The organism is Vibrio sp. 10N.286.48.B8 (genome assembly GCF_003050085.1).
In the GTDB taxonomy this organism is placed as follows: Bacteria; Pseudomonadota; Gammaproteobacteria; order Enterobacterales; family Vibrionaceae; genus Vibrio; species Vibrio crassostreae.
Genome location: NZ_PIGD01000003.1, coordinates 288,358 through 346,028, shown reverse-complemented (window position 1 = coordinate 346,028; position 57,671 = coordinate 288,358). Strand labels below are relative to the sequence as shown.

Here is a 57,671-nt window from a genome sequence, read left to right as displayed (position 1 = left end):
GTTCACTTGCATTTCGAAGAAAAACTCATGCTGCGCAGCGCCATTAAAAAACAGACTAACGAACAGCAAGAAACCACATAACGCGACAAATAGAGGTAATCGAGTATTAATTTTGTGCTCGATGAGTTCTTTTTCTAGCATATAAAAACTTGGATGCATTATGCCTTCTCCGTTTGTGTTGCAAGGAATAGATCTGCGAGGCCAACATTGTAGATAGTGCCCATCGGCTCAACCTGCGCTTTGTATTGACCTTCCAATAACCACTTAGTAGTTCCTAGCCCTGGCTGTGAGGTTAGCGGATTGAGCTTCTGGATCTCGCTTGAATGGTTGTTTGCAAGTTCGATAATGAAATAGTCGTTCTCGATGTCTTCCATGCTCTTTTGCAGCACACAATGGCCTTGCTTTAAAATCAGCACATCCGTTAATAAGTGTTCAATCTCTGAAACCTCATGGCTTGCAATGATCATGGCGCGTTCGCCGTCGTGGAACCACTCTAGTAGGTGGCGATAAAAAGTATCGCGGTACAGCAAATCGAGACCCAACGTTGGCTCATCTAAGATCAATACTTGAGTATCGGTTGCGATGATGATCGCAAGGTGAAGTTGTACCTTCATTCCTTTAGAAAGCTGTTTGATAGTGGAAGATAGCTTGATGTTGGTGCTGCTTAATGTCTGTTCTGCTTTTTGCTTGTTGAAGCTTGGGTGGACACCTTGGGTGTAACGAAGCAGTTGTTTAACGGTCATCCACTCGGGTAATACGTTAACGTCTGAGATGTACGACAAGTGCAGCATGAGTTCTGCATGCTGGTGGATAGGGTGGTAACCGTTAACCTCAATCTCACCTTGATAGCTGTGTCCGCCAAGCAGAGACTTGATGAGAGTTGATTTACCCGCGCCATTGTGGCCTAGAAGGCCAAGCACTTGCCCCGGCTTTAACTCAAAGCTGATGTTCTCGACACCCACTTGATTTGAATAGGTTTTGGTTACGTTTTTCACGGAAAGTAAAGTACTCATGACTTGTCCTTTATATGTTGTGCTAGCTGTTTCACAAGTTCTTCGACACTCATATCAATGATGCTTAGCGTCTCAGCGATGGCTGGGATCTGTGTATTGATGAATGATTGGTGTGCAGACTCTTTCAATTTTTGAAGTGCCCCTTCGGCCACATACATGCCTTGGCCGCGTTTTTTCTCTACCAAGCCTTCATCCACCAGTAACTGGTAGCTTTTCATGACAGTAAGGTGGTTGATCTTGAGATCAGCAGCAACGGCACGCACCGAAGGCAATGCTTGTTGCTCTAACCAAACACCTTGAAGAATTTGGTCACTGATCTTCGTAGCAAGCTGCCTAAAGATCGGTTGGTCGTCTTTCCATTCGGTCATAATTAAAACTGCATGGTGATATACATGTGTATAACACTAACCTAATTCCCAAGATAGACAAGCTTTTTCTATAAATTAGCTGAATGTTAACTTTTATGGTTGGATAAAGCATGTTTGGCGGAGAGGGTACTTGAAGCCTACATCCTTGTGGGCTCTCAAGCAGCTGTATGAGCGATTATTATTTGAATAGGGAATAGTTGCTCATCAAGATTCTTATTAGGGTGGGGCTATTGTTCCTTTGACTCATTAGGCCGGCTATATAGGTAACCTTGATGCAGGTTGTAGCCCAACTGACACAGGATATATTGCTGCCTGCGCGTCTCGACACCTTCATAAATCATTGTGATATTTGATAGGCGTCCAATCTCCGATATATTAAGCAACACGCCTTGATGGTGCTCTCCTGACTCGATATCCTTAACAAAACAGCGATCCAGTTTTAGATAGGTAGGAGAGATGACATTGATGATTTCGATGTTGTTATTGCCCGTACCAAAGTCATCCAATGCGATGGTGATCCCTAGCTTTTTGATCGCCTTGATGTTGTCTATCACTTCACATCCATATCCAATGTTTGAGTATTCAGTTATCTCAACCACAAATTCATTCGCTTCCATCGCATCCAAATGCACTTTGAGCTTTGAAAAGTTATTCCCGACTAAAGCACTTGGGCAGACGTTGACACCGTAAACCTCATGGCTGTTGTTCAACTTGGCGTTTCTGACCGTTTCGATAAGTAAAATCGTATGAAATGTCAGTAGGTTGGTGCGTCTCATCGTGTTGATGAAGCTTAAAACGCCGACGTTACGTACACGAGATAGCAATTCGTAATATAAAACGCTGTTGTCTTCAGTGTTGATGATGGGCTCTTCTTCAAAGGAGATGTGTTGCCAACGACACAGATAGATCACAAAGCCCAGAATATAAGAGCGATAAAGCAGCGTGGCGGTTATCAGAGAAAGCGCAATCCACAACGCAACAATATCGTCACTGAAGAAGGTGATGGTTGCGCCAGTTGGCAGGGATGTTTGATAAATAACTTTACTCTCTTCGCCAAGATTTAAGATGTAGTAACCATTCTTCTGGATGGAGATAGAATCGACTAATAGAGGCAATAGTGAGTTCTTGTATCGAGCTTCGATAGAGCGTTTAGATATTCGAGCAACCATCTCTATGTCGTGTTCGGTATCTATGAAGCGTGAATAGGCAAAGTCAGCACTATCGTAGAAGTCGTCTGCTTGATCGAGCTCTATCATTTTTGAACGTGTTTTAGAGATATAGCATGAGCCATGAGGTGTTGCCATGACGACAGAATCAAGGTTGAGCGAGTGCCTTAGCGAGTGCACTGCACCTTGGCTATCACAACCGTAGTCCATGACCTCTGCTGCAATATGTTTGGTGTTTTCACTGTATTCATTCGCAATCTTCGTTGTATAAAGGATTTGGAAAAAGTAGACAACGAACAGGAAAAAAGAAGAGATGGTGAACACGGTTATCAGAGCCTTGATCAGCTCTCGATGATAGGTGTTGAACATCAGTTTCAACATCTCGACCTGGCTGGGCTTGAATTGGTTGATGTCGTACTTTGGTGCGATACGGTTGGTTGAGCTTTTATCGAGGTCGATAAAGTAACCTACCTTATAAAGGTTAGAGATAAGTTCACTATTATTATCAACCTTCGCTTTTTTGCATAAGCTTCGATATTTCTTTCTTATAGAAGCAATAATGTTTTTTAACGCGTATAAGCTAAACTCTTCGTCAAAGTGTAATTTAAAAGATTCTTCAACATCTCGTGCAGATTGAGGGTTTGATATTGATGAGTGTTCAATAAGATATTTGAAAACAAAACTCTCTTTACTATTAAGAGTTTCCTCTGATATCTTATTACTGTCTCTTTTTATATATATTTTTTCTTTATTATATATCAGTTGCAAGCTCTCATTATTGTTATTTATATTGAAAGAACAGTGCATAGCTCAACTCCTAAGCGATAGTTATTATATTGGCGTGATGGATATGTGATGGTGGGATTGTCATTCAACACAAGAGTTCGATCTAAATAATATAACCAAAATGTCACCATTTTCTCTTAAGATGTTGATACTAATCGCAGAATTTGGGCTTGAATGAAAGGTTATGGAGATGTTCACCCAAAAGTTGAATTTATAAATGAAAGCCAATGATTTACAAGGGGTAAAGGGGATTTATCCATTTGTTTTGGTATTTATCCATTTCACAGCTTCTATGCGGCAGGTTTAGCGACTGGATTTAGAGGTTTCCAATGTAGCTTCTGGTGGTATTCATTCAGCTTATCGATGTGTCAGATTTATCAGAATTTTTCAGGATAAAATTAAATTATGTCAGTTTATGTGATATTAATATAATTTAAACGGCTTATTGTTTTGGTGATTTAATTAAAGTATTCAATGATAGAATTAATTATATTTGTTTAATAATTGATTTTAATTTATTCTATTACGAATTTTAAATAGTGAAAATTTAAGATGGGATATTTAAAATAGGGAAAGGGTGACGTTTATCATAAGGTGTTGATTAAAGGATTTTAATGGGATTATTATTGACATATGTATCAAATGTGTGTGCATGTAAATATTCATCGGCTAGTGATGAAAATAAGATATGAATGAGGTTGGTGTTATAACATGAGCACTGCCTAAAAGTGTAAGCAGCAACAAGTTAGATCAATTAGTATTATTTTTGAGCAAATGTTAGCGTAACCACATGATATTCAAAGATCTGCTGTGGTGGATTTGTGTTAACTATAGAAAGCGTGCAATCGTTGAGTATTTAACATGCACCGTCAAGAACGACGATTTGCGGTTCTTTTTCCGGTTGATAGAGTACCTGGCAAAAATCGCCGACAGGTGAATAGGTGTAACTCTCCGTATCAAAAGAGATAGCGGCAACTCTTTCTGCATTGCTGCCAGAGTCTACTTCTTTGTTGATTACATGAAGCTCTGTTGCGTCGATATTGAGCAGTCTTCTTAGTGAGTCAACATAGGCGATTGGATAGCCGTGGCAGACGTAGTAGGTCTCAATCTCGGTTTTTTCAATGTAGTCACATTCTCCCTCCACACCAGCAATCGCAGACTTCGCATAAATCATGTCGATACCCGTGCGAAGGTTGCCAGCCACATCGTGTATTTTGCTCGCGCGAGCATTACCTTGAACGTCTAAGAACTTGACCATAGCTGTAGCCGAAACGATCGCTAAGATTAATACAGAGATGATCAGTTCTAAGAGAGTGAAGCCGTTTTGTCTGTTCATGTTTACCGATGATTTGCTCTGCTAAAGGGACGGAATGAGAGTAATCTAAATACCAAAGTCATTACAGTTAGTAGGTATAATGGTTTGGTGTTTTATTGGGTTGATTTATAAGGAATTCTCTATATAAACAACAGTTTAATCTTCATTCCTTACTGTTGAGCGCTATGTAAGCATACGTAAGCGTTCACATTGGTGCTGTTACCTTGTTTATTAATCATTCAAAGTTCTAACTTGTTGATAAAGGTAACTTTATTAACCGACTTATCGAACGAATAAAAATTGGCTTTCGACTTCGTTTGACGGGATTGGTTTGCTAAACAAATACCCTTGAAGGTATTGGTATCCACAGTCGATTAAAAAGTCTTTTTGTGTTTCGGTCTCGACGCCTTCAGCCACCACTTTGAGCCCCAACTTGTCGCAAATTGCGTGGGTCGCTTGGACAATCGCTTTGCTTCCTTTGTGTGAGCCGTGAACAAAGCTTTTATCAAGCTTTACGGTGCTAATCGGTAAGTCGTGCAGCATAGAGAGGGAAGAGTAGCCAGTGCCAAAATCATCAAGGTGGAGTTCAACGCCTAATTTGGAGATGTCGCTTAATGCTTGTCTTACTTCACCGTGTTTGAAAATCATCGAAGACTCAGTGATCTCAAGTGCGATGTTTTGAGGTTGGATATTGTAGAAGTTCAGCATTGCTAATAGCTGCTCGGCAAAGGTTGCGTGCATCTGAATACTCGAGATGTTGATGCTCATCATTAGCTCGCCATCAAACTCCCGATGCCATATTGATAGCTGTTTAAGTGCTGAATTGAGAACCCACTTTCCGAGTGGCACTATCTGCCCAGTATCTTCCGCCAAGGTGATGAATTCATCAGGGCCAATGTTACCTAGCTCTTTGTCTGACCATCGAAGTAGCGCTTCAAAGCCCTTAACCTTGTTACTGTTGGTATTCATGATCGGTTGATAATGCAGATTGAGGTCTTCGTTTTCTAGGGCTTGAGTCAATCGATGGCGAATTTCTACTTTTCGGTGAAGCGTTTGTGCCAAGTCTGGAGTGAAGGTTTGGAATCGGTTTCGACCATTGGCTTTAGCAATGTGCATCGCCATCCCCGCTTGTTTAAGCAATGACTCCTGATCCATGGCGTTATCAGGGAAATGTGCAGTACCAATGCTACAACCGATAGAGAGAGTGCCAATGCCGGTTATGTGGAAGCTTCGGTTCAAGGCATCAATAATTCGGGTGCAAAGCAGCGGGATGTTTTGATTTCGGCAGGTGTGGGCGATCACTATGAATTCGTCACCACCGAATCGACCAATCATGCAGGTTTCGTCAACGAGCTGCTTGAGACGTTCACCTACTTGTTTGAGTAGTTGGTCACCCACACTGTGTCCGTAGGTGTCATTGACCAGTTTGAAGCCATCAAGATCAACGAAGATTAGCTCAAAGGGAGAGCGATAGGCAATACTGGTTTCTAAGAGGTTAGTGATTCCACGGCGATTGTATAGTTCGGTTAAACAGTCGTGCTCTGCATTGTATCTGGCCTTGATCAGCTTCTCTTTCTGTTTGGTGGTACAAGTCAGATTTAACAGCAGTTCACTCTTATCAAATAGCCATTTTCCTTGCACATCAAAGTGGTGGGCCTTATCACCAATATGGCAGCTGACTTCTTCTAAAATTTCTCGCCCTTTACGTGCCGAGAACAACCAGTGGGCTGCAATTTCTTCACTTGAAACAAAGTCGGAGAGGATGGAAAACGGCATGCCATAGTTCTGGGAAAATGCAGAGTTAGCACTCACTACCGCTCCCGATCTATCAAATAGAAGAGAGAGGTTTGAACCATCCGAGCAAGCGAGATCGTGCTTTAGACTACCTTCTTCCGCGACGACTTGTACCAACATGCCGGTTCGGCCGTCTGGTAGTGGGATCCCAGAAAACAGACACAATGCACGCTTCGAAATGTAGTTGGGAGTGAAGTTCCACCATGTCTTGATGCTTTCGTTGCGTAGAAATTGCCTTTGGTATTCTTCGAGCGTTGCTTCTATTGCCTTAGACATCTCGACGCTGAAATCACGTGACGTCAGCTCAAACAGAGATTCAGACTCCCAGAGAGGTAGGGCACTGCTGTTTGCCCAAGTTATTCTCTTATTATCAATGTCATATATCCAAATAGGACACTGGAGATACTCGAAAGGCTGATAACTTGTCATCATATTGAACTCGGCACACGGATATTTGGGTTGAACGAAGCCCACTGAACTCATGCCGTCAGTAGGCTGTTTGTCTTTATTTTTAATTTCAACTTTTACAGGTTCAGTGAGCGGATGATTTTCGTCACTTTACCTAGCGGCGTGGTCTCTATGACATAGCCTTTTTTGTCATCAAATATCTCACCATCAATCAACTGCCATCCATTTGGTTGCTTTGTGATCTCTTTAGGGAAGTCCTTATCGAATATCGAATAATTTGGATAGACGGTTTCGATGGCTTCGAACAACAGCTGAGCTTCATCTTGGTTAGTGACCACGAAGTTTTCCTTAAGGCACATGGTTAACTCTGGCAATGGTTGGGTTGTGTAAGGTTCTGTCACCGTACCCAATACACCGTTGTGCGAGTAAAATAGGTATGAACCACTGCTGCTCTCGTTGCCTTCTGGCGACTTGATTGAAGGCGTTGCGCTGTAGAATTCACAGTTAAAAACCATCTTCTGAATAATGCTGTTTTGTGGTGTCACCTGAATGTCTATCCAAGCACTGACTTGTTCTTGAATCTTGTTCACTGTGTCATGTTTATTGGTGTCAGCAATAAGCGGTGTTGAAACTAAAGCAGTGGTTGTAAGTAACAGTGAAAGCGATTTATTCATCTTAAAGAGGGCCCAGTGTCCAAGTGGTAATTGTCTAATAATGAGTTAATTCATTAGTTGAGTGAATATTACGTTAGGAACTTATCGCTTAACAGGATCTGTCGCGTGCTCAATAATGGAAAACACTGGCTTATTAAATAAGTAATCGATTTCTTTTAATTTAAGACTCGAGCTATAGGTTTATTAGACTGATTCGTTGTTATTTTATAGTGTTATTCACTGATATGAGCTGAGTGTGCGGATAGTTGATTTGATCGGAATTTGTAAACGCCTTAAATGTAAGTGCGCGTAAGAAAATAAAGCAAATGTAAGTGAGCGATAAGCGCATAAAACACGTCAACTCTTCCCTCATCTGCTATAGCCTTTATGCTACAGCCTTTGTAAAGAAAGGCTCAGTGGTTGCTAAATTCCGTATTTTGTAAACGTGCATGTACAAAAGTGATTACTATGTTTTGCGTACGGTAAAGTTAAGGCTCTAATAACAATATTGATGATATATGACCAGTATATATACTGCCCTCGCTTTTAATAAATACTGGTGATAGGAATGTCAAAAACCAAAGTGCTCATTGTTGAAGATGACCAAGAGATTGCTCGTTTAACTACGCTTTACCTCGAAGCTGAAGGCTACAGTGTTAGCGTTGTTCATGAAGGGAATTTGGCACTTGAAGCGATCCGAAGTATTGAACCTGATTTAGTGCTGTTGGACTTGATGCTCCCAGGCATGAGCGGCGCACAGATCTGCCGTCAGGCTCGTGAGTTTTACAATGGCATGATCTTAGTGCTAACAGCTTCTGCCGATGAAATGAGTGAGGTCAGCTTATTCAAGTTTGGTGCGGATGATTATGTTGCCAAGCCGATTCGTGGCCATGCTTTATTAGCCCGAATTGAAGCGTTATTGCGTAGAGCTGCGCCTGCTGCAAAAGCGCCAGAAACTGCGGCTGAGAAGCAGTGCGATATTGTCATCAACAGTGCGGCTCAAAGTGCCACCTTGTATGGACAAAACCTCAAGCTTACCTCTGCTGAGTTTGAAATCTTAAACCTCCTTGTGAATAATATCTGTCAGGTAGTGACGCGAGATCAGTGCTGTCAGCTATTTCGAGGGATCGATTACGCGTTTAACGATCGTTCGATTGACATGCGCGTTTCTGGTTTACGCCGCAAGCTGCGCATTCATGCGAAAGACAAACAGCTGATCCGCACGGTTCGCAACAAGGGGTACATGCTGGTTGCGTAAGTTCATTACTGCGAAACTTCGCTCGGTTTCAATGTTTGCTCGTTTGTACCTTGGGATTGTGACGGGAATGTCGGCAACGATATTTTTGTTTTGGAACCTTGGTGAAGGGCACATGCGAAGAACCGAGATTGAAACCTTCCTCAACGACGGTATCTACTTTGCTGAGCAGTACACTCGCCAACACAATCAAGAAAACTCACTCTATAAAGAACTCGATAGAATAGGCTACCAACAATTTTATATCTTCAATTTACGCCTGTTGGAAAATTGGTCGGGCGAAGCGCCTTGCCAACGATGTGAGTTATACACCACATTGAATGGCGTGCCGATTTATCTGAGTGACAACAATCTCTATTCAGCCGTTTTTCAGTTGCCTAATTCTCGATTTAGCTTTGCATTCAGTGAGGTAGGAGATTTCTTCTCGCCAGACATTGAATGGTATGAGGATTCAGAACGTCACTTTTTGTTAGGGCTGTTACTGGCTGTGATTGTGGCGATTGGAGCAAGTGTTTACTTACCTGTGAGGCGTTTTCAAGAAAGAATAGAGCAGTTAGTCGAGAAGCAGAAACAGTTTGGTAAAGGAAAGCTCAGTACTCGCTCTGAATTGGACGAAATTCACCCTGTGTCTGATTTGGCGAGCAGCTTTAACTTCATGGCTGAAGAGATTGAAAGCAAAGTAAAACAAAGTCATATCTTCGCTCAAGCTATCCCACATGAAGTGCGTACGCCGTTGAGTCGTATTCAATTGGCAACCGATATCCTAAGAAGGGGAGCACCAGATAATCATCAAGTTCTTTTCGATGACATTGATACTTACATTGAGGATATCAACGACCTTACATCCGAAATTATCATGCTGTCGAAACTGAACGTTATGGATAACTCCTTCTTTGAACTGGTAAAAGTGAGAGCTAGCCTGCTTGAGTATTGTCTAGATAGGATTCGCTATTCTCAGTTGGATAACGTGACCTTCGATTCTAAAGTTCAGCAAGAAAGCACGATAAAATGTGACTGCTCGATGGCGCGCTTGGTGTTTGATAACATTCTTAAGAACGCAGGCAACTACACACAAGACAAAGTGTGGATGACACTGGATGAGAACTCAGAAAACTGGCTGGTGGTGATTGAAGATAATGGTTCTGGAATCCCAGCAGAGCGACGCGATGAAGTGTTTCTTCCTTTTTCTCGTTTAGATTCAAGTCGTACATCGGCAACGGGAGGATTGGGGTTGGGTCTTGCGATTGCTCTATCGGCCGCTAAAAAGCTCTCTTGGGACATCAAAATTGATGACAGTAGCCATGGTGGAGCAAAGTTCAGTATTGTGATTCCTAAGACCTTATAACTGGGCGCTTTGAGAGTTCCCTAAGCTCTAGGTCTCGGTTCTAGGTCTAGTTTCGGAGACAACAAAGCCACGGTCGAATACCGTGGCTTTTTAGTATGCTCATTTACCAAGAGGTGAGCGCTTGGGACGTAATGCTAACAACGGTGAAGGCCGTAAATAGCATGGTCAACGATGCGACCATTTAAGTTCTCATTGCGCGTGATGATGCCTTCTAAGGTGAAATGTAAGCGTTCACAAACCTTGCGACTGCTTTGGTTGCCCGTTGCGGCTGATATCTCGACCTTTTCCATATCTAACTCATTGAAAGCAATATCAATCAGCTTTGCGACCACGCGGGTAACAATCCCCTTTCCTTGATACGTTTCAGACAGCCAATAGCCTATCGTGACTTTCTGCTTATTGTGGTCAATGGTGTTGAAGCTACAGTTACCGACGATATTATCTTTATATACAATCGCACAGGTCATGCTTTGGCCCTCTGCATAATCGTGCAGCGAGCGTTGGATGAAGATCCTAAAGTCTTGCTCGGTTTTACAATGTGGCGGCCACACGAGCCATTGGCTCAGGTACTCATTCTGGCTTTGTGAGATTTCCGCGTAGTGAGAAGCGAAGCTCTCTTCAACCAATGCGATGGATAGTTCGTCATCAATAACTGTTTTAAACATGTCTTTCCTTTTCTTAGGGCTGCTGATTTACTGGATCTTAGTCGGCAGGATATAATGTCGCATGATTTTTAATATGCAACCACTTGTAGCACGGAGTTTTCGTGATACGTTAGATCTATCACGAAACTCATTAAACCTTACAATAGTTGTGTATATAATCATTAGCTATGCATTAGTATTGGCGGCCTAAATATATAAAAACTATAAAAATGCTAGGCTTAAATAATGAATCAACATTGCCAGGACGTGACCGTAGACCTAAGGAAGGCTCTATTCGGTATTGCTAAGGCGCTTGATAACGTCGGTTTCGAAAGCAAAAATCATGGACAGAGGGTGGGTTACATCGCGTATCGGTGTGCTCTGAGTGTGGGGTGGGAAGAAGAGCAAGCACAACTTGCGTTCTCATTGGGGTTAATTCACGACTGCGGAGTATCGCAAATTGACGAGCAGCGTAGTTTGGTTTCAGGGTTCATTCCTGACTCGAGTTACCACCATTGTCAAAAGGGGTACCAAATTCTAAAAGAGTGCCCGGTTCTTTCTATATTCGCTAAGCCGGTGCTTTATCATCATACCCCTTGGACTGACTTAAAGACTATTCATATCAGTGAGTTAGAAAAAGAGCTAGCTGCTATCGTGATGCTTGCCGATAGGGTTGACTACTTGTATGGCATTACCTCTTCAGATCGTTATGGAAATCTCACACCCGATGGCAAAGCGAGCATCATTGAATGTTTAACAGAACAAGCGGATGAGATGTTCGAAACCAACCTTGTGCAACACATGTGTGAGTTGGTTGATTTGGATGATTTTTGGTTCTCGATGGAGATCCCTTACATTGAAAACATGAGGGATAACTTTGAACCTGTGCCATTCTTCTCTCAACAAATGTCGCTGGACGAGACGGTGGCCTTTGCCGAATTTATTGCCAATGTTGTGGATACCAAGAGCTCGTTTACCTTTAAGCACTCTTTGAAAGTTGGGCAGCTTTCAGAATACCTCGCCAAACAACTGGGTTATTCCTACACCACTCAGCGCAAACTCTATTTAGCAGGTTTGGTTCATGATATCGGTAAACTGCAAACCCCTAACGATATTCTGCATAAGCCGGATTTACTTACTGAAGAAGAGTATTGCTGTATTAAGCGCCATGCTACGGATACTCGATTTGCATTGCAGGAGTTGTTCAGTTCACCTCAGGTTTGTCAGTGGGCATCTAATCACCATGAAAGGTTAGATGGTTCGGGCTACCCTATGGGCAAAACGGCTGAAGAGTTGGATCAACCGAGTAGAATTGTTGCTGTGGTGGATGTGTTCCAGGCATTAACTCAATCTCGCCCTTATCGCGCAGGCATGACGCTAGAACAGACGATGGCTATTTTGACGGACCACGTTGATAACTTTAAGCTGGATAGAGAAGTGTTTGATTGTCTTAAAAAACATGCGCAATACTGTTTTGAATTATCGACAGATAAAAGAATGTACGCGTTTTAGCGCCAGTGAGTCTTTTAGATGCGTGACTTCCTAAATCACGCTCGATGAAAAATGACTTAATACCAAAAACAGAAAAGCGATAGCCGAGGCTATCGCTTTTTTAATGGGGGGCTTATCAGATCAATATCAGGATCGTTAGAGCGAGATTAGTAGCGCTTTAAGATCTCGATGATCGCTTGCTCAGTTTCCGCTGCGATAATGGCATCAATGTCATCATCATTTTGGAACAACTCTGATAGCGCCATAATCGTGTGGATGTGGCTGTCTGAGTCCATTGCCGCCAGAGTAATTGAAAGATAAACGTCACCGTTGTCTTCCGACTCTAAATCAACACCCTTCTTGAATACTGTCACTTGCAGTGATGCTTCGTTCACACCATCTTCAGGACGAGCATGAGGCATCACAATTTTTGGTGCTAGAACATAGTACGCGCCGATGTCCTTGTGCTTTTGCTTGATAGCTTGAACATAATCTGTTCATTTCATAACGTTCCGTTACAAGCCCCTGTTATTGGCTGATGACTCAATAAATTTAACCCGATGTGTGAGCGAATTTATATAAATAACAATTATGTAAAATATTGATTTGATGAATATTTACTCATTAAGTCGATTTTTGTTAGAACAGCCTATTCAAAACAATAAGATAGGTAAATCTATGAAAAAACTCGTCAGTTTACTGCTCGCTGCAGTATCGTTAGGGCTTTCTGGTTGTGCAACGGTATTAACAGCAGAACAAAGTGCGCCTCAACTCAATGAAGTTCCACAGGAAAAAGCGTTGACCGTCGCTGTAATCGATAAGAGACCATACGTTCTCGATCATGATAAAGAGCCAAAATTTGAGGGAATTATTCGCAGTTCGTTAGGTATTCCTTATACCTACAACACGGCGACACAGCAGCCAATGTCTCAATTTTTGACTGACAGATTGGTCGCAGGCTTGAAAAAACAGCAAGTAGCTGTTGAGTCGGTTGAGACGACGCCTGAAGAGGATATCACCAAGGTTGCTGAGCAGATGAAAGCATTCGACAACAAATCGATGATGTTTGTCTTGAATGAGTGGAAGTATGACTTCCACGCATTTACGGATAACTCTTGGTACAACGTTAATGTGATTATCTATGATGAAGCTGGTAATAAGCTACTCAGCAAAAATTTCCAAGGCGAGAATGATGTACCTGATGGTGGTGCAATCATCAATGAGATGCAACTGATCTACAAACAGCGTTTTGAAGAGATATTCCGAGATGCTGAAGTGAAAAGTGCCCTGCTAAACTAGTTATTCCCACTTTGATCTCATATTTTGAAAAAGCCACACTCTGTGGCTTTTTGTTTTAATGATGGTTTTTTTTGCATTATTTCTTGCTGGAAAAATTAATTATTGCGAGAAGTAGTTCGATTTGTACGCTTTATGACCGCGCGATCGTTTGCGTCAAAAAATGTGATGAAAGTCTCACTTAACTGTTTATACTTCTTTTCCGGTTTTAAGCCGGTGCTTAGCCAATACAAGCCGTCACATGGATATGTGAATGACCCCACGGACCGGACCAGCTACGTTCCACTGCTTGTATAAGGTGATTTTTTACATGAACAACTCGTTGTTACATTCGCTAACCCTGTTAGCTCCTTCATCGCGTAGCGTTTTGCTTGCGGTTCTTTGTCCTGTTCCTTTGATGTCATTTGCTTGGCTCATGTTCACTCTTTAAGGATTACTAGGACACATTATGAATATTCTATTTGGTTTTGTCGGTGTTCTTGCACTGATTGCTTGCGCGTACCTGCTATCTGAAAGTCGTTCTTCGATTAACTGGAAAACGGTCTCTCGTGCTCTATTACTTCAAATCGGCTTTGCGGCCTTGGTTTTGTATTTCCCATGGGGACAATTGGCGCTAACAAGCCTAAGTAATGGTGTTTCTAGCCTGCTTGGTTTCGCAGACGCTGGTATTGCCTTCCTTTTCGGTGACCTTGCTACTGAAGGCTTCATTTTCGCGGTTCGCGTACTTCCAATCATTATCTTCTTCAGTGCTTTGATTTCTGCGCTTTATTACTTAGGCGTCATGCAAAAAGTGATTCAAATCTTGGGCGGAGCGGTGCAAAAACTGCTGGGTACAAGTAAAGCTGAATCTCTAGTTGCTACAGGTAATATCTTCCTTTCTCAGGGTGAGTCTCCTCTTCTTATTCGTCCTTTTTTAAAGTCTATGACTCGTTCGGAACTGTTTGCTGTAATGGCAGGCGGTATGGCGTCGGTAGCGGGTAGTGTACTTGGTGGTTATGCGGGCCTTGGCGTTGAGCTTAAATACCTTATCGCAGCAAGCTTTATGGCGGCTCCGGGTAGCCTGTTAATGGCGAAGATCATTGTTCCTGAGCGCAGCACACCGAGTGACTACGACCACATCGAGCTCGATAAAGCTGACCAAAGCAACGTGATTGATGCATTGGCAAGTGGCGCGATGAACGGTATGAAGGTTGCGGTAGCGGTTGGTACTATGTTGATTGCCTTCGTGAGTGTGATTGCGATGGTCAACACTGGCCTAGAAAGCCTAGGTGAAACGTTCGGTTTTGCGGGTATTACACTGCAAGCTATCTTCGGTTACCTGTTCTCGCCTCTTGCATGGCTAATCGGTATCCCAAGTGATGAAGTGTTGATGGCGGGTTCTTACATCGGTCAGAAGATCGTTATGAACGAATTTGTTGCTTTCATTGACTTCGTTGAGAACAAAGCTCTGCTATCTGAACACAGCCAAGTAATCGTGACTTTTGCTCTGTGTGGCTTTGCTAACATTGGTTCTATCGCGATTCAGTTAGGTTCAATCGGTGTCATGGCGCCAGAGCGTCGCGCTGAAGTTGCTAACCTAGGTTTGAAAGCTGTAGCTGCTGGTACGCTAGCAAACCTAATGAGTGCATGTTTAGCGGGTATCTTCATCCTTCTTTAAGCTAGGTTTAGCAAAAACAGCTAGATTCACTAAAAGCGGGCACCTTACTTACGAAGTTTATGTAAGAAGGGTGTCCGTTTTTTATGCCTGCTCGTTAAGTTCATTCGGACTTAACGACTTATCTTATTACTTCTATATCGTTTTACGCTCACTCGGAAGAGTAATAGAGCAAGCCTGTTTTATCCGATATACTTGAATATCATTAGGTTGCGATTAATAACGTTCGGTTTCAGCTGAGAACATTCGGTTTTGACCAGAACAAAAGCAACCAAGTCCAATTATTCAAAGGTCTTCCCATGAACATGCGCGTTCTCATTGGTCTTATCACCGCCTTTATCGGCTTGTTTGCGATGGTTTATCTTATTGCTGGTGGTACTCAGTTTCCTATTTCTCAGTGGCCGCAAGAGGCTTATCTCGGTTTGGTGTTCAGCGTCGTGTGGGGCACAGGCGTAGCGGCATCGGTGGCATACTTCTTCTCAGCATTGGTGTTTGTGACTATTGCCGTGGTTTGTTATGCGATTGGTTATAAAATCGGTGGACTCTTTTCTTCAAGTTCTAAAGCTTAATCTCATTAAGGTGTGCTGATGTTCATTGAAGGGTGGCAGATTTGAATGCAATGGCTCGATCGTTGGAAGGTGTATCGCTATCATCGGAAACAGACTAACCGCTCGAATGGCGACAAGGCTAAAGCTTTAGGTTGGACTAGCGAAGAGAGCCAATTGTGTCGCTTTGAAGTGATCGCTCGTGCGGTTGACTTTGATAAGAAGAGCGTTTTAGATTTGGGCTGTGGTTATGGCGAGTTGTTTGAATTGCTCGACTGCATCTACCGCATTCAATCTTACACCGGTGTTGACCAACACGCAGGCTTTCTAAAGAAGGCGAAGCAAAACTACACAGAAGATCGTTGTCGGTTTTTGTCTGGTGATATGAGCAAAATGAACCTTGAGGCCCACGACATTGTTATCGCTAGTGGTTCACTGAATTATACCTCTCGTGATTCCGACTACCTGACAAACATGATTACTCGCATGTATGAATTGGCGAATCAGACGGTGATTTTTAATCTTCTCAACTCAAGCCAATATCCTTCACGTAATACCTTGATGAGTTATCACCCTCAGGGCGTATATCGCTTCTGTAAATCACTTTGTGAGGATGTCTCTTTAATAGAAGGTTACGCAGAAGGGGATTTTACTATAGTGATGAACAAAGTCTGCCTCTGAACTCAAACTTAAGCCAGAGCGAAATGATGGTATGGTAAGAATTAAAAAAGCCGCAGGCCTCGAAAGGTATGCGGCTTTTTGGGTTCTAAGACCAACCTCGGCTAGGTATGTTGCTAGTTCTTCAGCGGTTGGTTTTTAACGAGTCCGTAAGGGACGTTAGTAAACACCTTAGGGTTGCCTTCATAAGTCGGCGCTTCATTTACTTGCTGCCAATCGAGTAGCATGATGGCTAACACGTTGCGGTGCTCACCATACTCCAGGTCAAAATCGCCAGTAATTGAAGGGATCATGCCCTGTTTCTCATCGATTGAGGCTTGAATCGCGAGTCGAGTTTTCTCTACTACTGGATCATCTTCTAAACCTGCCAATAAGAAGGTTAATCCAACCTCGGCAATCACATCCTCTTTCGCTCGAAGCAGAATCGTATCGATATTTTCTCTGAAGTAATCGTAGATCCATTGATGATCTTGTTCGCTTACTCGATGCTGATAGTATTCGGAATCGCCAAAGATCATGTGTGTCATACCATAGATCTTGTTGCCAAATTGCTGGCTCGAAAGCTTTTTGTCTTTGTCGTCTGGATATGCTTTCTTGAAGGTAGCGACGAACTCATCAACGACATCCTGTTCACCCAGCTGGCGCAGCCAGTAAACCTGATTCGCTAATTGAGCCGCCCATGCTTTCACCATGTCTTGATTGGTCACGTATCGTGAGAAGTCATAGCGACGAATGATTTCACGCAGCTTGGCATCGTTTTTGTGCTCTAAACCGTACTCATTGGCGCGCGCCATAGAGCCAAGAAGGTCAACGCCAAGGTACAGGTATTCAGGCATGTGCTTGGTGATGTTGTAGCGTCGAACACTGCGCTCATCGTTATCGCCAACATAAGATGCAACGCGTTTTTCTGAGTAGAGTACGATTTGTTCCATGGTTTGAACGTCATTCGACAGGGTGCTGAGCTTGCTTGCCACTCGCGCCATGTCACTCCACACTGCAGCCGAATACTTATCATCTAATGTCTGGCGATACATGCGCAGCCCGTAGTGGCCTTCTTTGAATGCAGGCAGAGTGTAAAGCTGGCTTTCGTAGGTGGTGCGAATGAGGTCAGCAGATTGCTTGAAAGATTGTTCTTGAGAATTGAGCGAATCGGCTTGGGATTGACCATTCGGTACGCTTGTTGCTTGCTTATTCTCTTGTATGTTGAGCGTATCTTGTGCGTGAACGGCAACCGCAACTGAGGCAGATAGCAATGTGCACAGTGTGAGAGTTTTTAGCTTCATGTTGTGAGGTACCAAGCTGATTGTTAGTCTATGTAAAATAACATTGATGAATCCTTTAATGTAAGCCTTGAGTCAATACAATGTAAGCTTTATAAGGTTCACTAACCCTTTTTGATTAAACAATGAGTTTACCTCACAAGCCTGAAGTGATGAATGGCACAATATTTGATACATAGTCGACGTTAGTATGGATTTTTAATGACTTAGCGGCATACTGGACCTATAAGCCAGAAATGAGCCGTTATAAGGCAGTATATAGAACAATAGTGTTAGAGGTTCGTAAATGCCAAGTGGTTCTAGCAAGCAGTGGTCTGCCAAAGTAGTATCTTTTCTTTTTTTCCTTGCGATAGTAGGCGCGATTGAGTTCTTTCACGCCAAGCAATTAACTTTTCTTAAGAATGAATCGTATTCTGAGGGAAAAAAACGATTATCCATCATTCGTTCTCGAATCGAAGCCGCGATCGTGTCAGATATGTATATCCTCAATAATTTCTCTACCTTAGTGACCATCAATCCTGATGGTGAGGTAAAAAATTGGGATAAGATTGCTGAAAATATTATTAAAGATGGTTTCCATATTCGACTTATTGGGCTCGCCAAAGACGACATTCTAAACTTCGTTTACCCTATGGAAGGCAATGAGCAGATTCTCGGTATTAATTATCGTGATTATCCAGACCAATGGGAGTCCGTTGAGATAGCCCGTAACCTTGGCAACACCTTTATTGCTGGTCCTTTTGAATTGTTTCAAGGTGGGCAAGCCCTCATTACGCGCACCCCGATCTTTCGAGACCCGCCTTTCAATCAAGATTACTGGGGTGTATCCAGTGCTGCTATTGGTTTAGATGAACTGTTTGAAGATGTCGGAATCGGGAAGATCGAGAACAAGTACCAACTCGCGATTCGCGGCGCAAACAGTTCAGGTAAAGATGGCGCTATCTTTTATGGCACTCAGAATGTGTTCGATAATGCGTTTGCCACCGAACAGGTAAGCTTCCCATACGGTGGTTGGTATCTTGCTCTCTCCGGAAACGAACATGTATTGATGGATGAGCCTTGGTACCGAATCCAAGCGGTAAGGCTGGTGGGCTACTCAATAATGTTAGTGCTGGCGTTTGCCTTCTTTACTATCTATCGTCTGTACCGCATTGCAGATAGCCGCTCAATGCATGATGAGCTAACGATGTTACCGAATCGTCGATACTTTATGTATAGCCTCAAGCAGGCCTTTAAAACTACTCAAAAACAGCGAGCGAGAACGTTTGCCGTTGTAAATATCGACCTCGATGGGTTTAAAGCGATCAATGACACTTATGGTCATGCAGCTGGCGATCAGGTATTGATCGAGTGTGCAAACCGAATTAGGAGTGAACTACGAGTTTCAGATATCGTCGCAAGGATAGGCGGTGATGAGTTCTTAGTTTTATTGCCACGCATAATCGATGATCAACACGTATCTTCGATCGTCACTAAACTACGAAAGACGATATGCGCGGCACCAGTTGTTTACGAGGCGCACTCTATTTATCTTCGAATTAGTGTTGGTTGGGTTATTCATAATAACAACTACAATGATGTCGATGCGCTCTTGAAAGCGGCGGATGAAAAAATGTACGAACAGAAGCGACAAGTTATCTAGGTTGAATTTGAGCTGCGATTAGAATTTAGTTGCTGAATGTGGGGAAAAGCCTCAGAATACCGCGCTTTGCTCCATATCAATGTATTTAGCGAGCAAAAGCTGAAGCAACGCACTTTTTAACGCGTTGCTCATACTAAATGTTATTCAACTGAGAAAATAATCTATGAGTTTTACCTCCCTTGGCCTTTCTGAACCTATCCTTAAAGCTATTGAAGCACAAGGTTACGATAAGCCATCACCAATACAAGAGAAAGCCGTACCAGCTGTCCTAACGGGCAAAGATGTTATGGCCGCTGCTCAAACAGGTACAGGTAAAACTGCAGGCTTCACGCTACCTATTCTTGAAATGTTATCAAAAGGCTCTCGCGTACGTCAGAACCAAGTTCGTGCGCTCGTGTTAACGCCAACTCGTGAGCTTGCTGCGCAAGTAAATGGCAGCGTAGTGAAGTACGGTATTAACTTACCACTTACTTCTACAGTTGTGTTTGGTGGTGTGAAGATTAACCCTCAGATGCAAAAACTGCGTAAAGGTAGTGATGTGTTGGTGGCGACGCCGGGTCGTCTACTTGACCTATATAACCAAAATGCCGTGCGTTTTGACCAACTAGAAATCCTAGTGTTAGATGAAGCGGACCGCATGCTAGACATGGGTTTCATCCGTGACATCCGTAAGATCTTGGCTTTCTTACCTAAGAAGCGTCAGAACCTATTGTTCTCTGCAACCTTCTCTGACGATATCCGTAGCTTGGCAAAAGGCTTGGTGAATAACCCAGTAGAGATCTCGGTAAGTCCTGCAAACTCTACGGCTAAAACCGTTGAGCAAAGCATCTACCCAGTAGATAAAAAGAAAAAGAGCGCAATGCTAGCGAAGCTGATCAAAGATAATGATTGGCGACAAGTGCTGGTGTTCAGTAAAACAAAACACGGTGCAAATAAGCTTGCTCGTTTCCTTGAAGAGCAAGACATCACAGCGGCGCCTATTCACGGTAATAAGAGCCAAGGCGCACGTACCAAAGCCCTAGAGAATTTCAAAACGGGTAAGGTTCGAGTACTTGTAGCGACAGACATCGCAGCACGTGGTATCGATATCCCACAACTGCCTCAAGTGGTTAACTTCGATCTTCCACATGTATCAGAAGACTATGTACACCGTATTGGTCGTACTGGCCGTGCTGGTGAAGTAGGCAAAGCGATTTCATTGGTTTGTGCTGATGAAGTGGGTGAGCTGTTCGGTATTGAACGTCTTATTCAACAAGTGCTAGAGCGTCGTGAGCTTGAAGGCTTCTCGCCAGTAAACAAGCTGCCTGAGTCTCGTTTGGATACACGTCCAATCAAGCCTAAGAAGCCGAAGAAAGCGAAACAACCACGTGAACACGCAGACGGTCAACGTTCTGGTGACAACGCTCGTGGTCACAAGCCAGCAGGTAAGAATAAGCGTCACGTACCGGGTACAGGGTCTGCGCCAAAGCGTAAGCCAACGTCTGGAAAGAAGCCAACTGAAAACAATTCAACCGCGACTGGTGAAGATAAATCAGTAAGAAACAATGGCAGTAACTTTAAACGCGGCAATGCGGGCAATAAACCTGCTGCAAATAACGCGGGTTCTCAGAACACGCTGAGCAAACCAAGCGGTGCGGGTAAATCTAACGGTACTGGTAAGTCAAACAACGCGGGTAAACCTGCAGGCAAGCCTAAGAAGTCCGGCTACGGCGGTAGCTATGGTCCAAGCAAGTCGTCAAATAAGCCGGCGGGCAACAAACCTTCACCATCGAGAAGCCGCTCTAAGCCAGCTCCTCAGAAATAGAGTCTCTAGATAGACTATAGAGGTCCAATGACGAGAATGCTTTTTAGGAGAGTTCTCGTTAATTAGTGACTATCTAACTCAAATAAGCGCGAATATTGAATTTCAATGTTCGCGTTTTTTTATGGGCGTTGTTTATGTTTAGTAACCGTTTATGTTGAATAACCTAGGAGAGGTTAATCGTTGTTTAAAGTGATTGAACCTATGGGAAATACGGCAATTTTGGGAAGGGTAATGAATCTTTAATAATTTATTAATAACAACATAATCACTAGCATTTTTGTGGATTCTTGCAATTTGCAATTCCAGTTTGCAAAACAAACAAGAATTTAAGGCTAATACGTGTCCAGATGCGTAGTAAATACGTATTTTAAAAGTTGGCACGCATGCTGCATTAGTAACGGTGACCCTTCTTAAGCCGAGGGTCACCTAGCCAACTGACGTTGTTAGTGAACCTTTATTGTTCACACAAAATATATGACCAATCACCCTTTTGTGATTGGTTTTTTTTTGCCTGAATTTTAGGTTCTATTTTTGTTATTACTTTTTACCCACCACACTTAGAATAACAGCTTGGTTGGCGTGGGCATTCTCCACCTCTGGAGCAGATAAGCCTCGCCTCTGTCTCTATCCCACGTTCAATCCAATTTATATTTAGAATCTTGGCTATTGTCGTGAGATCTTTCTTGATGTTACGCGGTATTGCTACAGAGCCGCCATTGTTGACGCATGACGCCTTAAGTTGCTCTGCTATTTCTCTCGAATTACCACCTTGAGCATCAATCGCTGGATTGAGATCTATACCAGCACACAAAACGCGATTGTTACCCGCAGGATCCGTCATATTGATGGATTCACAACAGTAGATTCTTGGCTCATCACCCACATTTAAAATGGAGATTTGAGCAGAGCTACCCGCTCGGGGTTCAGATAATCGACGGAACACAGCCCAATGTTGACATGGGTCAGCGACTGTTCTCATATTTCCCCAAGGCAATGGAATCCCGTTCCCGCGGTACACCGCCTTGAGTTTCCCCGGCCCATAAGCATCAAAATAGTGCCAGTGAGGGTAGGGCGATACTACCGTCATTCGACGCATCGCAACAGAGGGGGAAACCCCTGCTCTTTGGTGAACGTCGATTTCGTAACCAGTACGGTCGAGCAGCTGTCTGAACGGGACTTTCGGGCATAACAGAGCGCCAGCAAAGAAGCTGGATTCAAAGTCACGCCATGCTTGAAGAATGTCTTGAGAGTTGAGCTGGGAAGAGCCTGAGACTTGATTGTCATCCCATGTATTGTTGTTACCGACCGACAACACACTCTTTAATCCTTCTTTGCTATGCAAAATGCAATGGCCAATATAAACCGAGAGGTCGTATTTCAGGCGAGTTGGGTATTCTTTAAGAATCTCGTTTAAGAAGATTGTACCCGGAGGCTCAAAGAATGATGTAACCAGTTGCTTGGCATTAATACCGAGCTCATCAACTACGTCTTGCGGCGTTCGCGTTACCCAACGGATGTTGATTCCAAGGGTTCTAGCGATGTCTATAAGGTCTTCTACGCTGAGGTTGAGACGTTTTAGGCCAACTTCCTCTGCAGCGCGTTCAAGGTCAGGGAAGTGGTTCTGGTTGCTCTCTTGGTGTGCCCTAATCAAGAGGTGTGCAAACTGACGGCCTGAAATCCCCGTTTGTGACAGCATCTCAGGAATCGCAATTTGCAGGATGTCGTTGGAGAAAAGAAAGCTAGGCTCGAGTGCCATGCCACTTATCCCACCACGATTCCCTTTATCAGGGGCAATGGCTTGTTGTTCAGATTCATCGTCGAGGAACCAGGTTGGGTTCTTCTGAAAGACCTGCGCAATCACTTCCAGCATATCGATGCTTGGAACCCGCTTTCCGCGTTCAATCATTGAAAGGTAAGAAACGGAAGGTGCGTATTCTGGGTTGATTCTAATACAACGCGCAGACAGATCTTCCATCGTTAAATGGTTACGTTTTCTTAGGTTACGTATTTTAGTACCTAGGAAGTGTGACTGACGAACTAAACTTTTTGACAAGGCCATATTTGTAAAATTCACATTGTAAAATTTTTGTTGTGAAATTGTATGTAAAAAAGCGCTAATCTACAAACTAAGCAATTCACAAAATGACAAATAAATTAAACGTTAGTTTGGAATAATTGCTCTAGGACACATTTTTGCTGTAGAAATCGGTGGTTATCACCGGACTGGTCAAGAGGGAAAGACTATGAATATGCTTACATTCGATAAAACAGAAATCCAAAAACAATCAAAGCCATTTATCGCTGAAGCTGTCTTTGCCGTGGAGACAATCAGTGCAAACCAGCAAACTGAAAAGCAAGTGAAAGCAAAGCAGCTGCTTGATCGACTATTCCCACTAGAGAATGGCTCACATCAAGACGTAACCAGCTATGTAGTAGATTACCGTCATATCATGGCTTACTTTAAAGATGGTCAGCACAGCGGTCTAAAGCATCCTAAACAGTTTGTAGCGTACATGGGTGAGAAGAATGACCCAGACTCTATCTTGTTCAGAGATGGTAGTGGAAGCCACCTAGAGGTGATGTTTGGTTGCCATAAAGGGACAGGTTGTATTGAACTGGTAGAAATCGATGATATTCAGTTGGAGTCATGCACCACGTTTGGTCAATCACCAATGGAAGTAACAACCACAATGCGAGAAGAGACCATTGCAGCGATGCGCCACTGGATCAGTTTGATTCAAGGTGATGCAAAGGGCAAACCAAAGGCATGCAGCGAAGATAAAGAGTTCAGAGCAAAGAGTGGTGAAGATTACTGCCTGAATTACTGCTTCCAGATCTAACGGTGAACCCTAGGTAGCTAAATCAATTTATACAGCTAAAGAAAAAGCCCCGAAGATAATGTCTTTGGGGCTTTCTAGTTTCAATACGAGCCGACTAATATGTCGATACGAGCAGTGATGGTGTGTCTTACAAAGGCATTACTCGGTTACGCCCCAGTGATTTTGCTTCGTAAAGCAGCTTATCGGCTCTTTCGATCAGCAATTGCGCTGACTCTCCGGGTTCAAGTTCAGCGACACCAAACGATGCGGTGATACTACCGACTTGTTCACCACTGCGACGGTCTTTAATCGACAGCTTCTCTAGAGAGCGTCTATTAGTATCCGCGAGTTGGCGAGCAATACGTAAAGACTTATTAGGTACAATGAGTGCGAACTCTTCACCGCCAAATCGATAGGCAGAAATACCTTCTCGACAACTTAGCTTCAGCTTGCGAGCAATCCCTTTAAGAACCATATCGCCAAACAAGTGGCCATAAGTGTCGTTGAAGTTTTTAAAGTGATCGATATCAAGAAGGATCAAACATAGAGATTGTTTCGCTTCACACAAGGTTTCTATATCACGGTCAAAAGAGCGACGGTTATAGAGTGTCGTTGTACTGTCAAAGAGCGCATCTTTCTGAACTTCCACCAACTGGGTTTTAAGCTTGGTAATTTCTGATGTAGCAGAGTTCAGTTGAGAATTTAGAAACTGAGTAGAGTGACGAATATGACGAGACTCAGAAACTAGCTGACGAACCAAAGACATGACTTCGTCGATCGATAAACTTTCATTATCAACACGAGCTAAATCTTCGAAGCTTTTATCTATCATTTCCGAAAAAGCAGAGGTGTCGGTCAGTGTGTCGTTCATCGAGTTAGAAACTTCGGAAACTAACAACTCCAAATTAGCGCGAAGGTCGTTGATATTGGTTTCGGATTTACTCGCAACATAATTGTTGTAAAGCTGTTCACCAACAGCTGGAGGGCAAATGCCGTAGTGTTCTAAAACACCATCCATATCTTTAGTTAGCTGCGGGATAGCATTATCGACATAGGTGTACCAAAGTGCGTAATTTGCAGGTGTGGTGGACACCCTATTCTTCATCATAAGAGGTACCGCTTTTTTTAGATTAGCGGTGGATTTCTGGAATTCGTCTTTTTTCATTATTGTTACTGCAGATACCAAACTAACTCAAGCCACTTGTCGACAAGGTTAGCGGATTTCGCAGGTCTTTGCTTTAAAAATTATATGATTAATGGATGAGGATTGGATAAATAACTCATTTTTATTATGAATATCGATTGCGCATTGATAAATGGAATCTAATAGATTGTTCTTTAATCATATTTTTTGTTATTCACCATGGAACATAGGCTGAATTTTTTATCAAAGCCTTTGGCAAAAGGTGGACTCAGTGACCTTAAAGTGGTTTGTTATGTAGCGAAGTAAATTGACGGTAGAGCTTGAATTGGGAGAACTTTGATTTAGAGGACTTGCGCTGATAAGAGTGAAACGAGTGAAGCTTTGTATACAGAAGGGAGGTGGAAATATTTATAAGCAGATACAAAAAAGCGCCGATAAAAATCAGCGCTTTAAAATTCTTTTTAGCTAAAAGCTAATTATTGAGCAACAACGTTTGCTGCTTGTAGGCCTTTTTGACCGTTTTCAACTTCGAAAGAAACCTTTTGGCCTTCTTTCAGAGTTTTGAAGCCTTCAGAAGCGATTGCACGGAAGTGTACGAATACGTCAGCACCGCCGTTGTCTTGAGAAATGAAACCGAAACCTTTCTCTTCGTTAAACCATTTTACAGTGCCAGTATTTGTGTTAGACATAATTTGTCCCTTATTCATAAATTTTCTAAATTGTTGATTGCATTACTGCAATGCGCTGATAATTGAATTATTTAATATTGCTAAGAAATAAGGAAAAACTACTTACAAAAACGGGTAACGATTTTACATGTCATTTTTTACTATTCATCTAACTTAAATAACTCCGGCTAACAGAGCGAGTGCATGTTAACACAGTCTTTCCGGTTGTACACTCATTGATTGAGAAATCAGCGAGTTTTTTTGTCATGTTGTGCTTGTTAACAAAAATCACCTAGAACAGCTGATAGTTTTATAAAATTACACGCTGTGACAAAATGAAAAGGAAGCCTAAGCTTCCTTTTCATGATTAGTATAGACGATATTAACGCTTGAAGTTGATATCTTCAGTCTGATCTAAGTTAATTTTTGTTTTCGCTGGCTGAGTCTCTGCAATCACCTTACCGTGGCGCACTGAATACTGCACGGGTACTTGGCGACGCACTGCATCAAAGCCATTGTCAGCAGGAAGAATCAGTAGGCTACCTGTCTTACCTTCTTCGATACCGAAGTTGTCTTGGATGTTCAATGTGCGAGCAGAGTTTTTGCTGATCAGATCAAGCGAGTTGTTGATTTGGTCGTAGCCCATAACCTGTGTTACGTGCAGTCCCATGTGCAGAACTTGAAGCATGTTCGCTGTACCCAGTGGGTACCACGGGTCAAACACATCATCGTGGCCAAAACAAACGTTGATGTTTGCTGCTAGCATCTCTTTCACACGAGTCACGCCACGACGTTTCGGGTAATCGTCAAAACGGCCTTGTAAGTGAATGTTCACTAACGGGTTTGCTACGAAGTTGATACCAGACATCTTCAATAGACGGAACAAGCGAGAAGCGTAAGCACCGTTGTAAGAACCCATCGCAGTCGTGTGGCTTGCTGTTACCTTTTCACCCATCTCAAATTTATGAGCAAGGGCTGCCAGTGTTTCAACAAAACGAGACTGTTCGTCGTCGATTTCATCACAGTGAACGTCGATTAGGCAGTCGTACTTGCGTGCAAGTTCGAACACGTAATGCAGAGATTCAACACCGTATTCACGGGTGAACTCAAAGTGTGGGATAGCACCGATAACGTCAGCGCCGATCTTCACTGCTTCTTCAAGCAACTCTTTGCCGTTCGGGTATGAAAGAATGCCTTCTTGAGGGAATGCGACGATCTGAATGTCGACCCACTCTTTCATCTCTTCACGAACTTCAACCATCGCTCTTAACGCAACTAACGTTGGATCAGATACATCCACGTGAGTACGCACGTGTTGAACACCGTTAGCGATCTGCCATTTCAGTGTTTGCTTCGCACGCGATTTTACGTCTTCAATTGATAGCAGTTCTTTACGCTCAGCCCAACGCTCAATTCCTTCAAACAAAGTGCCAGAGATATTCCAGTTAGGCTCACCAGCGGTTTGAGTGGTATCTAGGTGAATGTGCGGTTCACAGAACGGTGTAACTGCAATGCCACCTTCAGCATCAAGGATGTCACCTTGATGATTGATTTGTGCGCCATTATCGAGAATGCGAGAAAATTGACCATTTTCAATCAGAATCTGTTTCAAGCCCTCTTGGTCTTGAAGTTTCGCGTTCTTGATTAATAAGGTTGTCATAGTGTGTCCTTAAGCGGCCTGAGATTTCAGAGCTTTTTTGTTCAATAGAGGATTAAGCACGAGGTAACTGATTGCACCACCTAACACTGCGTTCAAAGGAACAACGCCAGGAAGGAAGTGACCAGCGGCTACGCCTGTTGCTACCGCGATAATGCCAGCCCAATTAACGGTTTGGAACTCTGCATTTGCAAAATCTTTGTAACGTTTACGGTTTGCGAAGAAGTCAGCGATGATTACGCCACCAATTGGTGGAATCGCCAACGATAGGAAGGTTAACCAACCTACGAAGTTGTTGTACAACCAAAGCGCGAAAATCGTACCGATGATGCCGTTAATGATAGACATTGTAGTACTTGAGCGACCAGTAATGTTAGATAAACCAAGGCCAGATGCATAAAGTGCGTTTTCATTGGTTGTCCAGATGTTCAAGCCAAGCACGATGATCGCTGGAAGCAGTAGTCCTTGTGCAATCATCACATCTGAAATGTCTGATTGGCCTGTTGCTGCTGCGCCGGCTGCGCCGAAGATAAACATCAGCGAGTTACCGATGAAGAATGCAACCATAGTAATCAATACTGCGCTTGCTGGCTTTTTACCAAAGCGAACAAAATCGGCCGTTAGAGTACCCGCACTAACAAATGAACCTACAACCATTGCTAAGGCCATTGAAAAGTCCATTGGAGTTTCTGGCTCAATCAGTTGTAGCTGTTCTAGTCCGCCAACGCTGTCTACCGCAGTCAACACTGAGTAACCACCCAGAATAGCAATCGCTGGAACAGCAATCGCTGAAAGCACCATTAGCGCTTTAATACCGAAGTACACCGTACCCGTCATCAAAAGACCTGACACAATAATCAAAGTGTTGGTATCAATGCCTGTGGCTTTCTGTGCCGGAATTGCGAACATTGCTACACCGACGCCAAACCAACCTACTTGTGTACCACCAAGTAGAGCAGAAGGAAGCCATGAGCCTTTTGTACCGAAAGAGAAACGAGCTAGGAGGTGAGTGGAGAGGCCAGTAGATGAGCCGATGTAGCCAAGAAAAGAAGTGTAAATACCAAGAATTAGGTTACCGATGAGAACGGCGAGGAAGAAATCATTGAATGAGAGGCCTGTCCCGAGTGAACCACCTGTCCACATACTTGCAGAGAAGAAAGTGAGTCCAAGCATTACCATGGTGAGTGAAGCGACTCCTTTCCTAGCCGATGTAGGAACCGGCCCTAGACTGTAGTTATTATCAGCAGCCATTTTTTACCTCCGCAAATGATCAAAATTAAAATTAACGGTCGCCGTATTGCAGGCAAATGTGCGCATTATGGTGATATAAATCACATAATCAATGCTAATTTTGTCAATAAAGGCGCTTGAGAATCAGTTATCATCTTAAATGCCTTGTAAAACATAGGGTTATTTTCTCCATTTATTTCATGAAAATAAATAGAAAACGTTTTCCATAGCGTGTTGGGTATCTGCTATCGATAGTTGGCTATGAATGTTGATTGTTATGCGATTGAATGGGTGTCTGTATCGAGAGGTGGGCGGTTAGCCAAACGGCAGGCAAAAAAATAGCCAATCGCAATAACCGCAATTGGCTTATATATTTTGTGAACAAGAATAAGGTTCACTAACAACGTCAGTTGGCTAGGTGACCCTCGGCTTAAGAAGGGTCGATTTATACATTGCAGGTAGCGTGCCAACTTTTAAAACCTCGAATATAGGCTGTTTAATAGCAATTTGGTGCGTATTTGGGTGTTTTATTCGCGTTTTAGAATTACCCTGTCGCATTATGCAATTGCGATTTGCAATTTAATGATAGTGTTGGGTGAGCTAGGTGTTGATGATCTAGTGTCGCGATGAGATGAGATGAGATGAGATGAGATAAGAAGAAAGGCGATCACAGCGTGTCTCTGAGTTCTTTGCCTTCTATGGACTCTTCCTACGCTTAAAAATATGGAATTTTAAGCAAGCAACCAAAAAAGCCCGTGCGATCTGAGATCGCACGGACTTTGTCTTGTTTTGCTTATCAGGCATATTAGATAGAGTAGAAGAAGTACAGCTGAGACTTCATTCTAATGATGATCCCGCGTATTACATCTAGGAACGCCATGAAGCTAATCGGTTTCTCACCACTTACCCACGCTAACCCGACAGAACCAACAGGAATATCGTAGCCTTCTGTTTCATCGATCTTTAAACGTACAAAGTGGTGCTTGTTCTGAAGGTTCCGACCTGTGGTGACACGCACCTGTTCATCGATACCGAGCAAGCTCGCCTGTGCTTCACCCGTCGCCTCAACAATACCTTCTACGGTTGCCGAGAATATCTTGCCAGGGTAAACCGCCGTCGCAAATTCTGCTGGTTGGCCGACCTTAATATTACGAATCGCTTGGTGGTTAACTCGCATTAGCACGTACTTCTCTTCGGTGTACATTTGAATACGAGGCATCATTGAAACGCGCTGACCTTCACGAAGAATAAAGTTCGTTACAAAGCCGTCAGTCGGTGCCGTGACTTTGGTGCTGTTAAGATCCCATTGTGCTTGAGCCAAGGTTGCTTTCGCTGAATCCACTTCTGTTTGTTGTTTGCTAACGTTAGTTTCGGCTTTGTGAATGTCGAGTTTCGCGTTTTCTGCATCGACTTCTTTCTTGCTCAGTTGAGATTCTAACGTAGTCAAATTGTGAGTCGCCAAATCTACCTTTGCCGTTTGTTGGTCGATGTCAGTTTCAGTGATTGTGTGTTGTACGACACTGTTTTGCTTCTGGTAACGATCAAGCGTTTTTGATTGCAGTACTAAATCTGTTTTCGCTGACTCAATTTGTGCAATTGAAGCTTTGATGTCTTCTAGCGCTGAGCGATAGCTAACTTTAGCAATGCTCACTTCTTGGCGAGCCGTGTCTAAAGCGACCTTTGCTGACTCAAGTTGAACACTTGCTTTGTCTCTTGCAATCACATATTTGGTGTCGTCAATCTCATAGATCAGTTGTCCTTCTGTCACATCTTGGTTGGGATGGATATGGACTTTCGTTGTTTTACCCGACACATTGGTTGAGTCTGGACGCAATTGAATGTGCGGAGACTGAACAACCGAACCGCCCGATAAATCCATCGGAGTAAAGTTGAGTAGGCCGACCCACACAAACAATAGCCAAGATGTACCACCTAGGTACGCGAATGCTTTGGTGCCTTTGTTCCAAGGCATACCAATAAGTCTGAGTAAATAAATGAACAGTGCCCAAATTGCTAAGCCTTCTAACATACTTGGCTCTCCTCATCTTGCTTGTCGGTCGTTGCCTGTTCCTTCGGTGCTGCCGGAGATTTCCATGTATCTCTTAGGTTGATGATGGCTTTTTCCATATCAACAAATGCCAAGATTACAGCGAGTACCCATACCCAGTGCCATACGAAACCAATCCATGTTAATGCGGTAATCAAACCCAGCTGATGATGATCTTTACTGTGAGCTTTATTGATTGGTAATTCATGAACACGCCAGAACCCGTAACATGCTGCCGCGATGGTTGCAACCAACACTACGCCAGCCACGACGTGTAGTGCAGTATCTGCACCTGTTCCGACAAATGGGACACTAAGTAAACTCATTGATAAACCCTAGGTTAAATTGAGCGCCGAGTGTGATTGATATCAGATTTAGAGGTTGAAAATTTACCAATTACTTTAATAATGGTGTCAATATGATTTGATCTGTAATAGTGACTTCTAGGTAGGGGGCTAATGAACAACTGTAACTTCTTAAGAGCATTGGGTATTTTGGGTATTTACCAATACGCAATGACCAATAAGGCCGTGAATACCGAGCAATTAGGTATTCCTAAATCGGTGTTTAATAACCCGATGAACCTTATTCCCGTTAGTGAAGTGGACAAATGGTATGGTCTACTTGAAGAGCAAACTAATGATCCGGATATCATATTGAAATTGGCTGATCGTGTAGATATTGAAAGATTAGGCCCGTTAACCAATTGGTTTTTTTCTGGTCACGATCTTGCGTCGACGATCCGCAGAGTCAACATCGGACTGCATTGTTTACAGTCGGGTGCTTTCTTATACGGTGCTCAAGTCGGAACCATGATTAAATGGTGCTACGACAATCCCGCTTACACGGAAACGGGCAAAGTACATGACTCGATAAGAGTGGCCATTTTCATTATGAAGATTTTGCGCCGTTATTTAGGGGATGGTTTTAAACCCATGGCGGTATCAATTGCCGGCCATCGAGATAACGTTGATCTCTACCATGAGTATTTCGGTTGTACGATTCAATGGGGGCAACCTCGTACAGAGGTTTGGATACGGAGTGAGTTGAGGTTGTCTATTAATCAATCGCCAAGTGTAGGTAAAATGGGGCTGGCGATGAATTTTCACGACCTAGACAACTACCTCAATATGCCAGATGCCGGTGATGAACATAAGGTGACTTATGAGATGATCAACTACAGCCGCCATTTCGGTTTGCCGACTCTGCATAAAGTTTCTAGCCTTCTGGGGTTATCTGAGCAGCAGTTTCAGCGACGTTTACACAAACGGGGTGTCAATTTTTCTACCATAATGGGTTATGCATTGAGTAATGTTGCGGTGGAATTGTTGAGTTATAAATTGCCCATTGAAGATGTCGCTAAACGCTTAGGCTATACCAATACTGCCAGCTTCAATCGAATGTTTAAGAAACATCGAGGTTTAACGCCAAAGCAATATGTCGAGAGGTTTTGGACGGATCTATAGTTTATGTTTTTAGGCTAGACTTCGTTTCTGTAACAAGCCTGATAAGTAAACCACAGCCCAAGTACTCAAAATGAAAGGCGCTGTTAATGGCAGCAGTGCCAAGGTGTGAAAGCCTAGGGTAATAAGGCAACTCAACAGCATGCCTAATAGGATTAGCGGCCAAGGAATTCGTGGATAGAGCACAAGTGCTAGAGTTGCAAGAATGGCGTTGTAGCCATAAAGACCTTGCTTGATCAGTTCGTTGTCAGCACCAACCAAAGAGCTAAATAGGGTACTAATAAACACCGCAAGCAGTATCCAAACAGCGTGCATGAAGCTGTTCAGTGCGATTGCGACCAAGATAACCAATCCGGAAAACTCATTATTGATAAAACTGACTTGGCTGATCCCTTTTAGCATGGTCACCACAAACGTTGGTAAGTAGTTTTTCACATCTGTACCGATATCAATGAGTGGCATCAACGCAATGCTTGATGTTGAAAATGCAGAAAGCTCGAAGGTTGATTGGACAACATAAATTCCCCAAGAGGTGATAACAAAGGCGCTGGTGTAACCGCGGTACTTTTTAAAGCTAAACACTATTTTAGCGATTGGTACGGTGAGTAGGGCACCGAAGACTGTCACAGCCGCTAGTATTGGGGTGACCCCAAAGAAGTTACCAATGAACAAACCGATCAGTGCGCCATTTAACGCATACATACCACTGTTAAGATCATGAGTTGGTTTGTTGTTGGTGTTAATGCTGTTATGGGTATAGCGAGCTAATATGTAGCTGCAGCTGACACCGAGTATAGTTAAACAAGCCAGTGGAATTGATTCAATAGAGATAGCTAGCAATAACAAAAGGGATGTTACAGCAGATGGTGTGAAATAGACTTGCCCAATACCATTGAGCAAGCCTTGAAGTGGAAGAGTGTCCTTATTCGTGTTCATCATCTGGCGACAGAATTTCATTATGCTAAATTTTTGATACGCCAGATTGTATACAATTATTCTTGGTTGACCATCTTCGTGTGTTAATTCTGATACCAACGTTCACCATAGGCTTGTTGGTAATCAGGTGTTTCAATAATACCTTCTTGCTCTGGCACTGTTTCTAGTGGCCCTACTACCGTTCGATAAGGTAATACGCCAGCCCAGACTGGGATATCCATATCAGTCTTATCATCATTCACGCCATGTTTACCAATTTTTACGGAGGCTTCTGTTAAAGGAATCGCCAATAGCTCGGTTGCGGTGAGCTCTTTATCATTACTTAGCCTGACTTCATCGGTTCTTCCCGGTGCGATTTGCTCAATAAAGATATTCAGCAAGCGATCCTTTTCTTGGTTGTCATCAATAACTGAAAAAGACCCCAGTACCACTGCAGAACGATAGTGCGCACTGTGATGAAATGCCGAACGAGCCAATACCCAACCATCGAACAGAGTGAACGTTAAGCAGGTTGGTTCTCCTTTCTTTAGCCCTTTCAGTAAGCGACTGTTTTTAGCCCCATGAATGTAGACCATGTCATCCACTCGCCACGCGAGCATCGGGATAACCATTGGGCCTTGTTCGCCTTGCAATGCAATGTGTGCGATTAAGCTCTCATCAATGATTTGGTGCAGTTTCTCTTGTTCAAATACGGCTTTGTGAGCCCCTTTTTTAATCGTGGTTCTTTTCGTGTTAGATAACATAATCGCTCCTTAATCATTGCCTTTTGATTAATGTAGCGATTAACTGGTCTATTAAATAGAGCCACTTTTAAACACTATTTGGATCCAGTTATGCAGCCTATCGATGTCGGTGATCTACAGTTAGACGAACAACACGACACGCGTCAAACCGCCTTGTTCCACGCGATAAGAGAGAAGATCGTTCAAGATTTATGGAGCAAGGGCAGTAAGTTACCTTCAACACGTAAGTTGGCCGTCGAGTTATCGGTGAGTCGAAATACGGTGATTTACGCGTACGAACAACTGGTCACTGAAGGCTATATCGAGAGTAAGCAAGGCTCGGGTTTTTACGTGTCGGTTGAACAGCCGGAGCATTTTCTCAGTTTGTCTCAGCCAAACAGTGTTCAGGATGTACAGGTTAGGCACGTAATAAGTAAGCCGAGTGCAAATATAGCGACACCTAACGACATTAACCGCAGCTTTGCCCCAGGAGTCCCTGACTTAGATGCGTTCCCTTATGCTAAGTGGCAGAGGCTGTTGCAACGCCACTCTGCACGTAAGAACATTGCGGGCAATCAAGAGGTTCAGGGAAGCTTGGCCTTGAGGGAAGCGTTGACCGGGTATCTTGCAAGCAGCCGTTCAGTTCATTGTAGTGCTGACAGAATCATCATAACCGCAGGTGCTCAGCAAGCTATCTCAATTGGTTTGATGGCGACGTTGGCGATGGGCGACAAAATCCTGGTGGAAGAGCCCGGTTATCGACAAGTGCATAAAATTATCGATCTGTTGAGGTTAGAGTTAGATGGCGTAAGTGTCCGTGAAAAGGTTGGATTAGATATTGAAAAAGTGTTGTTCAGTAATGCTAAGGCTCTGTATGTCACGCCGAGTAACCAATATCCAATGGGCACGACTTTAAATACTGAGCAACGCCTCAAGCTCATCGATTGGGCCAACAAACATCAGTCATGGATCATTGAAGATGACTACGACAGTGAGTTTCAGTTTGCACATCGCCCTTACACCAGTATGCAAGGCTTAGCGGGTAAACTCGGGTTTGATGACCGAATCATTTATGTTGGTTCGCTGAGTAAAGTCATGTTCAACGGACTCCGCTTAGGCTACTTAGTGGTGCCAGAAAGTCTGGTGGCGAAGTGTCTTGAGATTAAAGATGCACTCACTGGAGACACGGCGTCTCATACACAAGAAGCTTTGTCGGATTTTGTTCGAGAAGGTGATTTATTGCGTCATATCAGAAAGATGCGTCGTTCCTACAAACTCAAACATGAAGCGATGATAGAAGCGATTAAAAGTGAGTTTAACGGTGATCTTGAAGTGATCAGTCAGGCGGCAGGACTACATGTAACGGTGAAGTGGTACAACGGAATATCTGAACATGAGTGGAGCCGCAGAGCAGAGCTTGAAAATATCATCATTCGTCCGTTTGATTTTTATGAATACGGTTCGAGTGATGCTCGTGATTGGAGTGGGGCGGTGCTGGGTTTTGGAAATATACGTTTGGCTGAGATAAAGCCGAAGATCAAACAGATCGCTCGGCTTTTTTATCAGTAATATTGGTAGGGCTTGTTTACAATTTTCTGATTCATCACTAATCGAGTTACAACTTGTCGATAGAAACAGTGGGCTTACCCAACCATTTTCGCCAAGGGAGTGACAATGTCACAAAAATAGTCACGGCATAGAGCATCGACCAACTTAAACAGATAAACACTAAGGTACATATGACCAATGAGAGCATGGCTGTGTATCTAGATGCACCTGTCAGTAATCGGCAAGCCGCTAACATAGCGAGCAAATAAACCAAAACAAAAATACCATTGGCGAGTTTAAGAAAGAATTCAAGGTCCAAATTAGACAGTTCACCAATCACACACGAGATAAGCGCGATAAATCCAATTGCTAATGTTGGGTAAAGTGGTACGCCACGGCTGTTCAGTTGAGCCATTCTACTTGTAGGAGTGTGTTGGCGAGCTTGAGCCCAGATCATGCGAGACAAGCTTTGGGTATAAAGGTTTAGGCTGGCAAAACAAGCAAAGAAGCCAAGTACACTGATGACGGTTTTGAAGCCATTACCAAACAATTGTTCTGTTACCCAAGGGATGGATGCGGCATCGAATTCAGGTGAACCGTAAGCCCCCAGTTTAAGAATCACCACTGAACAAGCCCAGTACACTAACCCCGCAACAAAACAGCCTGCAATGATGGCGATTGGGAAGTCACGTTGTGGATTTTTGAACTCCTCTCCCATGTGAGCAAAAGCTTCTATTCCGACAAAGCACCAAAACATGACGGCTAAAGCAGCGCCGATGGACCACATAGAATCGGACGAGATGGTAGGGAGAGCCACATCGGTTACCGTGATGTCGGCTTTCCAAACAAAAGCGCTAACCAAGGCAAAAATCGATAAGGCAATCACCGTTTGCAAGCGGCCTGAAGACTTACTGCCCATCAAATTGACGGCAATCAGCAGAGCGACGGTAAAGGATTGAGCCCCAAGTGGTGTGTCGAGAGGTGAGGGTAATAACTGTTGAGCAAAACCTCCTGCCAGTGCAATGGCCGCTGGAATACCGACAGGAATAACACTCACAAACAACCACGCCACGCTTGTTTCTAATCGCTCGCTAAACGCCTGACGTACAAAGTAAGCTGTACCACCTGCATTCGGGTAGTGTTTTCCTAAGGCAGCAAAGGTGAGGGCGATCGGGCAAATGGCGATAAACAAGATTAACCATGCCAGTAGCGACAACTGACCTGCGATACCTGCAGCGATAGCGGGAATCATAAATAATCCAGTGCCTAGCAAGGTCGTAGAGAGTTGTCCTATTCCTGAGATCAGCGTGATCTCTTGTTTGAGTTGTGTCATTCGCTCTCCTAGCTATTGGCTTATTATATCGGCCTTCTTGTGCCTGTCTTCTGATGTTTGGGTGATGCTATGAATGAGAGCATACATTGTCGCCATCAATAATACAGCTAGCGAAACGTCGTAAGACACCGTCATTTTAACGGTATTAATCCGATTAGGCGTGAAAGTGTCGGCTGTCATAATGGCTGTTATAAGTAGGAAAGTTGTGTCAAATTAGGCGTTATAAATAGAACAATAAGTGGAAAGAATCAGAAGCATGGATAAATTTGATCGCCAGATTTTGGATATTCTCAAAACCAACGCTCGATGCTCAGTGAGTGATATCGCACGAGATGTCAGTCTCTCGCGCTCAGCTGTGAACGCCAGAATCAAGAAACTGGAAAGCGATAAAGTGATTACGGGCTACTGCGCTCAAGTGACAGAACCCAATCAAACGAAGAATGTGTGTGCTTATATTTTGTTGAAGTTCGACATGTCGAGCAGCGACCATAGTTGTGAGTCCTACGCGCAACGAATCCAGAGTATTGATGGTGTGCAGTGGTGTCACTCGATCAGCGGTGAGACGGACATGATGCTGTACGTTGAAGTGGAAAGCATGGAGCATTTAAATCAAGTTCGCGACCAACTGCAAAGCTATCCAGATCTGCGTCACCTAATGACTCATACTGTGCTTACCGAGTTTTTTAACAAACTGAATCCGACGGTACATCCATGTTAGGCAATATCAACTTAAACCTACTGCGTTCGCTGCATGTACTTCTAGAAGAGTGTCATGTCAGCCGCGCAGCTCAACGCTTGCATATTACACAGTCAGCGGTTAGCCGCCAACTTAGCCAGCTAAGAGATTTGTGTGGCGATCCTTTGTTGGTTCGTGATGGTAACAAACTGGTTCCTACTAATCGTGCTCTTCAGCTTAAAGATAAGCTCGATGACTTGCTTGGAGAGTTTGATCACCTGTTAGACGATAAACCCTTTGAGCCACGAGACTGGCAAGGTGAGTTGGTGTTGTCTTCGAGTGATTATGTGGCTCAGTATATTCTTCCTGTGATTGTTGCAGAGGTGTCCGCTGAAGCGCCGAATATCAATTTGGCTTATCGCCTGTGGCAGCCAAACTACCTTGAAGCACTGAACGAGTCGGGGATCCACTTAGCTTCTAGTATGTTTCCCACAAAGCCAGAGCATGTTTCAAGCATCAAACTTGGTGAAGACAAGTCGGTGTGTTTGATGCGCAAGTCTCACCCATTAGCTCAACAAGTGGTTTTGAGTGCAGAAGACATTGTTAACTACTCTCACATCAAGGTGACGGGGGGCGGAGATAAAGACAGCTACGCGGACATAGCATTGAAGAAGCAAGGCCTGAAGCGAAGAGTGGCTTTGCAGGTTCCGTTCTTTTCATCGGCTGGCACTGTATTGATGCAAGACGATTACCTGATGATTGTGCCGGAACATATCGCCTATAACCTAGGTCGACACCTCGATACTACCTACTTTTCTTTGCCGTTTGATACGGAAATGCATACCTATTGGTTAATGTGGCACCCTAAATATGACAACGACTCTGCCCACAAATGGGCGAGAGAAAAGGCATTCCAAGCCATGAAAAAGTCGAGTTACAATATCAGTATGATTTGAAATCATAGGTGTAATGATAACCTTTGATTTCAAATGATACGTTCTGCGGATTATGGTAAGTGCCAAGTATTGAGTATTAAGCGTAGAGTGTTCAGCTGGAACGCTTTATTTTACTAGGAATGGAATGATGACAGTAACAATTTGGTTTTCTTTATTAGCGATTTGCTTGTTGGGTGCAATGTCTCCGGGCCCGAGTTTGGCGATGATCGCTAAGCACAGCTTGGCTGGTGGCCGCATGAACGGACTTATCGCAGCTTGGTCGCATGCTGCTGGTATCGGTATTTATGCGTTCGCAACCATTGTTGGTTTGGCCGTTGTGCTTGAGCAATCACCAATGTTGTTCAAAGGTATTAGTTTAGCGGGTGCTGCGTATCTGCTTTATCTCGGCGTAAACGCGTTACGTTCGAAAGGTGGTGTTGCCGCGAAATTAGAGGCGGGGGAAAAGATGAGTTACATGCAGTCTGCTCGCGAGGCTTTCTTGATCTCTATCTTAAGCCCAAAGATTGCGCTGTTCTTCATCGCTCTGTTCAGCCAATTTGTTGCATTAGGTAATGAACTGACCAATCAAGTGATCATTGTCTCAACGCCGTTGATTGTCGACGGCCTTTGGTACACTTTTATCACCTTGGTGCTGTCTAGCCCGTTGATTGTTGAACGTATTCGCTCAAAGGCGCAGCTGATTGACCGACTATCAGGTTTGGTGTTGATCCTGCTTGCTGTTCGTGTGGTGTGGACGATATAGCAGTAAGCGATAAGAGTAAGTTACGAGAAACGATACTCATTAAAAAAGGCTCACTAGACGTTATCTAGTGAGCCTTTTTGATTTCTATGGATTGGCTTCGACAGGTTTGAGCTTGTTAGCCTTCAGAATTCAGCACGGCATCTAACTTCGCCATAGAATCTGAGAAGTAGGGGTTGTAGGTCAAACGCGCATGGTTCTTCCCTTCTTCGCGATAGCCCCATGCTGAGTACCAAACTTCACTGGTTGCATTACATTGTTCTTCAAAGCCTTCAGCCTGACCATTAGAGCAGATCTTCTCGCTACCATTGATTCCGTAGTAAGGGTTGCTTGGTGAGAACAGTAAGCCCATGTGAGAGCCGTTCGAGATACGCTGATCTGGAATTTTCATGCTGTACTGAACAGCGCGAGGATCCTCGAGTGTCGTTTCTCCTTGCCAAACCAACACATTGTTTGGATTCGGCATCGATTCAGTAAATGCTTGCTGAACGTAGTTGGTGTCAATCACGCTGTCGCCTTCACTCATCATAATAAACACCGGCTTATCGAAGTGCTTATCTTCCAAGTCATTGCGAACGACTTCTGATGTCTCGTAGTAAACTGAAGCACCGTTCATTGGCAGTGAGTTGTAACGCAGCACATTATCTTCAGGATCTTGATCGGCCCAAGTAACAAAGTAGCTCGCTAGCTCTGCATATTGAACGGCTGACGAGCTCGGTTGAAACGCAGGAGAGAACAGCAGTAACCCAGAGATTTTTGGATCATGCATCGCCTGTGAAGTCACGAGGTTCGCACCGGTTGAATAGCCGCCTAGCCAAACAGAATCATACTCTTGCTCAAGTAACTTCGTATGATGAGCTACCACACCTTGCCAGTCTTCTAGGCTCGGCTGCATTAAGTCACCCACGCGACTACCATGACCCGGCAGTAACACGGTTCTCACTAAGTAACCTTGCTCAGCCAAATGGGTAGCGATGTCTTTAAATGAGTAGGGTGAGTCACCTAACCCATGAACCAGTAACACTGCCTTGCCGTTTGGCGAGGTTGGTTGATACTCGGTTGGCGAATTGAGTTGGATCTCGAGTTGTTTGTCTTCCGTCATGAACACACGGTTTTTCAATAACCAATCTTGTGTGTCATTGACGTAGGCATCAAAGCTGTCTTGCTGATAGCTAGGCAAATCTGGAGAAGTTTCGTAAGCGGGTATTGATGTCTCGTTGGAGCAACCAACGAGACTTAAAGTCGTTAAGGCCAGCAGTGCTAGGAGGGGCTTTCTTTGCATTATGTAATCTTGTCTCTGTTGTGCTTTCACTATGTCTGAAACTGAAGTTTAGATTATTTTCTGCTTGAAAGGTCTTCGTACTCACCTTCAATAACACCGGCATCATGGGTTGATGACTGACGAGTGTTCATATGAGCTGCGAAACCTTGTTTCTTCATTTGATTCTGAATGCGCTTGCCAGTGATTAAAGCTGCAATAGCCAAAGGAATAGCAAGGATCAAGCTTGTGAATAGTGCCAAAAGGCCAGTAAATAATGCAACAATCGTAACTAATATATTTTTCATATTCATTCCTCTTTTTCTATGTTGTTACTTTATCGCTTCTATTCTGAACGAAACATGAACGCCGTTAATTAATCTCGGAGAGTCACTATGACACGGATGTGTGCTCTTGGGGAGTTTATATGTAGTCATAATCACGCACTAAAAACATGGAATACAGCTAAGTCTAATAAAATCAATGAGTTAAAAGTTGGCACGGTTGATGCTCTATAGGAGTTGGAATAAGTCACTGTAAGCAAAGCACTTACAGCTAATAAAAATTACTGGAGCCCCTATATGTTCTGTATTCAATGTGAACAAACAATTCAAACCCCAACCGTAAAAGGCTGTTCTTTCGCACAAGGTATGTGTGGTAAAACTTCGGAAGTATCCGACCTTCAAGACGTGTTGGTGCATTCTCTTCAAGGTGTTTCTTTCTGGGCTAATTTAGGCCGTGCTTGTGATGTTATTGATACTGAAATTGATGAATGGGCACCAAAAGCATTTTTCGCAACATTAACGAACGTTAACTTCGATCCTGCTCGCATCATCGAATTTGCTCAGCAATCTCACGAGTTTAAGCAGCGTTTAGAACAACAAGTTCGAGCGGCAGCTACGTTGACCGGTTTTGAGATCCCTGCGCTTTCTGCTGCTGCTCAATTCGATCTTCCAACAGATTCTTCAGAGTTATTGGCGCTTGCCCCTCAAGCGGCGGTAAACCGCGGTCACGACTCTCAACACGAAGATGTGATTGGTCTTCGCCTTCTTTGCCTATACGGCTTAAAAGGTGCGGCAGCGTACATGGAGCACGCACGTGTTCTTGGTCAAACTGACAATGCTATTTTTGCTGAATACCACGAAATCATGGCGTTCCTAGGTACAGACCCGTCAGATCTAAAACAACTGTTAGATACGTCTATGCAGATTGGCTTGATGAACTACAAAGTAATGGAAATGCTGGATAAGGGCGAGACAGATACATTTGGTCACCCTCAACCAACAACCGTGAATGTGAAGACGAAGAAAGGTCACTGTATCCTTGTTTCTGGTCACGACCTGCATGATCTAGAAAAGATCCTTCAACAAACAGAAGGAAGGGGCATTAACGTTTACACCAACGGTGAGATGCTACCTGCACACGGTTACCCTGAACTGAACAAGTACCCACACCTTGCGGGTAACTACGGCAGCGCTTGGCAGAACCAGCAAAAAGAATTTGCGAACTTCCCTGGTGCGATCGTAATGACATCTAACTGTTTGCTTAACCCTGATGTAGGCTCATACGCTGACCGTCTATTTACGCGTAGCATCGTTGGCTGGCCGGGTGTTGCTCACCTTGAAGGTGACGATTTCAGCGCTGTGATCGATTGTGCTCTTGCACAAGAAGGCTTCAAGCATGACGAGATCGAGCAAATGATCACTGTTGGCTTTGGTCGTAACGCACTGATGGAAGCAGCGCCTGCGGTTGTTGAGCAAGTGAAAGAAGGCAACATTAAGCACTTCTTCTTAGTTGGTGGTTGTGACGGCGACAAATCTGAGCGTAGTTACTACACAGATTTCACAGCTCAAGCACCAGAAGATTCAGTAATCCTGACCTTGGCATGTGGTAAATTCCGTTTCAATAAGAACCAATTTGGCGATATTAACGGTATCCCACGTCTGTTAGATGTTGGTCAATGTAACGATGCTTACTCTGCTATTCAGCTTGCTTTAGCACTGTCTAAAGAGTTTGACTGCGGCATCAACGAACTACCGCTAACACTTGTTCTTTCTTGGTTCGAGCAAAAAGCGATCGTTATCCTGCTTACTCTGTTTGCTCTTGGTGTGAAAGGCATCTACACAGGCCCAACAGCGCCAGCGTTCCTAACAGAAAACCTACTAAAGATTATTCAAGACGAGTTCGATATGCGTTCTATCTCAACGCCAGAGCAAGATCTTAAAACAATCTTAGCGGCTTAATCTAAGCCAACTCCTAAGCCCCGTTGTTGTGACGTTTTTCAAAAACAGACAACGGCGGGGCTTTTTCGATTTAAATCCTTAGTCATTTAATCATCTAGTCATTAGCAAGGTACGCGAACTATGTATGCATGGTCGGATAGCGATTCAATCAATTTAGTGTGTTTAAAGAAATGGCATGAGACGCCAGATACGGTCAGCTTTGAGCTTGGCAGCATTCCACAAGACTTACATTTTAATTTTAAGCCAGGGCAATTTATTACTCTGGGTTTAGATATGCCGACGAAAACGGATTACCGTGCTTATTCAGTGGCTTCTTGCCCAGAAGATAACTGTCTGAAGTTGACGGTCAAGCGTGTGGAAGGTGGTTTGGTTTCGAACTTTATTGTTGATGAGCTTGATGAAGGTGATGAGGTTTCTGTGTTGAAGCCGGCAGGCGCGTTTAACTGTATTGATTGTATGCCAACGGCGACAAAGAAAGTAACGCTAGTGAGTGCAGGCTGTGGTATCACACCAGTAATGGCGATGGTCAAGTATTGGCTATCTCAAGACAGTGACATCGAGATTGATTTTGTCCACATGGCACGCAACAAGCTTGAGACTATCTACTTTCAAGAACTTCATCAGCTCGATGAATTACATGCGAATTTCAACTTAAAACTGCTGCTAAAAGACAACGAAGGAACAACGGCTCCTCAAGGTCGTTTAGATAAAAACTGGTTAGTGAAACTGAGCCCAGATATCTTAGATAGAACGGTTTACCTGTGTGGGCCTGTAGGCTTCATGCAAGACATTGAAAGTTATCTGAAAGAACTTGAGTTCAACATGGATAACTTCTATCAAGAAAGCTTCACTCCTGCTACTCAGAATGCTCAATCAGAAGCGTCAAAAGCCGAAGTTGCTGACGATACGAATAGTGCTGTTAAGGTATTTGTGCCAGCGTTCGGAGCTGAAGTTGAAGCGGAAACTGGTACACCATTGGCGGATTCATTAGAAAAAGCAGGCGTTCCAATTATCATCGCTTGTCGCAGCGGGATTTGTGGCTCGTGTAAATGCAAAGTGACCAAAGGGTCAGTGGAATCAAGCAGCCAAGAGACATTGACGCCAGAACAGATTGAGCAGGGGTACGTGCTCGCATGTTCAAGCTCGATTCAGTCAGATGTTGAGGTTGAGTTATAACAGACGTGAAGCTGTGCAAGGGTGATGAAGACAAGGTCTTGTCATAGCGATAAAAGTTAGGGCGCTAGATGTAAAAAGGCCACCTAGATCAGTTAGAGAGAGCAGATCTAAGTGGCAACCCTCTTGTTTATACGGGGGAGTAAAACAAAAGGGGTTGCGAAGCCCATACAGACTTCGCAGATATAGTTATTATGTTGTGGAGCTTGTTGCGATGGACGTATCTACAAGAGCGAAGTTGATTAAACTTCAGGGTATGTCTTGTAGCGAACACCCATCATCTGTTCCATACAGTGAACAACTTGGCAGCTGTAGCCAAACTCGTTATCGTACCAAATGTACAGCACGGCACGGTTGTCTTGTGCGATAGTCGCCACACCGTCAACCACACCTGGGTGACGAGAGCCAACCAAGTCTGTAGATACAATCTCAGTTGAGTCTGTGTAATCGATTTGTGCAGACAAAGCAGAAGACAGCGCCATTTCACGTAGGTACTCGTTCAACTCTTCTTTGTTTGTGCCTTTCTCAAGGTTTAGGTTTGCTACTGCCATTGATACGTTTGGCGTAGGTACGCGAATCGCATTACCTGTTAGCTTGCCTTCCATTTCTGGCATTGCTTTTGATACCGCTTTAGCAGCACCAGTCGATGTCAGTACCATGTTCAATGACGCAGCACGGCCACGACGATCACCTGAATGGAAGTTATCGATTAGGTTTTGGTCATTGGTAAATGAGTGAACCGTTTCGATGTGACCAGACAGTACGCCAAACTTGTCGTGAACTGCTTTCAATACTGGCGTGATTGCGTTGGTGGTACAACTTGCTGCAGAGATGATGGTGTCTTCTGGTTGAATAACATTTTCATTCACACCAAATACAACATTCTTGATGTCGCCTTTACCTGGCGCAGTTAGTAGAACCTTCTTCGCACCGTTACATGCTACGTGTTGGCTTAGGCCTTCCGCGTCACGCCATACACCTGTGTTATCAACCACAAGTGCGTTTTCAATACCGTAAGCCGTGTAATCCACTTCTTCTGGTTTGTTTGCGTAGATAACTTGGATGAAGTTGCCGTTTACGATGATTGCTTTACGTTCTTGGTCTACAACAATGCTGCCGTTGAACTGGCCGTGAACAGAGTCACGACGGAGTAAGCTAGCACGTTTTTCTAGGTCGCCATCTTTGCCGCCACGTACAACGATTGCGCGTAAACGAAGTGGGTAACCTGGGCCGCTTTTCTCTACAAGAATACGAGTTAACAAACGACCGATACGACCGAAGCCGTACAACACGACGTCACGAGGTTTCGTCATCGCGTCGCCTTCAAGCGAACCCATTAGAGCTGTTTGAAGGAAATCATCCATCGCGCTAAGGTCTTCGTGGTTTTCCCAGTACTGAGCTGCTAGACGACCAACATCAACGCGGCATGGAGACAAGCGCATTGATAGTAGATGCTGGATAATTGGTTGAGTTTGTTCTGCGGTTAGCGGTGAGCCAGTGTAACGTTTTGCGATGCGGTGAGCTTTGATGATGTCGATAGTTGTCGCGTTAACTAGGGTCTTACCGAAGAGGATAACTTCTACGCCTTTTTGGCGGTATAACTGACCTAAAGTTGGAGCGATGGATTCAGCAATGGTTTGACTAGTTTGCCAATCTAGGAGGTGCTTTTCGGGACTCATCTTTACTCGGGACCTTTCACGTTAAGTTTCTGCAGTCATGGCGGTTGTAGGGAAGCCAATCAGCATAGGGGATTTGAGGCATCAGGCTGTGGTCTATATTGCCACTTAAATGTGCTTGATATGTCTTGTGTGTAACTTGTAATTTTTATGTGGCAGGATTGTAAGGTACGACGGGTTATTCTGCTAGGAAAAATAAATGTAGACAAAATGTCTGTAAATTGACTTTATATTAGCCAAAAATCAAGATTTCAACGTCGATAAAGACTATTGACTTTAACAATCTGTAGCACTTATTTTTCGTCAAAAAATACTCAAATCAAAATGTAGTATGTAATAAAGGTCATGGTGATCATTAAATATGTGATCATTGACTCAGGTTACACGTAAAGAGTAAACGACAAATAAGTAATCAACGTCCTTTCTTGTTCGACTTTTGAATAAGCGGAGTTCGAGTGCAAAAAGTCCATCACGCAAACGATTGGATGTCACAATTTTACCTGAATCATCTAATTATTTGTTATGGCAAGTCATCATTCACAGTTTAGTTGAGTCGTAGTAAGTGGATGTTCACTTGTTATGTGGGTGATAACAACTGGAGAAAGTGTCTTTTGTTTACATCGTGCTTGCTTAAACCTTTCTCGTTTAGAGCTCATTTGTAGAAATCTCCCGCGCGTAAAGCTCACTTATTCCAAGTATGCTCCTTCGCTTTAAAGCTCCGTTCTGGATATCAGTTGGTTCTAATTTTTCGTTCTGGGCTCAGAGTAACGTTTGTTCATATCCAATTTGATCAATAACCCCCTGTTAATGTCCTATCCTTAATCTGGGCTAGGTAAATTACTTTCGGGAAGGGAGTAGTTATAAAAATGATAAATATATCAATTAGATGGCGTCTTATTTTTCTTTCTACGGTTTCTGTACTCATTATGTTTGGGTTTACAGTGAATGAAGTGCTTAAGAACGAAAAGAAGATGAATCACCTTGAAACAACCCGTATTAAGGTTGAAGCGCTTCAATCTTTTAATACGATTTCAAGTGATGCTTATCGATGGTTGGTTCTGTCTAATGATTCTTCAGAGAAAGGTCTGCTGCTTTTAAAACTGAAAACTGATTTGACTAGGCTAGCTCAATACGAGAAACAGCTTCAACAGTTCGACAGTAATTGGACTGTTGAACCACAGCTGGTTGAGCTTAAGAGTGTATTAGAGAGACTCGCCCGTGTAACCTCCAGTATTAACAGGGACGCATCACAGGTTACTGATAACAACACGCAATTGACAGAGCGTGCCTTCGACTTGTTAAAAGGCGTGTTAATGGAGCTATCTGAATATCGTATTAACATTGTGGATGAAAAAGTCAGTCAAGCTAACGCGATGTTTATCAATCTTACTCATTACGTGTTCTGGACTCAGCGAGAAGCGTGGCTGAGTTACCGTTTGTATCGCTCTCCGGAGCTGATTGATCAATATTTATTGAGTTATGTTGGTGCTTTAGAAAGGCAGCAGCAATTATTAGATATGTTTTTCCGATCAGGTAGTCGCTCGTCTGAAATTAGAAAGCTACTAAGTACGTTTTCTAAAGATGAATTTCAAAACCGATTTACCGATCGAATCCTCAAAGGTGACTTCTCTTCACCTGAAATATATGAACATGTGGAAGGTTTAGAACGAAAGAAGTTGGCGATTTCAAAGGCAGTGGGTGCTTATACCAAGCAATTACAGTTTGATCTGACCAACAATATAGCGCTACAAAAAAAGCAAACCCTGATCATGACCTTGCTTATTCTTGCCATTTCAGGTGTGTTGTTGTGGCTCGGTGTAGCAACGTCTCTTCGCTTAAATCGAAACTTATCGATTATCCTAAGAGGGGTATCTGAATGCGCAGATAGCTACGGTGAACCCAAGGTGATTCAGATTCAAGGGAACGATGAACTCACCGAGTTCACTGAAACTCTAAATCGAGTGATGGAGCGTAACTACTTTCACAATAAAGAGTTGATAACAGCAAAAGAAGACGCGATTTCGGCCAATAAAGCCAAAAGCGCATTTTTAGCCAATATGTCACATGAAATACGCACGCCACTTAACGGTATTATTGGCATGGCTGAGATCTTATCTCAAAGCCAACTTAGCGCAAATCAGCAAGAAGTATTAGGGGATATTGAATCGTCTTCTCACTCTTTGCTAGTCCTACTTAATGACATCCTCGACCTATCTAAAATCGAGTCGGGTAACTTGATGTTGTCACCACACAATGCTGATTTACGAGAGGCGGTCTATGACTCTGTAAGTGTGATTCTGTCGAAAGCGATAAGTAAGGATATCGAGCTCGACATCAATATCGACTATCAAACGCCGCAACAACTGTTTTTCGATGAGTACCGCGTGAGACAGGTGCTGACCAATCTGCTTTCGAATGCCATTAAGTTTACGTCCAAGGGCACAATTACCACGGACATTGCTTATACCCCTATGTCTATGGGCAGGGGTAAGCTGGAATGCAGCGTGTCTGATACCGGGATTGGGATTGAACCAGAGAAGTTAGAATCCATATTTGAACCTTTCACTCAAGAAGATGGCAGCATTACCCGCCAATTTGGTGGTACGGGGCTAGGGCTTGCGATTTGTCGACAGCTTGTTGATTTGATGGGGGGCTACATTACCGCACGTTCAGTGAAAGGAGAGGGCTCTACATTCACGTTTTGTTTGTATGTCGATGTTGTAGAAGCGCCTGTTCAAACTTTCGATAACCTGAGCCGAGCGACGATCATCTCGAACTCTTTCAATTACCTTGATCAGCTTGTTAAAGAGTGTGAGCGTTTGAATGTTCGAGCCAATGTGGTGTCATCCATTGCTGCCCTTAGTGAAAGTGTAAAAGAAAGCGACTTGATACTTTATTGTCATACCTTGCATCACTCGATGGAGAAAGATCTTGCGACGTTGAAGGCGATATATCCTCTTGCCCGCGTCATCGTGTGTCAGCATCACCTATTCAAAACCAACCTAATCACAGAAACGGTCCACTCGACTCATACCTTGCCATTCTTGGGCCGACGATTCTTAAACAGCTTACAATCGCTTGATGTCGGTGAAGAGCAAGCATCAGCGGTGGAACCAAAAGATGAAGAGGTTCGCTCTCTGAATCGACGCATTTTGATCGTTGAAGACAATCTGATGAATCAAAAAATAGCGAGCTTCTTCCTTGAGCAAGCGGGTTATGAGTATTTGATTGCCAGTAATGGCCAAGAAGCGGTGGACGTCATCACTCAAGGTGCTCAGTTTGATGCCATCTTAATGGACTGCATGATGCCTGTTATGGATGGTATAACGGCGACTCGTGCGATTCGACAGTGGGAAACCACTCAACAAGCTGCGCCATTACCCATTATTGCTTTGACCGCTAGTGTCCTGGAAGAAGACATTAAAGATTGTTTTGAAGCGGGCATGAACGCCTACTTGCCCAAACCTTATAAATCTCACCAGTTGTACGATCTTTTCAGTAGTCTTGATATCGTCTAGCGGACTTCTAAGCCAAGGTTGTATTGTGCAAGACAGCGACCTACGTAACTGATTTTCAACAAGGCTGCGACTAAGATGGTGCTGATGTGGGCGACAATTTGAATCGGCAGTGAGAAGTGATTGGCCATTGGATAAGCAACTATAATACTGAGAAGCATAAGCAAGGTTGTGATAGCTAGACTGAAGTTTGAAACAGAAAGCAGAGTTTGAAAGCGTTGAGTCATCGTCTTCATATTGAATTCCTAATTGCTATTATTTTCTTTTGATACTTAGTAATAGCAATTAGCGTTCCATATTTAACTTTAATTAAATATCAATGGTTTAATAAAAATCCAGATATGGGTAGTGTCAAAAAGACATGGTAAATTGATGTGTCTATTTGACTTTTTGGTGTCTTTTTAAGTTACCAGTTTCTGAAGCCGCAAGTGTCGATATGGAATCGAACGCCGGCGTACAAGCCTAACCCTACGTTATTCTTCTGCCCGTATTCAGCGTGAATTTTTTTGAGTTTAACGTGCAAATCTGCTCGAGAAATACCGTTGGCTGGGACAAGATCTAAGGCGCAGAACTCTAAGTGTTTACTTTGCAGGGCACCGCCAGCTTGTTGATTGTAGAGTTTTGAACGTTCACCTGAAACAGGAATAACCACACCGATTTCAGGCTCGATGTATTCTTGAATGTACTTCAAGGTGTTGATCATGTTGGGTACATGTTTTTTGTTGGGGAGGGTAAATAAGGTGGTGTTACTCATTGCCCAGTCTGTTCCTTGCAACAACACCAGATGTAAAGGCATGCTTTGTGTGATTCCCGCATCTTTGAGCTGTTGTCCGATCTCTCTTACTTGGTCTTCTGCGTGATTTAGAAGCATCCAGCCACGAAATGCCGAGCGAGTCGGTACCTTGTAGCCATGAACATCCACCACGAGATCCTCGTAGGTGATTTCAGTCTCTTCGGTATACAGCCTTTCAAATTCTTCTGGGTAGGGTTGAGTCGTTGATAGCGCTAAGGTAATCAGGATGCTTGAGTACATAAGGTGGCTCCATTACTTACGTTGGCTTTGCTAGTAATATTTGAATCAGTAAATACGTAAGCTTAAGTATAGACTCTGGAATTTATGTACAAAAAAACCCACTATAAAGAGTGGGTTACTAACATTATTACAAGTTAATCAGCGAGGTTAGATTACTTCTTACCTTGCGTTTGCTTGTCTTCTTCTGTTAGTTCACGAATGCGGCGGCTGATGTCACGGCGAGCTTTAGAAATCTCTGCGCTCTTGATGATGTGGTCATCAACACGGTCTTCGTAGTCAGCTTTCATATTCTTGATAATGCCTAGGATCTCGTCGTGAGTCATCTCTGGCTTGATGTAATCAAGTAGGTTATCAAGAAGGTCAACACGCTTGCGGTTGTCACGAACTTTCTTTTCGTTGTCTAGAAGTTCACGCTTAAGTTTGTTCTTACGTCGTGCTTGGTTAACAATTTCAAATACGCTGCTCATAGATTCCTTTTCCTATTCGTCAAATACGTTGTCTGGTTCTGATTAAAGCACATCAATTGATGATGTAACAGTCTTTAGATCAAAGCAAAAGTAAGGTTGTTTAATTATTCGTCACTCTCGCCGATGTGCGATTGTTTTTATCTTACCGATCAAGTTAGTATCCTATGTAGATACTGCATTGATACGATATGTGAAATGAATCAACAACAATTGGAAACAGAAGATTTGGGTGACGATGTTACTGAATCTTCGGCAGAGCAGAACAAGCTTCGTGATGCGTATGTACAAGAGCGTACTTATTTGGAAGTCGTGGAAATAGAGCTAAACCGTTCTAAGATCATAATGATTGATGAACAAGGCAGAAAGAAACGAGTACCGATTTTGTCTGAGCACTAGCCAGTATTGGCTGCATTGTTAAGTGTTGAGATGGAATTATCAAAATAATAAAAAGGAAAAACGATGAACACAGTACTTTCCCCAATTGAAGCGAGAATTATCGGTTGCTTGATCGAGAAAGAAGTCACTACTCCCGATCATTACCCACTGACACTGAACAGCTTAACCACGGCATGTAATCAAAAGAGTAACCGTGAACCTGTTCTCTCTCTTTCTGAGTCAGACGTTTTAGATGCGGTTGATGGTTTGATCGGACGTCGTATGGTGAGCGATGAAAGTAGCTTCAACAGCCGTGTTAATAAGTATCAGCACCGTTTCTGTAACACTGAGTTCGGTGATCTGCAATTTACAGAGCAAGAGCGTGCAATCATCTGTTGCATGCTGCTTCGCGGCGCACAAACGCCCGGTGAACTCCGTACTCGAACAGGGCGCCTTGCAAACTTTAGTGATGTGAAAGAAGTCGAAGCAACATTAGATAAGCTTGCTGCAAGAGAAGCTGGTGCGCTAGTGGTCAAGCTACCACGCGAAGCGGGTAAACGTGAATCACGCTACCAGCACTTATTGAGCGGTGAAGTGGATGTTGAAGCGTTTGCGACGGCATCAGTAAGCGCGGCTGCACCCTCTGCGACGAGTGAAAAGTTTGAAGAGCTTGAGTCTGAAGTAGCAAGCCTACGAGCAGAAGTGGCAGAGCTTAAGGCTCTGGTTGAATCGCTGCTTTAAATGTCAGGCGCTGATAAAAATGCGGATTGGGTCGTGTACTTGATCCGCAATCGTCACAATGCCCTTTATTGTGGCGTGACGAACAATCTTGAACGTCGATTTGAACAACATCAAACCGGTAAAGGCGCCAAAGCTTTAAAAGGTAAAGGCCCACTTAAGCTGGTTTGGAGTTTTGATGTTGGCTCAAAAAGTGAGGCGTTGAAAACCGAATACGCGATCAAGCAATTGCCCAAATCCCGCAAAGAAAAACTGGTATCACTCAAACTGATTATTGAGTGGCAACAAGACAAAATTCAATATATCGAAGTCTCATAATTCATAGCCAAAATATTTATTACTGATAAAATGTTAATAATGTAAAAGCCTACAATAATTATATTTAAATGCATGAATTTAAAGGTTAATTGTTCTTACTGTTAATGGTCTGAAATCATGATTCAACTCGTTGCTCTTAATCTCTATTCAAAATTAACATATTGCTCATTTAGAATGTCGTTCTAATTAGTGTTAGACGCTATCATTTATCATCGTTGTCCTACATAATATCCATTAGCCATACAAAGAGATGGTGTCATGCTAGGTTAAAAAATGAGCCAAAGTAGCTCATATAAAACGAGAAAAATATGAAACGTTTACTTATGTTGTTTGGACTTGCCGTATTTTCTGCGTCCGCTCTCTCCCACGGTACTCATGTCCTCAATGGATATTGGGAATACCAAGATTATCTTTCCAATTTTCCAGAACAAAAAGCATTGACCGATAAAATGGTCGAGGCTGTACAAAATCACCCTGTGCCACTGAGAAGAATTCAAGACGAGCCAATTACGATTTCTGTGGTGTATCCGGGTCAACAGATCTCGGATTACTGGGTTCGTAATATTCAAGCTTTTGAGAAGCGTCTCGATAGGCTGAAGATTCGCTACCAAATAAATCAAGTATTTACCCGTATTAATGCTGATCTCGCACAGCAGAGCATTTCATTGCAAGAAGCGATTGAAAACAAAACGGACTATTTGATTTTCACGCTAGATACCACGCGCCACCGCAAGTTTATTGAGCACGTGTTGACCTCCACAGATACTAAGTTGATTCTGCAAAATATTACGACGCCAGTGCGAGCTTGGGCGGATAGACAGCCATTTATGTATGTGGGCTTTGACCATGCTACAGGCAGCTTAAAACTGGCGGACTATTTTAAACAAGTAAGCCCACCAGACAGTAAGTATTCTGTTTTGTATTACTCACAAGGCTATATCAGTGATGCGCGTGGAGATACTTTTATCCATGAAGTGAATACTGATACTAACTTTACCCTTAAGTCTTCGTTTTACACCAAATCAAACAAAGACAGTGGCTACCAAGCGGCTAAAATCAGCATAGAGAACGATAAGGATCTAGACTTTATCTATGCATGCTCAACGGATGTTGCCCTAGGTGCAGCGGAAGCTATTCGCGAATCTGGTCGAGACATCTTAGTGAATGGTTGGGGAGGTGGCTCTGCTGAACTTGAAGCCATTGCGAGGGGCGACCTAGATGTAACTATCATGCGTATGAACGACGATACGGGCATTGCGATGGCAGAGGCGATCAAATGGGATCTAGTCGGTTTGGAAGTGCCTACCGTTTACTCTGGTGAATTTGAAATTGTGACCAAGGAAGATTCCCCAGAACGTATTTTAGAACTTAAACAGCGAGCATTTAGGTACTCAGGTCAATAATGAAGAAAAGCTACGCCAGTACACCTAGGAACACTTTAGCTAGACTCATTACGCGTATCGTTATTTTAGTGATAGGCGTGATGGCACTTGGCGTGCTTATTCATAATTATGAAACCAGCAGTAACATCGTAAAGCAAGAGACGAATCGAACGGTTCAGCAAACCTCAAGCCTGATCCAAAACATGTTTGATTATCGTTTGTCGGTGCTGCAAATCCACCAAGACAGTAGTTCACACAGTGACACTCTCAGAGAGTATTTTGATACGAGTGATGAAGAGGTGCTGAGCTACTTTTTCTTTGGTGTTGACCAACGTGAGCCTGATCATGCGCCAGATTTACGCTTTGTGGCTACCCATGATGGTTTGGCTTGGGAAGATGGTAACAGTCAATTTTATGGTTTAGATGAGTCCAGCTTAAAGCATATTTCTGATGAGGTTTCGTTTAGCAGTAATTGGCATTTTATTAAACTGAGGACAAATATAGGTAAGCGTCACTTGTTGGCTCGCCGTACCCCTATTGTTGATAACGCTACTGGGGAAGTCCTTGGTCAGCTCTATATCGCCATTGTGCTTGATAACAACTTCTCTTTGGCTGAGTCAATCCAACAGGGCAGTAATAGCGAAAATATCGTGATTGAAGCGCACGGAACACCTGTTACATCGACATTCAGTGGTGATGAAAGCTATACCATTACAGACATACTCAATTATCACATATACGAACAGTTGCCTCGTCATTTTGTCACCATCGCAACCATTAAGATCAATGCTGTTGAAACTCCTTTAATCATTCGAGCTGTTCAAAAAAATAATAATTTCATTGCGTTAGAAGAGAATTATCAGCGTGCGATCATCGTGGTGATTGTGGTGATCATATTGATGTCTTTTTTTGCTCGAACTTGGATTCAAAAGAGAGTCTCAGCCGAGCTTGATAAGCTAATGGACTTTACTCGTTCGGCAAGTGCTAGCGAAGAGTACAACAAGTTCGATGGCTCTAACATTTTCGAATTTCATCATATTGGTTGTACTCTTGAAGACACCTTTGAGCGCTTATCTGAACAGAATCAAAAATTCCAAGATCTCTTTAACTTTGCTCATTCGCCTATCTTAGTTTGGTCTGAAAAAGGCGATTTGATTCAGATGAACCCCGCCGCTCGAATGGCTCTGTTTGACGCCGATGACAACTATGGTCCAATAGCTCAAGAGTTTGAGCATCGTATGCTGCCTAATATTCAAATGGTGGTTCAGGGTTCTAAACTGACGGGTATTAATGTACCCATTGGTGAAAAGGTGTTTCGTTGGAACATGTCTGCTATTCGCGTGGAACACGGCATCACGGGGGTGGTGGTGCAAGGGCAAGATATTACTAAGCTCATCGAAGCTGAACGACAAGCTGATCGAGCAAGAGAAGAAGCAGAGCATCTTGCCAATGTACGTGCAGACTTCTTAGCTAAGATGAGTCATGAAATTCGCACCCCACTTAATGGTATTCTTGGTGTGTCGCAGTTGCTGAAACGCTCTATGCACAGTGAAGACAACTGCGATCAGGTGGATGTACTGTGTAATAGTGCGGAACATTTACTAGCGGTACTTAACGATATCTTGGATTTTTCAAAGATTGAGCAAGGGCAGTTCAATATTCAAAAGAAAGATTTCCGCTTAGGGGAGTTAGTTAATACCTTAGAAAGTATCTATCACCCGCTTTGCGAGGATAAATCGGTCGCGTTTACTATTGTGAACCACTTGGCTGATGATATTGAAATCAACACCGACCAAGTGCGGCTTAATCAGATCATGTTTAACCTCGTGAGTAACGCTCTTAAATTTACTCATCAAGGCGGTATTTCTGTTAGCTTTGAACTTGAAAGTATCTTTAACTCAGAGCACGCCAGTTTGATCGTTCGAGTGAAAGATACCGGTATTGGTATTGATGAAAGTAAGATTGATGCTGTGTTTGAACCGTTTGTTCAAGCAGAAGAGACTACGACACGTGAGTATGGTGGAACAGGGTTAGGCTTAACGATTGTAAAAAATTTGGTCGATATGTTGGATGGGGACATTCAAGTTCGCAGTGAGATAGATCAAGGCTCGGAGTTCATTATAGAAATCCCTGTGATCGTGCTCGCCAAACCGCTATTGGCTGAGGCTAAGCAACAAGCAGAAGTTGAACCGCAGGCATTGTTTAGTCGACCTTTGGATGTGTTGTTGGTGGAAGACAATCACACCAACGCGTTTATTGCGCAGGCTTTTTGTAAAAAATATGGCATGGTCGTTACTTGGGCAAAAGATGGCTTAGAAGCAATAGAGATGGCTAAGATGATAAGTTATGACCTGATCTTGATGGATAACCAGCTTCCTAATCTCGGTGGTGTTGAAACCACTCAGCAACTCAGAGAAGAGATGGGTGTGTCAGCCCCAATTTATGCATGTACCGCAGATGCTCAAGAGTCAACAAGAGACAGTTTTATGGCCGCTGGGGCGAATTACGTGATTGTAAAACCCATTAAAGAACAATCACTACATCAGGCCTTTGTGCACTTCAAAAACTCATATTGGAATGAGGCTTAGTAAACAGTTGCTCGCAGAAACATTGGTTTACTGAAGCTGCGGTTTACTGAAGTCGTGCTTTAGCGATGTAGTGTTTCGAAGCAGAAATTTAAAGCCTAAATAGAGCCTGCTACAAAAGCTTGCTCTAAAAGCAGCGTTTTTAGCTCATCACTCATATCTAAGTGCTCGGGGAATTGGATGCCTAATAGCCAACCCTGTCCCTGTCTTTTCTTACTCACTACTTTGTAAACCAAGTCGCTATCTAAGTGTTCATTCAAGATAGAGTTGACCTTTATTTTCCAGCCTACGTCGATATCTGATTGCTGCGTAAGATAGATCCCGCAACCTGACACTGAAAAATCAACCAGAGTCGAATCCAATGACAAGGTGTCAAAGGTCACTTCACAGTTGAGGCGTACCTTGTATCTTTCGTGTTCTCGGATTGGTTTAGTGGCAAAGCTTGAAGGTGGGCGCAGGAAGATAAGATGCGCGGGTGAGGTGATATGAGCCAATACATTGGTCTTAAATGCGACGATGTGACCAAGCTCAGTATCGGTAATGGCGCGAACTATAATATCGACATTGATGAGCTTTCTGAGTGTCAGTGCTTCGGTCGCTTTTTGTGACAGTTCAAGGATAAGGTACTGATCTTGTTTGTGTCCGATATAGAGCGTACTGATCTGGATTGAATCGTCTGGGCCAAATTCCAATACACCTGCTGTTTTTGTACCTGGTTTTAGGTATCTGAACAGTTCTAAGTTTTTATCTTTATGCATATTCGTTACTGAACAATGTTAACCATCTGATAAAATAATATAACGTCCTGATAAAACTATGTCATTAGTTTCATTAAGGTAATTAGCCGTGTACAACAAAAAAAATGACTAGCTATCCTAAGTAAACAACGGCTTACTCTTGTCGAAAAAAAAGATACACTGCTGTACATTACTTACTTGATGGAGAAATAGTAAATGGAACTGGAAACCTTATTAAGCACGTTAGCTGAAACCCCGGAAAGCGTGCAATTTGAAGATACGATGCAAGTGATAGAAGCACGCTATGACTTTTCAGAGTGTGAATTTCGCAACGGTGATGTTGTGAATGCAGCCGGTCAGAATAACGGTTCGTGTAAGATTTTTGCTTTTGGTTTAGAGCAAGGCCTATCAGCAGAGCAAACATTGGCTTGTTTTGGTCAATTTTATCGTAACGACGTGTTAGGTTTTCCAGAGAATACCGACCATCAAAATATTCGCAACTTCATGGTTTATGGCTGGAATGGTATCCAGTTTTCTCAGCCTGCGCTTCTTGAAAAAGCGAAGTAGACACTAACCAGGTAACGATTAGGTCGAAATTTAATCTCAGTATTTTGAAGCGAGAAAGCAATCTCTCGCTTTTTTGTATATGTTGAACCTGCTCGTAACTTGCTGAATAGGTTATAAACTACTGAACAGGCAGGGCAGACAAGCACTTACGGCACATACAAACTCCAGCCTTTGGAATACCGCTTGTATCGCGCCTCTCTAATTCAAAACACCAACACGTGTCTTTACCAGCGCTGATATCGCATTGAGCGGGTTCATTACATTGGGGACATTGGTGAGTTGAACTCGCGCCACTGACATTATCCATAACAGAATCCCTTTCGCTTTCAGATAAGCCTTTCCAACCTATAATTTCTTCCATTGTGCGAAAGCAGCCGCTACACATTCCGCCATTATTTTTACAAGCCGCTCGGCAAGGTGTTTTCATTTATCTAACCTGTGATTCATTTGGGCTGAAATGTAGCATATTTGTTTGGCTATTAAGAGTCAGAAAAATAAAAATGACCAAGCGAAAGAAGTAAATGACCTC

At 43.3% G+C, this 57,671-nt stretch carries 51 protein-coding genes and 1 pseudogene (1 of these 52 running past the window's edge); 24 read left to right on the top strand and 28 right to left on the bottom strand.

Annotated elements, in window-relative coordinates:
- The 7 genes from CWO08_RS06225 to CWO08_RS06195 form a co-directional block, all read right to left on the bottom strand.
- Window positions 1-159, bottom strand: the 5' portion of a protein-coding gene (locus CWO08_RS06225; RefSeq protein ID WP_102431349.1) for a hypothetical protein. It extends 699 nt beyond the left edge of the window; the window shows 159 of its 858 coding nt (coding positions 1-159); its start codon is at window positions 157-159; its stop codon lies off the left edge, out of view.
- Window positions 159-1,013 (bottom strand): ABC transporter ATP-binding protein, encoded by an 855-nt coding sequence (locus CWO08_RS06220; protein WP_048661560.1) that lies wholly within the window; start codon window positions 1,011-1,013, stop codon window positions 159-161. Before CWO08_RS06220 ends, CWO08_RS06225 begins: the two co-directional genes overlap by 1 nt.
- Window positions 1,010-1,381 carry a GntR family transcriptional regulator gene (locus tag CWO08_RS06215; RefSeq protein WP_048661561.1) on the bottom strand — a complete coding sequence of 124 codons (372 nt, stop codon included), beginning with the start codon at window positions 1,379-1,381 and terminating at the stop codon, window positions 1,010-1,012. The genes CWO08_RS06220 and CWO08_RS06215 overlap by 4 nt, the downstream gene beginning before the upstream one ends.
- A 227-nt stretch (window positions 1,382-1,608) precedes the next feature.
- Window positions 1,609-3,354: an EAL domain-containing protein gene (locus CWO08_RS06210; protein ID WP_102530211.1), complete on the bottom strand. Its 1,746-nt coding sequence runs from the start codon at window positions 3,352-3,354 to the stop codon at window positions 1,609-1,611.
- Between the two features lie 835 nt (window positions 3,355-4,189).
- Window positions 4,190-4,669 (bottom strand): type II secretion system protein, encoded by a 480-nt coding sequence (locus CWO08_RS06205; protein WP_102432658.1) that lies wholly within the window; start codon window positions 4,667-4,669, stop codon window positions 4,190-4,192.
- A gap of 261 nt (window positions 4,670-4,930) precedes the next feature.
- A complete protein-coding gene (locus tag CWO08_RS06200) occupies window positions 4,931-6,925 on the bottom strand; it encodes a bifunctional diguanylate cyclase/phosphodiesterase (protein WP_108020111.1) in 1,995 nt (664 codons plus the stop codon).
- Between the two features lie 41 nt (window positions 6,926-6,966).
- Window positions 6,967-7,524 (bottom strand): hypothetical protein, encoded by a 558-nt coding sequence (locus CWO08_RS06195; protein WP_102432660.1) that lies wholly within the window; start codon window positions 7,522-7,524, stop codon window positions 6,967-6,969.
- A gap of 547 nt (window positions 7,525-8,071) precedes the next feature.
- Here CWO08_RS06195 and CWO08_RS06190 point away from each other — a divergent pair.
- A complete protein-coding gene (locus CWO08_RS06190; protein ID WP_102432661.1) occupies window positions 8,072-8,761 on the top strand; it encodes a response regulator transcription factor in 690 nt (229 codons plus the stop codon).
- A complete protein-coding gene (locus CWO08_RS06185) occupies window positions 8,754-10,103 on the top strand; it encodes a HAMP domain-containing sensor histidine kinase (RefSeq protein ID WP_102432662.1) in 1,350 nt (449 codons plus the stop codon). Before CWO08_RS06190 ends, CWO08_RS06185 begins: the two co-directional genes overlap by 8 nt.
- A gap of 134 nt (window positions 10,104-10,237) precedes the next feature.
- Here CWO08_RS06185 and CWO08_RS06180 read toward each other — a convergent pair whose 3' ends face one another.
- Window positions 10,238-10,768 (bottom strand): GNAT family N-acetyltransferase, encoded by a 531-nt coding sequence (locus tag CWO08_RS06180; RefSeq protein ID WP_102432663.1) that lies wholly within the window; start codon window positions 10,766-10,768, stop codon window positions 10,238-10,240.
- Window positions 10,769-10,993: 225 nt separating this feature from the next.
- On the opposite strand from CWO08_RS06180, the gene CWO08_RS06175 reads away from it, so the two are divergent.
- Window positions 10,994-12,259: an HD-GYP domain-containing protein gene (locus CWO08_RS06175; protein WP_108020110.1), complete on the top strand. Its 1,266-nt coding sequence runs from the start codon at window positions 10,994-10,996 to the stop codon at window positions 12,257-12,259.
- Window positions 12,260-12,405: 146 nt separating this feature from the next.
- On the opposite strand, the pseudogene CWO08_RS06170 reads toward CWO08_RS06175, so the two are convergent.
- A pseudogene (locus CWO08_RS06170) lies at window positions 12,406-12,729 on the bottom strand (PTS sugar transporter subunit IIA); the annotation flags it as partial.
- 187 nt (window positions 12,730-12,916) lie between these two features.
- Between CWO08_RS06170 and CWO08_RS06165 the strand changes: the two are divergent.
- The 4 genes from CWO08_RS06165 (at window position 12,917) to CWO08_RS06150 (ending at window position 16,414) form a co-directional block, all read left to right on the top strand.
- Window positions 12,917-13,537 (top strand): hypothetical protein, encoded by a 621-nt coding sequence (locus CWO08_RS06165; RefSeq protein WP_017060596.1) that lies wholly within the window; start codon window positions 12,917-12,919, stop codon window positions 13,535-13,537.
- 445 nt (window positions 13,538-13,982) lie between these two features.
- The gene (locus tag CWO08_RS06160; RefSeq protein WP_102432666.1) at window positions 13,983-15,191 is read left to right on the top strand and encodes a NupC/NupG family nucleoside CNT transporter; all 1,209 of its coding nucleotides are present in this window, start codon (window positions 13,983-13,985) and stop codon (window positions 15,189-15,191) included.
- A gap of 296 nt (window positions 15,192-15,487) precedes the next feature.
- The gene (locus tag CWO08_RS06155) at window positions 15,488-15,757 is read left to right on the top strand and encodes a hypothetical protein (RefSeq protein WP_102432667.1); all 270 of its coding nucleotides are present in this window, start codon (window positions 15,488-15,490) and stop codon (window positions 15,755-15,757) included.
- A gap of 45 nt (window positions 15,758-15,802) precedes the next feature.
- On the top strand, window positions 15,803-16,414 hold the full coding sequence (locus tag CWO08_RS06150) for a class I SAM-dependent methyltransferase (RefSeq protein ID WP_108020109.1): 612 nt from the start codon (window positions 15,803-15,805) through the stop codon (window positions 16,412-16,414).
- Between the two features lie 113 nt (window positions 16,415-16,527).
- Here the strand turns inward: CWO08_RS06150 and CWO08_RS06145 are convergent, their stop codons facing one another.
- Window positions 16,528-17,694, bottom strand: a complete 1,167-nt coding sequence (locus tag CWO08_RS06145; protein ID WP_108020108.1) for a DUF3541 domain-containing protein — start codon at window positions 17,692-17,694, stop codon at window positions 16,528-16,530.
- Between the two features lie 283 nt (window positions 17,695-17,977).
- Between CWO08_RS06145 and CWO08_RS06140 the strand changes: the two genes are divergently transcribed.
- Both CWO08_RS06140 and CWO08_RS06135 read left to right on the top strand, forming a co-directional pair.
- On the top strand, window positions 17,978-19,333 hold the full coding sequence (locus CWO08_RS06140; RefSeq protein WP_108020107.1) for a diguanylate cyclase domain-containing protein: 1,356 nt from the start codon (window positions 17,978-17,980) through the stop codon (window positions 19,331-19,333).
- Between the two features lie 163 nt (window positions 19,334-19,496).
- Window positions 19,497-21,137 (top strand): DEAD/DEAH box helicase, encoded by a 1,641-nt coding sequence (locus CWO08_RS06135; RefSeq protein WP_048659043.1) that lies wholly within the window; start codon window positions 19,497-19,499, stop codon window positions 21,135-21,137.
- Between the two features lie 544 nt (window positions 21,138-21,681).
- On the opposite strand, the gene CWO08_RS06130 is transcribed toward CWO08_RS06135, so the two are convergent.
- Window positions 21,682-23,211: a DUF3612 domain-containing protein gene (locus CWO08_RS06130; RefSeq protein WP_080967367.1), complete on the bottom strand. Its 1,530-nt coding sequence runs from the start codon at window positions 23,209-23,211 to the stop codon at window positions 21,682-21,684.
- Between the two features lie 169 nt (window positions 23,212-23,380).
- Here CWO08_RS06130 and CWO08_RS06125 point away from each other — a divergent pair, with 169 nt between their 5' ends.
- A complete protein-coding gene (locus CWO08_RS06125) occupies window positions 23,381-23,977 on the top strand; it encodes a malate synthase (RefSeq protein WP_108020106.1) in 597 nt (198 codons plus the stop codon).
- Window positions 23,978-24,104: 127 nt separating this feature from the next.
- Here the strand turns inward: CWO08_RS06125 and CWO08_RS06120 are convergent, their stop codons facing one another.
- The 6 genes from CWO08_RS06120 to CWO08_RS06090 form a co-directional block, all read right to left on the bottom strand.
- On the bottom strand, window positions 24,105-25,121 hold the full coding sequence (locus CWO08_RS06120) for a GGDEF domain-containing protein (protein ID WP_108020105.1): 1,017 nt from the start codon (window positions 25,119-25,121) through the stop codon (window positions 24,105-24,107).
- Between the two features lie 455 nt (window positions 25,122-25,576).
- Window positions 25,577-25,789 carry a cold-shock protein gene (locus CWO08_RS06115; protein ID WP_004730009.1) on the bottom strand — a complete coding sequence of 71 codons (213 nt, stop codon included), beginning with the start codon at window positions 25,787-25,789 and terminating at the stop codon, window positions 25,577-25,579.
- 361 nt (window positions 25,790-26,150) lie between these two features.
- Window positions 26,151-27,428: a cytosine deaminase gene (locus CWO08_RS06110; protein WP_108020104.1), complete on the bottom strand. Its 1,278-nt coding sequence runs from the start codon at window positions 27,426-27,428 to the stop codon at window positions 26,151-26,153.
- A 9-nt stretch (window positions 27,429-27,437) separates the two neighbouring features.
- The gene (gene codB, locus CWO08_RS06105; protein ID WP_108020103.1) at window positions 27,438-28,676 is read right to left on the bottom strand and encodes a cytosine permease; all 1,239 of its coding nucleotides are present in this window, start codon (window positions 28,674-28,676) and stop codon (window positions 27,438-27,440) included.
- Between the two features lie 784 nt (window positions 28,677-29,460).
- Window positions 29,461-30,684: an HlyD family secretion protein gene (locus tag CWO08_RS06095; protein WP_048659049.1), complete on the bottom strand. Its 1,224-nt coding sequence runs from the start codon at window positions 30,682-30,684 to the stop codon at window positions 29,461-29,463.
- The gene (locus CWO08_RS06090; RefSeq protein ID WP_048659050.1) at window positions 30,678-31,028 is read right to left on the bottom strand and encodes a hypothetical protein; all 351 of its coding nucleotides are present in this window, start codon (window positions 31,026-31,028) and stop codon (window positions 30,678-30,680) included. The genes CWO08_RS06095 and CWO08_RS06090 overlap by 7 nt, the downstream gene beginning before the upstream one ends.
- Before the next feature lie 132 nt (window positions 31,029-31,160).
- Here CWO08_RS06090 and CWO08_RS06085 point away from each other — a divergent pair, with 132 nt between their 5' ends.
- Window positions 31,161-32,168 (top strand): AraC family transcriptional regulator, encoded by a 1,008-nt coding sequence (locus CWO08_RS06085; RefSeq protein ID WP_048659051.1) that lies wholly within the window; start codon window positions 31,161-31,163, stop codon window positions 32,166-32,168.
- A 9-nt stretch (window positions 32,169-32,177) separates the two neighbouring features.
- Here the strand turns inward: CWO08_RS06085 and CWO08_RS06080 are convergent, their stop codons facing one another.
- Both CWO08_RS06080 and CWO08_RS06075 read right to left on the bottom strand, forming a co-directional pair.
- On the bottom strand, window positions 32,178-33,104 hold the full coding sequence (locus tag CWO08_RS06080) for an urea transporter (RefSeq protein WP_102432676.1): 927 nt from the start codon (window positions 33,102-33,104) through the stop codon (window positions 32,178-32,180).
- 80 nt (window positions 33,105-33,184) lie between these two features.
- Complete coding sequence (locus CWO08_RS06075) at window positions 33,185-33,844, bottom strand: pyridoxamine 5'-phosphate oxidase family protein (RefSeq protein ID WP_048659053.1); 660 nt, start codon at window positions 33,842-33,844, stop codon at window positions 33,185-33,187.
- A 90-nt stretch (window positions 33,845-33,934) separates the two neighbouring features.
- Between CWO08_RS06075 and CWO08_RS06070 the strand changes: the two genes are divergently transcribed.
- The gene (locus CWO08_RS06070; RefSeq protein WP_108020102.1) at window positions 33,935-35,392 is read left to right on the top strand and encodes a PLP-dependent aminotransferase family protein; all 1,458 of its coding nucleotides are present in this window, start codon (window positions 33,935-33,937) and stop codon (window positions 35,390-35,392) included.
- Window positions 35,393-35,438: 46 nt separating this feature from the next.
- Here the strand turns inward: CWO08_RS06070 and yjeH are convergent, their stop codons facing one another.
- A complete protein-coding gene (yjeH, locus tag CWO08_RS06065) occupies window positions 35,439-36,704 on the bottom strand; it encodes an L-methionine/branched-chain amino acid transporter (RefSeq protein ID WP_102432678.1) in 1,266 nt (421 codons plus the stop codon).
- Window positions 36,705-36,960: 256 nt separating this feature from the next.
- On the opposite strand from yjeH, the gene CWO08_RS06060 reads away from it, so the two are divergent.
- From CWO08_RS06060 to CWO08_RS06050, 3 genes are all read left to right on the top strand, one after another.
- A complete protein-coding gene (locus CWO08_RS06060; protein WP_108020101.1) occupies window positions 36,961-37,422 on the top strand; it encodes an Lrp/AsnC family transcriptional regulator in 462 nt (153 codons plus the stop codon).
- Window positions 37,416-38,336, top strand: coding sequence for a LysR family transcriptional regulator (locus CWO08_RS06055; protein WP_102432679.1), 921 nt, complete (start codon window positions 37,416-37,418; stop codon window positions 38,334-38,336). The genes CWO08_RS06060 and CWO08_RS06055 overlap by 7 nt, the downstream gene beginning before the upstream one ends.
- A 127-nt stretch (window positions 38,337-38,463) precedes the next feature.
- Entirely contained in the window at window positions 38,464-39,078 is a 615-nt protein-coding gene (locus tag CWO08_RS06050; RefSeq protein ID WP_048659058.1) for a LysE family translocator, read from the top strand.
- A gap of 115 nt (window positions 39,079-39,193) precedes the next feature.
- Here the strand turns inward: CWO08_RS06050 and CWO08_RS06045 are convergent, their stop codons facing one another.
- Window positions 39,194-40,357: a carboxylesterase gene (locus CWO08_RS06045; protein WP_048659059.1), complete on the bottom strand. Its 1,164-nt coding sequence runs from the start codon at window positions 40,355-40,357 to the stop codon at window positions 39,194-39,196.
- A 53-nt stretch (window positions 40,358-40,410) separates the two neighbouring features.
- On the bottom strand, window positions 40,411-40,641 hold the full coding sequence (locus CWO08_RS06040) for a hypothetical protein (protein ID WP_048659061.1): 231 nt from the start codon (window positions 40,639-40,641) through the stop codon (window positions 40,411-40,413).
- A 273-nt stretch (window positions 40,642-40,914) separates the two neighbouring features.
- On the opposite strand from CWO08_RS06040, the gene hcp reads away from it, so the two are divergent.
- Together hcp and CWO08_RS06030 are read left to right on the top strand one after the other, a co-directional pair.
- Window positions 40,915-42,576, top strand: coding sequence for a hydroxylamine reductase (gene hcp / locus CWO08_RS06035; RefSeq protein ID WP_102432682.1), 1,662 nt, complete (start codon window positions 40,915-40,917; stop codon window positions 42,574-42,576).
- Between the two features lie 120 nt (window positions 42,577-42,696).
- Window positions 42,697-43,752, top strand: a complete 1,056-nt coding sequence (locus CWO08_RS06030) for a hybrid-cluster NAD(P)-dependent oxidoreductase (RefSeq protein ID WP_102432683.1) — start codon at window positions 42,697-42,699, stop codon at window positions 43,750-43,752.
- A 239-nt stretch (window positions 43,753-43,991) separates the two neighbouring features.
- Here CWO08_RS06030 and CWO08_RS06025 read toward each other — a convergent pair whose 3' ends face one another.
- Window positions 43,992-45,428 carry a glyceraldehyde-3-phosphate dehydrogenase gene (locus CWO08_RS06025; protein WP_048608907.1) on the bottom strand — a complete coding sequence of 479 codons (1,437 nt, stop codon included), beginning with the start codon at window positions 45,426-45,428 and terminating at the stop codon, window positions 43,992-43,994.
- Between the two features lie 923 nt (window positions 45,429-46,351).
- Between CWO08_RS06025 and CWO08_RS06020 the strand changes: the two genes are divergently transcribed.
- On the top strand, window positions 46,352-48,943 hold the full coding sequence (locus CWO08_RS06020) for an ATP-binding protein (RefSeq protein WP_108020100.1): 2,592 nt from the start codon (window positions 46,352-46,354) through the stop codon (window positions 48,941-48,943).
- Here CWO08_RS06020 and CWO08_RS06015 read toward each other — a convergent pair.
- From CWO08_RS06015 to CWO08_RS06005, 3 genes are all read right to left on the bottom strand, one after another.
- Entirely contained in the window at window positions 48,940-49,176 is a 237-nt protein-coding gene (locus tag CWO08_RS06015; protein WP_048659065.1) for a hypothetical protein, read from the bottom strand. The two genes, CWO08_RS06020 and CWO08_RS06015, sit on opposite strands and share 4 nt — an antisense overlap.
- Before the next feature lie 170 nt (window positions 49,177-49,346).
- On the bottom strand, window positions 49,347-49,973 hold the full coding sequence (locus tag CWO08_RS06010; protein ID WP_048659066.1) for a D-Ala-D-Ala carboxypeptidase family metallohydrolase: 627 nt from the start codon (window positions 49,971-49,973) through the stop codon (window positions 49,347-49,349).
- Window positions 49,974-50,125: 152 nt separating this feature from the next.
- On the bottom strand, window positions 50,126-50,440 hold the full coding sequence (locus tag CWO08_RS06005) for a DUF496 family protein (protein WP_004730049.1): 315 nt from the start codon (window positions 50,438-50,440) through the stop codon (window positions 50,126-50,128).
- Between the two features lie 195 nt (window positions 50,441-50,635).
- On the opposite strand from CWO08_RS06005, the gene CWO08_RS06000 reads away from it, so the two are divergent.
- The 5 genes from CWO08_RS06000 (at window position 50,636) to luxQ (ending at window position 55,841) form a co-directional block, all read left to right on the top strand.
- Window positions 50,636-50,836: a hypothetical protein gene (locus CWO08_RS06000; RefSeq protein WP_048659067.1), complete on the top strand. Its 201-nt coding sequence runs from the start codon at window positions 50,636-50,638 to the stop codon at window positions 50,834-50,836.
- Between the two features lie 63 nt (window positions 50,837-50,899).
- Complete coding sequence (locus CWO08_RS05995) at window positions 50,900-51,556, top strand: YceH family protein (RefSeq protein ID WP_019823422.1); 657 nt, start codon at window positions 50,900-50,902, stop codon at window positions 51,554-51,556.
- Window positions 51,557-51,871 carry a GIY-YIG nuclease family protein gene (locus CWO08_RS05990; RefSeq protein WP_048659068.1) on the top strand — a complete coding sequence of 105 codons (315 nt, stop codon included), beginning with the start codon at window positions 51,557-51,559 and terminating at the stop codon, window positions 51,869-51,871.
- 308 nt (window positions 51,872-52,179) lie between these two features.
- On the top strand, window positions 52,180-53,274 hold the full coding sequence (locus CWO08_RS05985; RefSeq protein WP_108020099.1) for an autoinducer 2-binding periplasmic protein LuxP: 1,095 nt from the start codon (window positions 52,180-52,182) through the stop codon (window positions 53,272-53,274).
- On the top strand, window positions 53,274-55,841 hold the full coding sequence (luxQ, locus tag CWO08_RS05980) for a quorum-sensing autoinducer 2 sensor kinase/phosphatase LuxQ (RefSeq protein WP_108020098.1): 2,568 nt from the start codon (window positions 53,274-53,276) through the stop codon (window positions 55,839-55,841). Before CWO08_RS05985 ends, luxQ begins: the two co-directional genes overlap by 1 nt.
- 95 nt (window positions 55,842-55,936) lie before the next feature.
- Here the strand turns inward: luxQ and CWO08_RS05975 are convergent, their stop codons facing one another.
- Window positions 55,937-56,596 (bottom strand): PilZ domain-containing protein, encoded by a 660-nt coding sequence (locus tag CWO08_RS05975; RefSeq protein WP_108020097.1) that lies wholly within the window; start codon window positions 56,594-56,596, stop codon window positions 55,937-55,939.
- Between the two features lie 195 nt (window positions 56,597-56,791).
- Between CWO08_RS05975 and CWO08_RS05970 the strand changes: the two genes are divergently transcribed.
- Window positions 56,792-57,142, top strand: coding sequence for a HopJ type III effector protein (locus tag CWO08_RS05970; protein ID WP_048663329.1), 351 nt, complete (start codon window positions 56,792-56,794; stop codon window positions 57,140-57,142).
- Window positions 57,143-57,260: 118 nt separating this feature from the next.
- On the opposite strand, the gene CWO08_RS05965 is transcribed toward CWO08_RS05970, so the two are convergent.
- Complete coding sequence (locus CWO08_RS05965; RefSeq protein ID WP_108020096.1) at window positions 57,261-57,569, bottom strand: DUF1289 domain-containing protein; 309 nt, start codon at window positions 57,567-57,569, stop codon at window positions 57,261-57,263.
- Window positions 57,570-57,671: the final 102 nt, after the last annotated feature.

Coding starts and splice junctions, on each gene's coding strand:
- CWO08_RS06220 (WP_048661560.1), bottom strand. CDS start 1,013: ATGAGTACTTTACTTTCCGTGAAAAACGTAACCAAAACCTATTCAAAT.
- CWO08_RS06215 (WP_048661561.1), bottom strand. CDS start 1,381: ATGACCGAATGGAAAGACGACCAACCGATCTTTAGGCAGCTTGCTACG.
- CWO08_RS06210 (WP_102530211.1), bottom strand. CDS start 3,354: ATGCACTGTTCTTTCAATATAAATAACAATAATGAGAGCTTGCAACTG.
- CWO08_RS06205 (WP_102432658.1), bottom strand. CDS start 4,669: ATGAACAGACAAAACGGCTTCACTCTCTTAGAACTGATCATCTCTGTA.
- CWO08_RS06200 (WP_108020111.1), bottom strand. CDS start 6,925: ATGAGTTCAGTGGGCTTCGTTCAACCCAAATATCCGTGTGCCGAGTTC.
- CWO08_RS06195 (WP_102432660.1), bottom strand. CDS start 7,524: ATGAATAAATCGCTTTCACTGTTACTTACAACCACTGCTTTAGTTTCA.
- CWO08_RS06190 (WP_102432661.1), top strand. CDS start 8,072: ATGTCAAAAACCAAAGTGCTCATTGTTGAAGATGACCAAGAGATTGCT.
- CWO08_RS06180 (WP_102432663.1), bottom strand. CDS start 10,768: ATGTTTAAAACAGTTATTGATGACGAACTATCCATCGCATTGGTTGAA.
- CWO08_RS06175 (WP_108020110.1), top strand. CDS start 10,994: ATGAATCAACATTGCCAGGACGTGACCGTAGACCTAAGGAAGGCTCTA.
- CWO08_RS06165 (WP_017060596.1), top strand. CDS start 12,917: ATGAAAAAACTCGTCAGTTTACTGCTCGCTGCAGTATCGTTAGGGCTT.
- CWO08_RS06160 (WP_102432666.1), top strand. CDS start 13,983: ATGAATATTCTATTTGGTTTTGTCGGTGTTCTTGCACTGATTGCTTGC.
- CWO08_RS06155 (WP_102432667.1), top strand. CDS start 15,488: ATGAACATGCGCGTTCTCATTGGTCTTATCACCGCCTTTATCGGCTTG.
- CWO08_RS06150 (WP_108020109.1), top strand. CDS start 15,803: ATGCAATGGCTCGATCGTTGGAAGGTGTATCGCTATCATCGGAAACAG.
- CWO08_RS06145 (WP_108020108.1), bottom strand. CDS start 17,694: ATGAAGCTAAAAACTCTCACACTGTGCACATTGCTATCTGCCTCAGTT.
- CWO08_RS06140 (WP_108020107.1), top strand. CDS start 17,978: ATGCCAAGTGGTTCTAGCAAGCAGTGGTCTGCCAAAGTAGTATCTTTT.
- CWO08_RS06135 (WP_048659043.1), top strand. CDS start 19,497: ATGAGTTTTACCTCCCTTGGCCTTTCTGAACCTATCCTTAAAGCTATT.
- CWO08_RS06125 (WP_108020106.1), top strand. CDS start 23,381: ATGAATATGCTTACATTCGATAAAACAGAAATCCAAAAACAATCAAAG.
- CWO08_RS06120 (WP_108020105.1), bottom strand. CDS start 25,121: ATGAAAAAAGACGAATTCCAGAAATCCACCGCTAATCTAAAAAAAGCG.
- CWO08_RS06115 (WP_004730009.1), bottom strand. CDS start 25,789: ATGTCTAACACAAATACTGGCACTGTAAAATGGTTTAACGAAGAGAAA.
- CWO08_RS06110 (WP_108020104.1), bottom strand. CDS start 27,428: ATGACAACCTTATTAATCAAGAACGCGAAACTTCAAGACCAAGAGGGC.
- codB (WP_108020103.1), bottom strand. CDS start 28,676: ATGGCTGCTGATAATAACTACAGTCTAGGGCCGGTTCCTACATCGGCT.
- CWO08_RS06095 (WP_048659049.1), bottom strand. CDS start 30,684: ATGTTAGAAGGCTTAGCAATTTGGGCACTGTTCATTTATTTACTCAGA.
- CWO08_RS06090 (WP_048659050.1), bottom strand. CDS start 31,028: ATGAGTTTACTTAGTGTCCCATTTGTCGGAACAGGTGCAGATACTGCA.
- CWO08_RS06085 (WP_048659051.1), top strand. CDS start 31,161: ATGAACAACTGTAACTTCTTAAGAGCATTGGGTATTTTGGGTATTTAC.
- CWO08_RS06080 (WP_102432676.1), bottom strand. CDS start 33,104: ATGATGAACACGAATAAGGACACTCTTCCACTTCAAGGCTTGCTCAAT.
- CWO08_RS06075 (WP_048659053.1), bottom strand. CDS start 33,844: ATGTTATCTAACACGAAAAGAACCACGATTAAAAAAGGGGCTCACAAA.
- CWO08_RS06070 (WP_108020102.1), top strand. CDS start 33,935: ATGCAGCCTATCGATGTCGGTGATCTACAGTTAGACGAACAACACGAC.
- yjeH (WP_102432678.1), bottom strand. CDS start 36,704: ATGACACAACTCAAACAAGAGATCACGCTGATCTCAGGAATAGGACAA.
- CWO08_RS06060 (WP_108020101.1), top strand. CDS start 36,961: ATGGATAAATTTGATCGCCAGATTTTGGATATTCTCAAAACCAACGCT.
- CWO08_RS06055 (WP_102432679.1), top strand. CDS start 37,416: ATGTTAGGCAATATCAACTTAAACCTACTGCGTTCGCTGCATGTACTT.
- CWO08_RS06050 (WP_048659058.1), top strand. CDS start 38,464: ATGACAGTAACAATTTGGTTTTCTTTATTAGCGATTTGCTTGTTGGGT.
- CWO08_RS06045 (WP_048659059.1), bottom strand. CDS start 40,357: ATGCAAAGAAAGCCCCTCCTAGCACTGCTGGCCTTAACGACTTTAAGT.
- CWO08_RS06040 (WP_048659061.1), bottom strand. CDS start 40,641: ATGAAAAATATATTAGTTACGATTGTTGCATTATTTACTGGCCTTTTG.
- hcp (WP_102432682.1), top strand. CDS start 40,915: ATGTTCTGTATTCAATGTGAACAAACAATTCAAACCCCAACCGTAAAA.
- CWO08_RS06030 (WP_102432683.1), top strand. CDS start 42,697: ATGTATGCATGGTCGGATAGCGATTCAATCAATTTAGTGTGTTTAAAG.
- CWO08_RS06025 (WP_048608907.1), bottom strand. CDS start 45,428: ATGAGTCCCGAAAAGCACCTCCTAGATTGGCAAACTAGTCAAACCATT.
- CWO08_RS06020 (WP_108020100.1), top strand. CDS start 46,352: ATGTTTGGGTTTACAGTGAATGAAGTGCTTAAGAACGAAAAGAAGATG.
- CWO08_RS06015 (WP_048659065.1), bottom strand. CDS start 49,176: ATGAAGACGATGACTCAACGCTTTCAAACTCTGCTTTCTGTTTCAAAC.
- CWO08_RS06010 (WP_048659066.1), bottom strand. CDS start 49,973: ATGTACTCAAGCATCCTGATTACCTTAGCGCTATCAACGACTCAACCC.
- CWO08_RS06005 (WP_004730049.1), bottom strand. CDS start 50,440: ATGAGCAGCGTATTTGAAATTGTTAACCAAGCACGACGTAAGAACAAA.
- CWO08_RS06000 (WP_048659067.1), top strand. CDS start 50,636: ATGAATCAACAACAATTGGAAACAGAAGATTTGGGTGACGATGTTACT.
- CWO08_RS05995 (WP_019823422.1), top strand. CDS start 50,900: ATGAACACAGTACTTTCCCCAATTGAAGCGAGAATTATCGGTTGCTTG.
- CWO08_RS05990 (WP_048659068.1), top strand. CDS start 51,557: ATGTCAGGCGCTGATAAAAATGCGGATTGGGTCGTGTACTTGATCCGC.
- CWO08_RS05985 (WP_108020099.1), top strand. CDS start 52,180: ATGAAACGTTTACTTATGTTGTTTGGACTTGCCGTATTTTCTGCGTCC.
- luxQ (WP_108020098.1), top strand. CDS start 53,274: ATGAAGAAAAGCTACGCCAGTACACCTAGGAACACTTTAGCTAGACTC.
- CWO08_RS05975 (WP_108020097.1), bottom strand. CDS start 56,596: ATGCATAAAGATAAAAACTTAGAACTGTTCAGATACCTAAAACCAGGT.
- CWO08_RS05970 (WP_048663329.1), top strand. CDS start 56,792: ATGGAACTGGAAACCTTATTAAGCACGTTAGCTGAAACCCCGGAAAGC.
- CWO08_RS05965 (WP_108020096.1), bottom strand. CDS start 57,569: ATGAAAACACCTTGCCGAGCGGCTTGTAAAAATAATGGCGGAATGTGT.